Source organism: Streptosporangium sp. NPDC004379 (assembly GCF_042873875.1).
GTDB lineage: Bacteria > Actinomycetota > Actinomycetes > Streptosporangiales > Streptosporangiaceae > Streptosporangium.
Genome location: NZ_JBIAMC010000016.1, coordinates 1 through 57,671, shown reverse-complemented (window position 1 = coordinate 57,671; position 57,671 = coordinate 1). Strand labels below are relative to the sequence as shown.

Below are 57,671 nucleotides of genomic sequence, written 5' to 3'. Positions count from 1 at the left end.
GAAGACCCACACGGCGGCCAGGGTGAGCCCGGTCAGGTCGACGTCGCGGTTCCTCAGGTGGGCCAGCTCGTGCAGGACGACCGACTCGACCGCGCCTCTCCCGACGCCCTCATGCTCCTCCCCCGGGACCGCGACCTCCCGTGCGCGGGTCTCCTCACGGCCCGCCTGGAGGACCCCGATGTTGAGCCGCAGGTGGTAGCGGGGGTAGCAGCCGAAGGCCCATCCGTCGGGCAGCTTGCGGTTGGCGTCGATCAGGATCCGCGGGACGCGCCGCAGCCCCTCGGCTCCGGCGAGCCGCCGTACGGTCTCGTGGAGGTCGGCGTGGCGGACGGGATCGGCCGGCACCAGCCCCTGGCGTCCGATGGTCAGCCGGGGCCGTACGGCGTGCAGCGCGACGATCAGGCAGCCCACGGCGGCCATGGCCACGACGCCGCCGAGCATCCGGCCCCCGCCGACGTCGTCCACGCAGCGCAGGTAGTCGGCGGCCAGGGGACCGGCGGGCAGCCGCCGGGCCGCCGCGGCGGCTGCCCGGTCGCAGCCCAGGTACGCCTCCCGCCATCCGGAGGGGCCGCCCGCCACCAGATCCCAGGTGAACCCGGTGGCGGAGAGGGTGACCGCGATCAGCAGGACGAACCGGGAGGTCGTCGCGGCGGGCAGGAGGAAGGGGCCGACCCGTCCGGCGGTCATCCCGGCGGGGTCCAGTCGCGCCGTCCCCACCTGTCGACGAACCGTTCCGCGACGGCCTCGGCCGGCGGGGACCCCGCCGGGCCCGGCCCGCGGAGTTCGCGGAGGTCGTGGGCGATCCGCTCCCGGGCGGCCGCCTCACCGCCGGGTGGCAGCTCCGGCAGGGGATCGCCGGGACCGGCCACCGGCTTCCGGCGTCGCCGCCGCAGGCGGAACCATCCCTGACGGACCGACAGGACGACCAGCTCCGTGGTGAGCCCGGCGACCACCCCCCACATGAGGTTGGTGAACGTCGGATCGCCCGGGTCGGGGAGCGCGCCGCCCGGCTGGTCACGGGGTCTGCGCGCCCGGCGGGCCGCGCCGGGCGAGGCGAAGTACGCCTCCGTCATGAGGTCGAAGTCGGGCAGCTCTTCGGGGGCGAACTCGGCGACCAGGGCGCGCACCAGCGCGCGCCGATCGCCGTCCGCGGGGAACGTCACCGGCACCTCCGGACAGGAACGGAATCGTCCCCCGAGGCGTCCCGATGATACGCCGTGAGACCCCGCCCACCCAGGGGTGAGCCCGGATCGGAGCCTGGTTTCCGGGAAATCCCTGAAATCTCCCCGCGACGATCAGCCGCCATTTCAGATATTTCCGGATATATGGATATTCGGGGTGGTCAGGCGTCCCGGTCCGGGATGCGGCCGTTCTGCAGGGCGTTGGGCGCCGCCCTGGCCACCAGGTCCGGGATCACCGCGCCCAGCTCGGCCGGCTCCCAGCGCGACCCCTTGTCCACCCCGGGCCCGGCGTGCCAGCCCTCGGCCACGCTGATCGAGCCGCCGCGCACGTTGAAGACCCGGCCGGTGACACCCGACGCCTCCGCACAGGCCAGCCACACGGCCAGCGGCGCGATGTCCTCCGGGTCCAGGTCGCCGAAGCTCTGGGTGGCGCCGCCGCCCCGGCCGGGCGCGAGGTTCTCGGTCATCCGGGTCAGCGCCGTGGGGGCGAGGGCGTTGACGGTCACGCCGTACCGGTCCAGCTCCTGGGCGGCGATGACGGTCAGCGCCGCGATGCCGGCCTTGGCGGCGCCGTAGTTGGCCTGCCCGGGGTTGCCGTAGATGCCCGACGAGGACGTGGTGTTGATGACGCGGCCGTGGACCGGGGAGCCGGACTTGGCGAGTCCGCGCCAGTGGGCGGCGGCGTGCCGCAGCGGGGCGAACGTGCCGCGCAGGTGGACCCGGACCACGGCGTCCCACTCGTCGGCGGTCATGTTGACCAGCATCCGGTCACGCAGGATGCCGGCGTTGTTGACCAGGACGTTCAGGTCGCCGAAGTGCTCGACGGCGGCCCGGACGAGCCTGCCCGCCCCGTCGAAGTCGGAGACGTCCTCGCCGTTGACGATCGCCTCGCCGCCCAGGGCGCGGATCTCCTCGGCGACCTCGTGGGCCGGTCCGGCCGACGCGCCGGTGCCGTCCACCCCGGCGCCGAGATCGTTGACGACCACCCTGGCGCCCTCGCGGGCGAACGCGAGCGCGTGCCCGCGCCCGATGCCCCGGGCCGCCCCGGTGACGACGACCACCAGTCCCTCGACGATGCCGCTCATCCGTCCTCCGCTCGCGGAACCGCGTCCCGGCCGGTCCGGGAGGCACGTCCCGATGGGAGGGTTCCGGCGGGCGCCGCCGTTGTCAACGACGCCGGCCGGGGCGCCTGTGCCCGCCCTCCCCGGGACCGGCGGAATCACCGGCCCCATGCCGCCCGTGCCGGTGAATGTCACGATTTCGATATCACATCCGGGTCGCCCGCCCGTATCGGGTCGGTCACCGTATCCGCCATCGTCTTGATCATCCGTTTCCCCGCCGGGAGCGTGCGTACATGGGGAGGGGGCCGGTCCGGACGGGGGCCCGGACCGGCCCCGCGGGTCAGGCGGCCGAGCGGGCGGCCAGCTCGACCGTCGCCCGGCGGGTGACGCCGTTGACGGTGACCGCGACGACGACCTGCCCGGACCGCAGCGCGGTGAGCGTGCCGGTCGCCGGGTCGAGCACCGCGACGTGCCAGGGCTTGACGCCGGCGCGGGAGCCGACGTGCAGGTTCGGCGAGCCGGACCAGTCGGCCGAGACCGGGTGGGCGACGGGCACCTTCCGCCCGGCCTGCGTCACGGCCGCCGACACCTCGGCGGGACGGCCGACCTGCACCGAGGCGGGGACGGTGAGGGTCAGCTCGTCGACGTGCGGGCGGACCTGCGCGCCGATCCACTCCGGCGCGTCGGCGAACCAGTTGCGCCGCACGTGCTCGGCCTCCTTCTCCGTCACCGGGTCGACGCCCCACAGCGACCAGCCGGTGAAGCCTCCGTCATCGGCTGCGGTGGCCGGGTTCTTGCCGGAGTTGCCGTTGATGAAGTACGGCACGGCGTCGACGCGCGAGGCGTGGAAGGTGCCGACGTGCCCGCCGACGAACGCGGCCCCCTTGCCGGTGACGCGCTGGAAGTCGGCCAGCCAGCCCTCCACCAGCGCGGCCTCCTTGCGGTCGCCGAGCTGGCTGCCCTTGCCGGGCGTCGGGTCGCGCGGCGGCACGTGGAACAGCACGGTCACCGAGCCGATCGAGGGGTCCTTCGCGGCCGCGTCGAGCCGCTCGCGGAACATCGCCATCTGGTCGAACCCGCCGCCGCGCAGGTTCAGGCGCGAGGTGTCGAGGGTGATGAACCGGGTGCCCTTGTGGTCGAAGGAGGCGTGGGTGTCGCCGAAGACGGCCCTGAAGTTGTCGATCTTCCCGCCCATCACCTCGTGGTTGCCGGGCACGTAGCGGTACGGCAGCTCGCCGCCGAGCTCCTCGTCCAGGATCCGCTTGGCCAGCGCGAAGTCCTCCGGCGACGCCTCGTCCACGAGGTCGCCGTCGATGACGAGGAAGTCGGGCTTCGCCGCCTTCACCTCGCGCAGGGTGCGGCGGACGTTCGCCACGATGTCGCTGTCGGGGGACCGTCCCACGAACTGCCCGTCCGACATGACGGCGAACCGCCACGGCATCGCGGCCACCTCGGCGCCGGTGCAGACGACCGGGTCGGCGACCTTGGGGGCCGCCGGGGCGGTCACCTCCGGCGTGACCTTGGCGACGAGCCCGTCGACGGTGATCTCGCCCTTGTAGCTGTGGTCGGCCGCGGTCTCGGCGACGTAGAAGCGGCGGAGCTTCAGCGGATAGTTGACGCCGGGCGGGACGGTGAACTCGACGTACCTCCAGCCGGTCCAGGTGAGGTACGGCCCGCGCAGGATCTGCGACTGGCCCTGGGCGTCGTAGAACTCCAGGCTCGGCCACTCCCCGTTCCCCGCCGAGTTGATCCACATGCCGAACGCCTGCGGCTGGCCCGGCACGGTGATCTGCGCGGGCGGGCTCGCGTAGGCGGCGCGCGTCGCGGTGGACTGGGTGAAGTCGTAGCTCAACTTCAGCCCGCCGCCGTCGTGGCCGGGCGCCGCCGACAGCGATCCGGTGGCGCGGGCGGCGGCGAACGTCCAGGAGGCGGCGTCGTCGAAGGCGGCCACCGGGACGTCCCGGTAGCCGACGGTCACCGGCACCGCCGCGCTGATCTTGCCGACCCGTACGGTGACCAGGCCGGAGCCGGTCTCCTTCTTCGCCTTCACGGTGAACAGGCCGTTCTCGGCGGGGGTGACGTCGAACAGGGCGGTGTCGTAGTCGAGGCGCACGTCGGCGGGCTCGATGGGCGCGGAGTTGCCGTTGCGGTCGTAGCCGACCACGCCGAAGGCGCCCGTGGCCCCCTCGCCGGCGAGGCCGACCCGGTCGGCGGTGGCGCCGAGCCGAGTCAGGGGCTGCAGGACGGTGAGCCCGATCTTCCCGGTGGCGCCGCCGCGCGAGGCGGTGACGGTCGTCTGTCCGGGCACCAGGGCGTGGAAGACGCCGTCACGGCCGACGAGGCCGTGCAGGGCCGGCGTGGCCCGCCATGCCGGGTCCCCCTCGGCGGGGCCGTACGTCTCGTCGTAGCCGGCGGCGGTGAGCACGCGGGTGAGGCCGGGGAAGACGCGCTCGGTGTGGCCGCCCGCGACCGGGCCGGTGCCGGGGGCCCTGGCGGGGTCGGCGGCGGTCTCCACCCAGAAGCCCTTGAGCTTCCCGCTGCCCTCGGGGGCGTAGAGGGCCAGGCCGTTGGGGACGTGGCGCTCCTCGCCGTCGGAGGGGCTGTTCTCCACCTGGGCGTCGGCGGAGCCGGGCTCGCGGGCGAGCATCGTGGAGGAGCCGCCGCCGTCGAAGTTGATCGCGTCGTGCGCGCCGAGCTCGGTCATCATCGCGGCGAGCTCGTCGAGGGTGACGCCCCGGCTGTCGGCCTGGCGGCCGTCCACGGTGAGCAGGTACATCTTCCGGCCGTCGGCGGAGAACCCGACGGCGGTGCGGGGGTGGGCGGTGTTGTCGGAGGAGTGCTGGACGACGCCGTCCCTGATGAGGATCGCGCCGCCGCCGACGGCGGTCCGCACGGCCTTGCCGTCGGACGCCTTGGGCTGGTAGCGGACGTCGACGCGGTCGCCCGGCTTCAGCGCGGCCAGCGCCGCCGCCCCAGCGTCGCGGCCGAGCAGGATCGAGGTTCCGGCCGGGATCGGGCCGCTCCCCGCGGCGGAGCGGACCTCGGCGACGGCGCCGTCGCGCAGCACGACCTCGGTGACCGAGGTGGCGCTCCCGACCGCGCGGCCGCGGTCGTAGGAACCCCACAGCGGGGTGAACAGGCCGACGCCGCCGGTCTGGACGAGCTGGTTGAACTGGGTCAGGGTGATCGGGGCGCCGCCGGCCGGGGTGGCGGTGCCGTCGAAGTTCATCTGCAGCACGCGGCCGATGCCGTCGGGCGTGACCGCGACGGCGTTGGGGTGGCCGGAGATCGGCGACTGGACCAGCTCGCCGTCGCGGACGCCGGCGCCCTGGGCCGCCCCGGTGTTGTTGATGTCGAAGAAGTCGCCGTTGACGGCGGCGACGGCGCGGGTGCGCCGTACCGGCCCGGACAGCGGCTCGGTCTTCGACACCTCCCCGGAGGAGACGTAGCCGACGCGCGCGCCGCCGGTGAGGTCGGCGGTGATCGCGTCGGCGCGCAGCCAGCCGGCGGCGTCATAGGTGTCGAAGGAGGTCAGCGTGACGCCCGGCGCGACGGGCCTGGTCTTCCTGTCGGTCTCCAGCCGCTGCGCGCCGGGGGCGACGAGCAGGGTGGAGGTCTCCCGGGCGGAGGAGGCGGGGGGCGCGTCCTCGACGAGGGCGGGCTGCGGGGGCCGGGGGTCGGCCTGGGCGGGCCCGGCGACGCCGAACGCCAGCAGGGGGGCGATGAGGGCCACGGCCGTGAGGCTGGGGTGGTGACGTGGAGGCACGATCGAACTCAACCGTGTCATGGTTACAAGTTTCAAGACTTCAAAGTGTCTTAAAAGAAAATTTCATGATCTCCACGGCCGTGCGATCGCCCCGGACCCGCCCTCCGCGTCGAGCCCCACCGCCGGACCGTACGGCGGGGCGGATCGGACGGCGCCGCCGGATGGCATCGCGGAACCGGCGCTCCGCGTCCCGGCGTCCCGCCACCCGCACCTCGGTGCTCCACGTTCCGTGGCCGGCCCCGGCGTCCGCACCCCGCCGGCATCCCACACCAAGCATCACACGCCGAGCACCAAACACCCGAGATAGCCGGATTTATCATCTTAAAACCGACTTCTATCGCTTTTACCGGCGACGCTCATCGCACTCCTCGGACCTTTTATAGAGCCAATTTCGCCATCCTTCAGACAATGCCCCGAAGTCGTCGATGAACGCGCCGAAGGCGATTCATATCCCGGAAATCCGACTGGACGCGGATATCCTCCGGAAGAGCCTGTGATCATCGTCCAGGAGAACCGGGAGGTGATCAACCCAGTAACGTCCAGGAAAAGGAGCAGCGCGTGAAACGCTCCATCAAGTTCACACTATTGACCGCAATAACGGGCATTTCCCTAATAGCGCCCATCGCACCGGCGTCCGGACACACCGTTCCCGGCCGGCCGCCCGTCCCCACCCCCGAAGACCCGAGCACGTCGGCGGACCGCTTCGTCCAGACCCAGCCGCCACCCCTCTTCGCGGCCCCCACCGACCAGTTCTACCGGCAGAACGACTTCGTGGGCGCGGGGGGCCTGCACTACATCCCCTACACCCGCACCCACGACGGCCTGCCCGTCTTCGGCGGCGACTTCGTCGTCGTCACCAACAACCAGGGCGGCCTGCTGAGCACCTCCATCGCCCAGGCCCAGCCGCTCACCCTCGACACCACCCCGGAGATCACCCCGGCCCAGGCCGCGGTGATCTCCCGGAGACAGATCACCGATCCCCGCCGGGTCTCCGTCCCGCGACTGGTCATCCTCGCCAAGGGCCCCGGGCTGCTGGCCTACGAGACCGTCGTGACCGGCCGGGACAAGACCCAGAGCTTCGCCCCCACCCGGAGCAGCAGGATCCCGAGCAAGATGCACGTCTTCGTCGACGCCAAGACCGGCGAGGTCATCTTCAAGGACGACGAGGTCAAGACCGACGACACCGTACGGCCCTCCGCGAAGGTCACGAGGACCACCGGCGTCGCGCGGGGACCGCACCGGGCCGACCCCGGCGACGGGAAAGGCTTCTACAACGGCCCGGTCACCATCGGCACCTCCAAGTCCGGCACGACGTACTCGATGACCGATCCCACCCGCTCGGGCGTCCAGTGCGGCGGCCAGAACGGCTCCGCCTACACCAAGGCCACCGACACCTGGGGCAACGGCTCGGGCACCAGCCTGGAGACCGCCTGCGTGGACAGCCTGTACGCGGTGAACAGGGAATGGGACATGCTCAGGTCCTGGCTGGGCCGCAACGGCATCAACGGCACCGGCGGCGGCTACCCGACCCGGGTCGGCCTGAGCGACGTCAACACCTACTGGACCGGCGACTACGCCAACTTCGGCCACACGCAGGACAACCAGCGTCAGACCACGTCGATCGACGTGGTCGCCCACGAGTTCGGGCACGCGCTCTTCCAGACCACACCCGGTGGCTCGATCGGCGAGAACGAGAAGGGCATCCTCAACGAGTCCGCCGGCGACATCTACGGCGCGCTGACGGAGTTCTACGCCGACGGCAAGCCCCCCTACGACACACCGGACTACAGCGTCGGCGAGAAGGTGGACCTCGTCGGAGGCGGCCCGATCCGCTACATGCACAAGCCGTCGCTGATCTCCGGCAACCCGGACTGCTACTCCTCCTCGGTGCCCGACCTCGAGGTGCACGCCGGGGCCGGGGTGCAGAACCACTGGTTCTACCTCCTCGCCGAGGGCACCAACCCGACCAACGGCCAGCCGACCAGCCCGACCTGCAACAACACCACGCTGACCGGCATCGGCATCCAGAAGGCCGGCCAGATCTTCATGAGCGCGCTGAACCGCAAGACCGACACCTGGACCCACCAGCTGGTCCGCAAGGCCACCCTGCAGGCCGCCCTGGAGCTGTTCCCGAACTCCTGCGCCGAGTTCAACGCGGTCAAGGCCGCCTGGGACGCCGTCAGCGTTCCGGCCGCCTCCGGCGAGCCTGCCACCTGCACGGGCGGTGGGGGCGGCAACGACTTCTCGCTGACGCTCAGCCCGCAGACGGTGAGCGTGCAACCCGGGCAGCGGGTGACGGTCACGGTGGGCACGCAGACGACCTCGGGCAGCGCGCAGACCGTGACGTTCTCCGTCGCCGACCTGCCTCCGGGCGCGACCGCGTCCTTCAGCCCGGTGTCGGTGACCTCGGGCGGCTCCTCCACCATGACGGTCTCGGTCCCCGCGACCACCTCCGCCGGCAGCTACAAGGCGATCGTCACCGGTGACGGCACCGCCCTGGACCGTACGGCCCCCCTCGTGGTGACGGTCGGCGCGACGGGCGCCGTCGTCTTCGACGACACCTTCGAGACGTCCCTGGGCTGGACCGCGAACCCGAGCGGCACCGACACCGCGACCACCGGCCGGTGGGAGCGCGGCATCCCGCAGCCCACCTCCTACGGTCAGACCCCGTTGCAGCTCACCGCCTCCGTGGGGCAGAGCGACCTGGTCACCGGCCGCCTGGCGGGCGCCACCGCGGGCGACAACGACGTGGACGGCGGGGTCACGTCCGCCCGCTCACCGCTGATCACGCTGCCGTCCGGGAAGCTGACGCTGACGTTCTCCTGGTATCTCGCCACCCTGGACAACGCCACCAACGCGGACTTCTTCCGGGCCAGGGTGCAGTCCGGGACGTCCAGCACGCTGGTGTTCCAGCAGCTCGGCGCGCCGGCCGTACGGCCCGGCGCCTGGCAGACCGCGACGGTCGACCTGTCGGCCTACGCCGGAAAGCCCGTCCGGCTGCTGTTCGAGGCCGCCGACAATGCGACGCCCAGCCTCATCGAGGCCGCCGTCGACAACGTGCGGATCACCAGGTCCTGAGAGGACCGGCTCCGCCCCGGTCCCTCTCCGCGGGGGCCGGGGCGGAACGCGGAGCCGCCGCCCTCCGATCCCATCCCGGTCGTCGCCCGAGAAATCCTCCGATCCCGTCCGGGCCGTCACCCGAGAAAAGGGAACCGATGAAACGCATCGCCATGTCCGCGGCGGCCGTCCTGCTGGTGACGCTGCCCGCGGCCCCGGCCCGGCCGGCCGCGCAGCCCGGCCCTTCTTCTCCTCCCGAAGTCCCCCTGGTGGCCGCCGAGCGCCTGATCGACGCCCGGCCCGAGGTGCTGCACGCCTCGGAGAAGGACGAGTTCTTCCACGGTGAGGTGACCGTCGGCCTGAACGGCATCCGCTACATCCCCTACAAGCGCCTCTACAACGGCCTGCCGGTCTACGGGGGCGACTTCGTCGTGGTGACCAACGCCAGCGGCGGGGTGCTGAGCACCTCCATCGCCCAGACCGAGACGCTGAACGTCTCCACCGTGCCCAAGCTCACCCGCGCCCGGGCCGCCCGGATCGCCCGTGCCCAGCTACCCGGAGGGGTCGCCGCGCCTCCGAGGCTGCTCGTGATGGCCCGCGGCGCCGGAATCCTCGCCTACGAGGTCTTCGTCACCGGCCGGCGGGGAACGCGGCCGGTCAAGCTGCACGTCTTCATCGACGCCCGCACCGGCAAGGTGCTGGAGAAGTTCGACGAGGTCGTGGAGACCGGCCCGATGGCGGGTACCGAGGGCCTGTTCATCCAGCCGGGACCGGCCTCCGGTGATCCCGACTGCTACTACCCCGCCGCGCCCGCCCTGAGGTCGGACACCGGGGCCGGGGTGCTGGACCACTGGCTCCACCTGCTCTCCGAGGGCGGCGACGCCACCGGCGGACGGCCACGCGGTCGCACCTGCAACGGAGCCCGCGTCACCGGCATCGGCGCCGTCAGGGCCGGGCAGATCCTCACGGCCACGCAGGACCGCAGGACCGTCCTCTGGACCTACCCGCTCGCCCGCAAGGCCACCCTGGAGGCCGCCCTCCAGCTCTTCCCCGGATCCTGTGTGGAGTTCGACACCGTCAGGGCCGCCTGGGACGCCGTCAGTGTCCCCGCCGCGCGGGACGAGCCCGCCACCTGCCGGCCCAGCACCGACTTCCTGCCTGCGATCGACCCGGCGGTGCTGGCCCTGAACCCTGGCGAGCGGGCGACCGTCACGATCGCCACCCGGACGCTCTCCGGTCCCCCGCAGCCGGTGACCTTCTCCGTCTACGGCCTGCCGCCCGGCGCGACGGCCTCCTTCGCTCCCCCGTCGGTCGCCTCCGGCCGGTCCACACGGCTGACGGTCGCCCTGGCTCCGGGCACTCCGTCCGGCTCCTACAGCGCGCAGATCCTCGGTCACGGCGTCGGCGTCGACCGTACGACCACGCTCGTCCTCACCGTCGGCGCACCGGCCGGTGTCGTCTACGCCGAGACCTTCAACGCCGAGCGCGGCTGGACCCGGGACCCGGACGGCACCGATACCGCCACCTCCGGCCTGTGGGAGCGCGGCGTCCCGCAGCCCACCCACGACGGACGGACGCCACTGCAGCTACGCACCCCGGTTCTGGGGGGGAACGACCTGGTCACCGGCCGGCTGGCGGGCGCCGGCGCGGGCGCCTACGACATCGACGGCGGGGCCACGACCATCCGCTCGCGGGAGATCAGGCTCCCGGAAGGAAAGCTGACGCTGACGTTCTCCTGGTACTTCGCCCACCTGGCCAACTCCAGCGAGGACGACTTCCTGCGGGCCCGCGTGATCCTCCCGGAAGGGGAGCCCGTGGTGTTACAGGTGCTCGGCTCCCCGACCGTGCGGCCCGGCGTCTGGCGGACCGCGACGGTCGACCTGTCGGAGTTCGCCGGGCGGACGATCCGTCTGCGGTTCCGGGCCGCCGACAACGCGGCGCCCAGCCTGGTCGAAGCCGGCGTCGACGACATCCTGATCACCAGGTCCTGACCGGTGAACGACACCGCGACCTTCCGTGACCCCGGCGACCCAGAGGATCCGGGCCACCGCTCGGGGAACCGGCGCCCGGGAGGCCGCGTCTCCGGGAAACGGCCGTCCGAAAAGCCACAACCGAGAAGCCGCCGTCCGAGAACCAAAGAAAAGGAAACACGATGAGACGCTCTCTCATATCCATGCTCACCGGCCTCCTGGTCGCTCTGTCCGCCGCGCCGGCCCTGCCTGGGGCTCCGGCGCTCGCCGACCCGGAACCGACGCCGGAGCCGGTCACCGTCCGGTCCGCCTCCGACCGTCCCGCCTCCGACCAGCCGCTGATCGCCGCCGAGCCCCTGATCGAGGCCCGGCCGGAGGTGCTGCACGCCTCGGAGAACGACGAGTTCTACCACAAGGAGGTCATCGCCGGCCTGAACAACACCTTCTATGTGCCCTACCAGCGCACCTACAAAGGGCTGCCGGTCGTCGGCGGCGACTTCGTCGTCGTCACCAACGCCAGCGGCGGAGTGCTGAGCACCTCCATCGCCCAGACCGAGAAGCTGAACGTCTCCACCGTGCCCAAGCTCACCCGCCTCCGGGCCTCCCGGATCGCCCGCGCCCAGCTGCCCAAGGTGACGTCCTCCACCGTCCCGAGCCTGGTGGTGCTGGCCCGTGGCACCGGGGTTCTCGCCTACCAGGTCCTCGTCACCGGCCAGGGGTCCCGGAACGGCTTCACCGGAGCCCCCGTCCTGACCCCCCGCAAGCTGCGCGTCCTCATCGACGCCCGCACCGGAGAGGTGCTGGAGACGTCCGACGAGATCAGGACCGAGACGCCGGCCGGGCCGGAGCCCCGTACCCGGCCGGTCCCGCCTCCCGTGCCCGCTCCCAGGCCCTCCCCGGCGCCGGCCGCCGTACCGGCCCCGGCTCCAGCGCGGTCCGGGCCCACCACGACGCCCACGCCCATCAGCGGGACCCTCCCCACTCCCGTCCCGTTCTTCTTCGGGGTGGGGACGAGCTTCTACAACGGCCCGGTCACCGTCAGCAGCAAACGGCTCAACACGACGTACGCGCTGACGGACGCCGTCCGCGCGGGGGTGAGCTGCGGCGGCCAGAACGGCTCCGCCTTCGTCGGCGCCGACGACAGCTGGGGCGACGGCTCGGGCACCAATCTGGAGACCGCCTGCGTGGACGCCCTGTACGCCATCGGCAAGCAGTGGGACATGCTGGGCGCCTGGCTGGGCCGCAACGGGTACAACGGCTCCGGCGGCGGCTACCCGGCCCGGGTCGGCCTGAACGAGGTCAACGCCTACTGGGCCGGCAACTACGCCAACTTCGGCCGTTCGGAGGACGGCCGGCGCCAGGCCACGTCGCTGGACATCGTGGCCCACGAGTTCGGCCACGCCGTCTTCCAGAACACCCCCGGCGGCTCGTTCGGGAGCAACGAGAAGGCGATGCTCAACGAGTCGGCCGGTGACATCCTGGCCGTGCTGACGAAGTTCTACGCCAAGCAGCCGCCGCCCTACGACGTGCCGAGTTACGCCATCGGCGGAAAGGCCGACCTGCTGGGCACCGGCCCGGTCCGCTACCTGTACAAGCCGTCACTGATCTCCGGCCACCCCGACTGCTTCTCCCCCTCCGTGCTCGACCTGGAGTCGCACGCCGGAGCCGGGGTGCAGAACCACTGGTTCTACCTGCTCGCCGAGGGCAGCAACCCCACCAGTGGCCAGCCGGCCAGTCCCACCTGCAACGGAAGCCGGGTCACCGGCATCGGCATCCAGAAGGCCGGGCAGATCTTCATGGCCTCGCTGCTGCGCAAGACCGACACCTGGACCCACCAGCTCGCCCGCAGGGCCACCCTGCAGGCCGCGCTGGAGCTGTTCCCCGACTCCTGCGTCGAGTTCAACGCGGTCAGGGACGCCTGGGACGCCGTGAACGTCCCGGCCGCGCCGGGTGAACCCGCCCAGTGCGTATCGGGCAACGACTTCGACCTGTCCGTCGATCCCGCGGCGGTCGGCGTGGATCCCGGGCAGCGGGCGACCGCGACGGTCACGACCCGGACCACGGCCGGCAAGCCGCAGGCCGTGGCGTTCGCGATCTCCGGGCTGCCGGAGGCGGCGACCGCCGCGTTCACCCCGCAGAAGATCACCACGGGCGAGTCCTCGGCGCTGAGCATCCTGGTCCCGGTCGGCACGCCGTCCGGCTCCTACAGCGCGCAGATCCTCGCCGACGGCGTCAACCTCGACCGGACGGTCACCCTCACGCTCACCGTCGACTCCGGCAGCAACGTCGTCTTCATCGACGACTTCTCCACCGACCTGGGGTGGACGGTGAACCCGAACGGCACCGACACCGCGACCACCGGCCGGTGGGAGCGCGGCGTTCCGCAGCCCACCTTCGCCGGGAGGACGCCGCTGCAGCTCGCGCCCTTCGTGGGCAAGAGCGACCTGGTCACCGGGCGGCTGGCGGGCGACCGGGTGGGCGCGAACGACGTCGACGGCGGCGTGACGACCATCCGCTCCCGGGAGATCGCGCTTCCCCCCGGCACGCTGACCATGACGTTCGCGTGGTACTTCGCCCATCTGGCCAACTCCAGCGCCAAGGACTACTTCCGGGTCCGGGTGGTCAGCCCCACCGCCAACACCGTGGTGCTCCAGCAGTTCGGGGACCCCACCGTCCGGCCCGGCGAGTGGCGGACCGCGACGGTGAACCTGTCGGAGTTCGCCGGGCAGCCGATCCGCATCGTGGTGGAGGCCGCCGACGACTCGCCCGACAGCCTCGTCGAGGCCGGGTTCGACGACCTGAGGATCACCAGGTCCTGAGCGGGTGAGGCGCGGCCCCAGTCCCATCGGAGGGGACCGGGGCCGCGCCGCGTCCGGGGCGGTGGAGGATCAGCTGACCGCCCGCAGCGCGTCGACGACGCCGTAGCCGAAGAAGCCGTTGCGGATCGAGGTGCCCTCGCACACCTGGGTCGTGGTGATCTCCCCGCCGCCGGCCAGCCGCCGGACGTAGGTGTAGGCGGGCGGGACGGGACAGGACCGCCGGGTGGCGGTCGTCCTGAGCCGCCGCTCCACGATGTCCGGGGCGAGCGTCTTGCCGCCGTGGGCCGGGTCGGGCACGCCGTACCGGCTGACGATCAGCGCCGCCACCCCGGCGGCGTGCGGGGAGGCCATGGAGGTGCCCTGGAGGTACTCGTAGTAGCCGCAGACGCGGCCCCGGCAGCTGCGCACGATGTCGGCGATCCTGGGCGTGCCGTCGGGGTTCAGCTCGCCCCGCTTCTCGGCCACCGACTTGGGGTAGGCGGCGAGCACCGCCCGGGTGATGTTCTGGGTCTTGGTCGGCGTGTCGTAGACGTCGCCGCCGGGGGCGGCCGCGAAGACGTAGCCGTCGCCGTAGTCGGAGTAGTACGCCTTGCGCCCGCTGATGCCGGTGGCCGAGATCGCGAGCACGTGGTCGCCCTCGCTCGGCAGGGACAGGCAGGACGGCGGGATGAGCCGGTTACGGGTCCGCTGCCCGGCCACCCGGGCGAAGTCGGGACTCGAGGTGTCGAGGATCTGCTTGGTGTAGTCGCCGGCGCCGTTGCCCACGGCGGAGATCAGGGTGACGTTCCGGTCGTGGGCGTAGTCGAGGGCCCGCTGGACGGCCGTGATGACCGTCTGCTGATCCCGGCGCTCCTCGGGGCTGTCGGCGGGGTTGTCGGTGCAGTTGAACAGCCAGGGGTCGACGTAGTAGCTCATGTTGACCACGTCGACGCCGTTGTCGGCGGCGTAGGTCAGCGCGTCCACGGTGGGCTGGAGGAAGAAGTAGCCGCTGTCCTGGCCGACCCGCAGGCTGACGATCGAGGCGCCGGGCGCGACGCCCGCGACGCCCAGCCCGTTGATCGGGGAGGCGATCGTGGACGCCACGTGCGTGCCGTGGCCGTTCTCGTCGACGGTGGCCGGGTCGGTGCAGGACTTGTCCGGTTCCTGGTCGCACGGGCCGTCGAGTTCCTTGCCGTTGGCGTCGACCGGCATGTCGACGGTGAAGTTGCGGCTCAGCCCGGCGTTGTAGTTGGCCTCGATGTCGGGGTGGGTGGCGTCCACGCCGGTGTCGAGGATGCCGACGAGCACGGCGTGGGTGCCCCGCGACCGCCGGTAGGAGCCGGTGACGGTGGCGTGGATCTGCCGCATGTCCCACTGCCGGACGGCCAGCGGCTCGGGCCGGAGCACGGACGCGCCGGAGTCCGCCGCGTCGGGATCGTCCGTCCGGGCCGCACCGGCGGGGGCGGGGAGCGCGGCGCGCGGTTCGGAGGCGGAGGCGGTTCCGACGCGAGGGGTAGGGGCGGACAGCAGCCCGCCCGTCCCGGCGGCCCCTGCGGACCCGGCGTGCCCCGGCGCGCTCCGCTGCGGGACCCGGCCGATGACCATGTCGCGGGCGACGCCCTCGATCCGGGGGTCGGCCCGGAGCGCGTCGGCGAACGCGGGACCGGTCGCGGTGACGGTGGCGACGCCGACGGCGGCGTTCTCCCTGGTGACGGTGCCGCCCGCCGCCAGGACGGCCCGCCGGGCGTCGGCGGCGCTCACGCCCCGCCGGTACAGGACCACGTACCCGCCGCCGCGTCCCTCCCCCGGCGCCGTGTCCGGCCTCCGCGCCTGCGCCGGGACCGCCAGTGTGGCCGCGGTGAGGGCGGCAGCGGCGGCGATGACGATGACGCGCTTCACGCATACCTCCGTGTCGGATTCTCCTCCCGCCGGTGCGAATTCACCGGCGGGGCGATGCATAGGCCAGGGAATTGCACCCCGGCACGGCGAAGCAAGGACCGGCGGCTTTCCGCGCCGTGTCCGGACGTTAAGCGTGCCGGAGCGTTAACCGCGCCGCCGCGCCACCACCAGCATGTTCCTTTTTCGGAAATGTTCCTCTAACGTATGGAATTCCATTGTCCGTATGGGTTCGGAAGCACGGCCGCGGGCCGGCGCGCCGGCCGTACGGTCCTTTTCCGAGGGCCGCCCCGCATTCGGAAGGTGAGAAGTGAGAGCGTTCGTCATCACCGAACCGCGCCGGTGTTCGGTGCTGGACGTCGAGCCGCCGGCCCCGATGGCGGGCCAGGTCGTCGTGGACGTGGAACGGGCCGGGCTGTGCGGCACCGACGTCGAGTTCTTCACCGGCGAGATGGCCTACCTCCACCAGGGCCACGCGCGCTACCCGGTGCGCGTCGGGCACGAGTGGTGCGGGACCGTCGCCTCCGTGGGCGAAGGGGTGGACGAGCGCTGGATCGGCCGGCGCGTCACCGGCGACACCATGCTCGGCTGCGGCCGGTGCCGCCGCTGCCGCGCGGGGCGGCCGCACGTGTGCGACGCCCGCCACGAGATCGGCATCCGCGGCGGGTGGCCGGGCGCCCTGGCCGAGCAGGTGGCGGTGCCGGTCACGGCGCTGCACCCGCTGCCGGAGGAGGTCGACGCGGTGGCCGGCGCCATGGTGGAGCCGGGCGGCAACGCGCTGCGGGCCGTACAGGCGGCGGAGGTGGAGCCGGGCGACCGGGTGCTGGTGGCCGGCCCCGGCGCGATCGGGCTGCTCGCGGCCTCGTTCGCGCTGATCCAGGGGGCGGAGGTGCACGTCCTGGGCGTCTCGGAGCGGTCGCTGGCGTTCGCCCGCGCGCTCGGGGCGCACGGGGCCTGGACGGCCGAGCGGCTGCCCGCGGCGCCGTTCGACGCGGTGATCGACGCCTCCACCTCCCCCGCCCTGCCGGCGCGGGCCCTGGACCTGGTGGAGCCGGGCGGACGGGTGGTCTGCGTCGGCCTGGCGCCGGAACCCAGCACGGTCGACACCCGGGCGATGGTCCTCAAGGACGTGACGATGACCGGGGTGCTGAGCGGCTCCGGCGGGCTCGCCGAGACGATCGAGCACTACGCCTCCGGGGAGGTGGATCCGCGCCCGCTGGTGGCCGCCACGGTCGGCCTGGAGGAGGCGGCCGGCGTGCTGGCGGGCTCGCGTCCGGCCGGGGCGGGCCAGGGCCCGAAGATCCACGTCGATCCGCGGAGGTGAGCGGCGGGCCGCCGGTTCCCGCGCCGGCGACCGGCCCGCCCTCCGGCGACGGTGACCGTACGGCGGAGCGCCGGAGTGCCTCAGAGGCGCGGCGCGTCAGAGGCTCAGTCCCCCCTGGGCGGAGCCACGCCACTCCACGAGCAGGACGGTGGCGTCGTCCTGCAACTTGTGGTCGTGGTATTCGAGCAGCTGGTGGATGAGGCGTCGCAGGGTCTCGGGAATCGGCAGCCCGGCGGCGTTCTGCCGGACGACGAAGTCGATGAAACGCTCCAGCCCGAACTCCCGCCCCTCGTCGTCGCGGGCCTCGATGACGCCGTCGGTGTAGAACAGCAGCCGGTCGCCGGGTTCCAGCTGTTCCGTGCAGATGGTCACCGGCAGGCCGAGATCGAGGCCCATGGGGTGCGCGGGAGGGCAGTTCAGGGTGCCGACCCAGCGGCCGTCCCTGATCAGCACCGGCGGGTGGTGCCCGCGGTTGATCCACGTCAGCTCGCCGGTCGAGGTGTCGAGGTGGGCCAGGATCGCGGTGGCGAACCGGTTGGCCCGGCCGAACTGCTCGACCAGGGCCCGCTCGATGTTCTCGCTCGTCCTGACCAGGTCGGCTCCCCGGCGGCGGCTGTGGCGGCAGGCGGAGACCGCGAGGCTGGCGGTGATCCCGGCGGCGGTGTCGTGCCCCATGGCGTCGAAGATCGCCAGATGCACCATGTCGCCGAAGACGGCGTAGTCGAAGGCGTCCCCACCCACCTCGTAGGCCGGCTCCTGGGCGGCGCTGACCGCCACGTCCTGGTTGGCGAACGTGTTCAACGGCATGAGGTTCTGCTGCATCTCGGCCGCGACGTTCATCGAGCGGGTGCGCACCAGCCGGGCGTAGGAGTCGCTGGGACCGCGCTTGCTCTCGACGAGCAGGGCGACCAGCGACGCGAGGGCCTTGGCGTCGGAGAGGGCCTGGTCGTCCGTGACCCGGGCGCTGACGCGGATGACGCCGAGGCGTTCGGCGCCGTCCAGCAGCGGCACCCACCACCACTCCACCTCGTCGTCGTCGCCGATCTTCGGCAGGATCCGCACCTCCTGGAAGGCCCGGCCGGCGAGGGTGCTGTCGACGCGCAGCTCCCCCGGCTCGGAGCCCTCGTTGTGCGCCGTGTCGAGGCTGTGACCGGTCATCAGGCGCAGGACCTGCTGCTGGAGATCGACGATGTAGATCTGCACGTCGAACAGGCCGGCGCGGGCGGCGTGCTCGTTGACGAGGGTGGGCAGCCGTTCGAGCGCGACGAGGTGGCTGGCGGCCAGCAGGCCGGTCAGCATCCGGGCGGTGTCTCTGGGAGAGTCGGTCATCTGGCTCCCGTCTGGCGTGGGCGGTCCGCGCGTCCGCGGCCTCTCTCCGGGAGGTCGCGGCCCCGCCGACGGGCGGGTGGACGGAACACCTGACGCGAAGCTGCCCCGAAACCAGCGGGCTATGTGAAGTTCTCCTCTACCTGAAAAATAGCCGAAATCATGACATGTTTCCTCATTGGCGACATCTCACCTGGAGTCCGTCCGGAGGCGGACCCGGTGGACCCGGTGGACCCGGCCGGGAGCCCATAACACGGCGATAGGGGATTTTTGGCAGATCCCGCCGGGGCGCTCCGGCCAATACTTTGACAGCACCCCTCACAAGGAGTGCTGATGTTCAGTCGACGTACCCTCCTGACCGGAGCCACCGCCGCCCTGGCCCTCGCGGCCACCCTGTCGCCCACCGCGGCACAGGCCGCCCCCGCACCCCTCCCCCCGGCCGCCATGGACGCCCTCCAGCGCGACCTGGGCATCACCGCCGAGCAGGCCGTTCAGCGGCTCGCCAACGAGTCCCGCGCCATGGGCGTGCAGGCCAACCTGACCAAGGCGCTCGGCGCCAAGTACGCGGGGGCGTGGTTCAACGCCGACGCCTCGCAGTTCATCGTCGCCACCAGCGACGCCGCCCAGGCCCCCACCATCAAGGCCCAGGGCGCCCAGCCCGTCGTCGTCGGCCGCTCGCTGGCCGACCTCGACGCGGTCAAGGCCAAGCTCGACCAGGCCCCCGAGGCCGCCAAGGCCAAGGCCGCCCTGTGGTACGTCGACGTCCAGGCCAACAGCGTCGTGGTCCAGGCCGCCGACCAGGCCGCCGGAGAGGCCCTCGTCGCCGCGGCCGGCCTGAACCGGGACGCGGTCCAGGTCAAGGTCAGCGCCGAGCAGCCCCAGACGTTCATGGACCTCATCGGCGGCAGCGCGTACTACATCAACGGCACCAGCCGCTGCAGCATCGGCTTCGCCGTCACCCGGTCGGGCAGCCCCGGCTTCGTCAGCGCGGGCCACTGCGGCCGGACCGGCTCCACCACCACCAACCCGTCCGGCACCTTCGCCGGCTCGTCGTTCCCCGGCAACGACTACTCCTACGTCTCCACCCCGGGTCACAACCCCACGCCGTACGTGCGCGGCTCCGGCGGTTCCCTGGTCACCGTCCGCGGCTCGTCCGTGGCGGCGATCGGCGCCTCGGTCTGCCGCTCCGGCTCCACCACCGGCTGGCACTGCGGCACGATCCAGCAGTACAACTCGACCGTGAACTACGCGCAGGGCACGGTCTACGGCCTGACCCGCACCAACGTGTGCGCCGAGCCCGGTGACTCCGGCGGTTCCTTCATCTCGGGCAACCAGGCCCAGGGCATGACCTCCGGCGGCTCGGGCAACTGCTCCTCCGGCGGCACGACCTACTTCCAGCCCGTCAACGAGGTCCTCGGCGCCTACGGCCTCACCCTCAGGACCGGCTGACAGTAATACTGCGACGCTGCGCGTCGCGGCTCGGGGTAGCGCTCGTGGCGACGCTGGCGCGTCGTGGCTCGGGGGCTGGTAACCGGTGTCTTCCCTCGTCACTCCGTCGCTTCGCGGCTGCGTTCCTCAGTCCAGACACCGGCGCCCCCGAGCAGCTCATGGCGACGCTGGCGCGTCGCGGCTCGGGGGCTCTTGACCCGGTGCCTTCCCTCGTCACTCCGTCGCTTCGCTCCTCCGCTCCTCAGTCCAGACACCGGCGCCCCCTCGCGGGGCCCAGACACCGGCGCCCCCTCGCGGGGTCCGGGCAACGGCACCCCTCGTAAGTCCCCCGTCAGGGTGAGGTTTCCTCGCCCTGACGGGCACCCCCCAACGGCCGAGGAGGCCTCCCAGATGTCCAGGATCATCCGCACCCTCGCCGCCCTCCTGGTAGGGCTCGCCGCCCTGGTGGCGATCTCACCCGCCTCGTCCGCGTCATCCGCCTCGTTCGCGCGGGCGGCCGGGGCGGACGCCCGGCAGGCGGTGGCCGTGCGCGTGCTGCGCTACGACGCGAGCCGGGCCGCCGAGTTCCGCTCGGCGGTCGACCAGGCCGCGCAGATCTGGAACTCCAGCGTGTCCAACGTGCGCCTGGTGGCCGGTACCCCTGCGGACTTCGTCGTCCTGGCCGACGACGGATGGCCCCGCACCCAGCCGGTCAGCCTGGGCCGGGGGACCATTTGGATGGGCAGGCAGGCCACCGCGGAGGGCCACAACCCGCTGCGGATCGCCGCCCACGAGATCGGTCACATCCTGGGCCTGCCGGACCGGCGCACCGGTCTGTGCACGGACCTGATGTCCGGCGCGAGCGCGGGCACGAGCTGCACCAACCCCTACCCGAACTCGACCGAGAAGGCCCAGGTCAACCGGAACTTCGCCGGCTTCGCCCCGGCGATCCGCTTCGGCGAGATCTACGTCGACAGCCCTGAGGCCGCCCTGAGGTAATACTTCTCAGCCCTTCTCGGCGGCGACCCGGCGTCCCCTCCCGGCGGCCGGCCCGGACGACCCGTTCGTCCGGGCCGGCCGTTCGCATGCCCGCACCCGCCCTCGTCCGCATGCCCGTCCCCGTCCCTTCTCCCCCTCCCCGGTTCCGGCTCCGGCGGGTGGCTCCGGCGGATGGCCCTGGCCGGTTTTCTACTCGTGTGCGTATACTCGTAGACGAGTATGAAAGTGAGGGCGGACATGGCCAAGCGCCGCAAGGTGAGCAACATGCTCGGCCTGGCCGTGCTCTCGGCGGTCGTCGCCAAGCCGATGCACCCCTACGAGATCGCCTCGGTGCTGCGCGAGCGCGGCAAGGACCGGGACATGAGGATCAAGTGGGGTTCGCTCTACACCGTGGTGCGCAACCTGGAGAAGCACGGCTTCCTCGCCGTGGCCGGGACCGCCCGGGACGGAGCGCATCCCGAGCGCACGATCTACCGCATCACCGACGCCGGGCGCCGGGAGTACGCCGACTGGACCCGCGAGCTGCTCGCCGATCCGGAGCGGGAGCAGCCGAGGTTCGAGGCCGGGCTGTCGGTGATGGGGGTGATCCACCCGGACGAGGTGGCCGTCCTGCTGCGGCGGCGGCTCGACGCGCTGGAGCGCGAGATCGGCGAGCAGCGGGAGACGCTGGCCGGATGCACCGGAGTGCCGCGGCTCTTCCTCGTCGAGGCCGAGTTCGACCTGGCCATGCGCGAGGCCGAGGCGGCCTGGACCCGCTCGCTGCTGGAGGAGCTCGTCACCGGGTCCTTCCCGGACCTCGCGACGTGGCGGGAGTGGCACGAGACGGGGCAGGTGCCGGCGGAGATCGCCGCCCTCATGGAAGGGGACGGTCCGGCGGACCGTCCCGGCGGGAAAGAAGGCCGGCCCGCGAGGAGACCGGCCCGAGAAGAAGAGAAGGGACCCGGCGGGGTGCGGTAACACCGCCGCCGGGTCGTCGCCCTCGAACCGATGTCCGCGGAACGGAACCCGGCCACGAGGTGGCAACGGCAACGATAGCCGGGTTCTCCGGGGAGCGGTTCGGACACCCCATCCGAAACCGGAGGAATCATGGAGAACACCCATCTCACCCAGACCCAGGCCCGGCAGATGGAGGGCGCGATGGCGCGGTGGTACGCCCGCCAGCGCGCCTCGGCCCCCCAGCTCGCCGCCGTCCGCCGGCACGCCGCGCGGCTCGCCGGCGACCTGCCCGCCGGGGCCGCCGTACTGGAGGTGGCCCCGGGCCCGGGATACCTGGCCGTCGAGCTGGCCGGGCTCGGGTTCGCGGTGACCGCGCTGGACCTCAGCCGCACGTTCGTGGAGATCACCGCCGAGAACGCCCGACAGGCGGGCGTGCGCGTCGCCGTGCACCACGGCGACGCGGCCGACCCGCCCTTCGCCGACGGGTCCTTCGACCTCGTCGTGTGCCAGGCCGCCTTCAAGAACTTCGGGCGGCCGGTCCGGGTCCTGGACCAGATGCACCGCGTCCTGCGCGACGGCGGGACGGCCGTGATCCACGACATGAACAGGGGCGCCTCCTCCGCCGACATCGACGAGGCCGTCGCCCTGATGAGGCTCACCGCGATGAACGCCCTCCTGACGCGGATCACCCTGAGAGGGCTCCGGAACCGCGCCTACTCCCGGGAGCGCTTCGAGGCCCTCGCGGCCGTGAGCGCCTTCGGGACCTGCGACGTCCGGGCCCAGGGGATCGACATCGAGGTCCGGCTGACCAGACACGCCGCCTGACTCATCCGGCGAGCGGCGACTAGGCCGACATATGGGTATAAACCCCCTCGAAAGCATCGACCGACATCTCGGGGGGCCTCGATGAGCACAGCGGAAACCGGAAAGAAGGCCCGGGACGTGATGCACCAGGGCTGCAAATGCGTCGGTGAGCACGAGAACCTGCGTACGGCCGCGCGGATGATGCGCGACATGGGCGTCGGCGCGTTGCCGATCTGCGGCGACGACGACCGGCTCAAGGGGATCATCACCGACCGCGACATCGTGGTGAAGTGCTGCGCCGAGGGCAGGGACCTCGAACGGACCACGGCCGGCGAACTGGCCCGCGGACTGGTGTGGGTGGACGCCGACACCAGCGTCGAGGAGGCGCTGAGCAAGATGGAGGAGCACCAGATCAAGCGGCTGCCGGTGATCGAGGACCATCGCATCATCGGCATGATCAGCGAGGCCGACCTGGCCAAGGAGCTGCCCGACGGCAAGCTGGCCGAGTTCGTCCACAGTATCTACGCACGTGCCTGACCGGGCCGCCCGGCAGGCGCGCGAGGGACCCCGGCCGGCCGGGGTCCCTCCTCGCGAGGACCACGAAGACCGGGCGAACCGGGAGATCTGACAGGTCCGGGAGATCCATGCGGACCGGATGGTGCGGGATCGGCGAGGAGAGGAAAGGGATCGCACATGCCCGAGACGAGCTCCGGGGGACTTCGCCCCGCCGGAGGTGTCCCCCGATGACCGACGGCGGCATCGGCGTGTCCGTGGAGGCCGACGCCCACCCCGAGCGGGTGTTCGCCGTACTGACCGACTGGCCGCGCCACCGGGAGTGGATGGTCCTCACCCGGGCCCGGGTGACCGGCGGCGACGGCCGGAGCGCCGGAAGCCGTCTGGCGGCCTTCACCGGCATCGGCCGTCTCGGCTTCCTCGACACCATGGAGATCACCGAGTGGGACCCGCCGCGGACCGTCGCGGTCCGGCACACGGGCGGGCTGGTGCGCGGCACCGGGGTCTTCCGGGTGCTGCCCCGCGACGGCGGGGGCAGCACGATCGTCTGGGAGGAGAAACTGGACCTGCCGCTCGGCGCGGCCGGGCGGCTGGGCTGGGCCCTGCTCAGGCCGCTGAACGCGGTGCTGTTCCGGCTCTCGCTGCGCCGCCTGGCCGCACTCAGCCGCCGATGAGGCCGCGGCGCGAGTCGCGGGCCGGGCCGGGCCGGGCGCTTCCGCCGATCCCGGCTCGGCCCGCGTCCGCCGGGTTCAGCCGCCGGTGAGGTCGCGGCGCGAGTCGCGGACCGGGCCGGGGCCCGGCTCGTCGCGGATCACCTCTCCGTGGATCACCGGGCCGGAGCCGCCCGGACCACCCGGGCCGCGCGTCCCGCCGAACGGCGAGTCCGCGCCCGTACCGAACGGTGAACCCGCGCCGAACGGCGAGCCGAGGACCGGCCCGGCGGCCGACCGGGCGAGGGTGCTGCGGACCCGGCGGGCGAAGAACCAGGCGCCCAGGCGGCGGACCAGCGGCCGGGTGAGGGGCAGCAGGCACAGGAAGCCCGCGATGTCGGTGAGGAAGCCCGGGGTGAGCAGCAGCATGCCGCCGGTGACGACCATGGCGCCGTCGGCGAGCTCACGCTCGGGCATCCGGCCGTCGCGCAGCGACTCCTGCAGGCCGCGCCACGCCCTGCGGCCCTCGCGGCGGACGATCCAGGCGCCGAGGAGGCTGTCCGCCAGCAGGAGGGCCACCGTGGGCCAGCCGCCGATGACCTGCCCCGCCTGGATCAGGACCCAGATCTCCAGGATCGGGACCACCAGGAAGAGCAGGAACAGCACTAAGCGCATCTTTTCCTCAACTCATGTGACAGCCGTACGACTGTGACAACGCGCCGGGGCGTCGCCGCGTTCCGCCGCGTTCCCCGGAGATCCTCCCGGGTCGTTCCGGGGGCCTCCCGGGGTTCCCCCGGAGTCCGGACAGGAGCGCCCGGCACCCGGCGTTCGACACTCGGCGTTCAGCGCGAGCGGCGCAGGCGGCCGGGCAGCCCGGCCAGGCCCCACTGCATGATCCGCCAGAACGCCTCGATCATGATGCCCCGGCTCATCTTGCTGACCCCGGCGGTGCGCTCCACGAACACGATGGGCACCTCGGCGACGCGCAGGCCGTGGCGGACCGTGCGCAGTGTCAGGTCCACCTGGAAGCAGTAGCCCTGCGACTCCACGTCGTCCAGGCCGATCTTCTCCAGGGTGGCGGCGCGGTAGGCGCGGAAGCCCGCGGTGGCGTCGCGGACCGGGATGCCGAGTATCATCCGGGCGTAGACGTTGGCGCCGCGCGAGAGGAACTCGCGGGAGGCGGGCCAGTTGACCACCTCGCCGCCGGGCACCCATCGCGAGCCGATCACCAGGTCGGCCCCGCCGGCCAGCCGCTCCAGCAGCTTGGGCAGTTCCTCGGGCTGGTGGGAGCCGTCGGCGTCCATCTCCACCAGGACGTCGAAGCCCTCGGCCACGCCCCAGCGGAACCCGGCGATGTAGGCGGCTCCCAGTCCCTGCTTGCCGGGCCGGTGCAGCACGTGGACGTGGTCGTCGCCGGCCGCCAGCTCGTCGGCGACCGCCCCGGTGCCGTCGGGACTGGAGTCGTCGGCCACCAGCACATGCGCCTCGGGCACCGCGGCGCGCACCCTGCCCACGATGGCCGGGAGGTTCTCCCGCTCGTTGTAGGTCGGCACGACGACGAGCACCCGGCCCGGCATCCGCTCCATCACGCGTCTCCCACCTGCTGCTCGTCCCTCCCGCCCGCGGAGTGGGCAAGGTTGCGGATCCGGCGCGCCGCGACGGCGGCCACCGCGCCCGCACCCATAAGTATCAAGACCCATTCGGGCAACGCGCCAGCCCTGGTTGCGATGGTCTGTTCACTTCTGACCGGAACAGTCAGTACGTCCATCGCGGGGACCAGCTCGCCGGTGCGCCAGGTGACCTCGCCGTCCGGGGTCACGAGGGCGGAGATCCCGGTGATCGCCGAGGTCACCACCGCCCGGTTGTGCTCGACCGCCCGCAGCTGCGACATGGCGAGCTGCTGGGGCGGCAGGTTCGTCAGCGCGTAGGTCGCGTTGTTGGTCTGCACCACCAGGGGGGTCGCCCCGGTCCTCGCGGTGTCGCCGACGACGCCGTCGTAGGCGACCTCGTAGCAGTTGATCGCCCCGACGGTCACCGGCCCCACCCGGAGGTCGCCGTCGCGGGTGCCGGGCACCGACTGCTTGCCGACCAGGGCGGCCCGCTCGAACAGGGCGAACATGAGGTCCTTGAGCGGGGTGTACTCCCCGAACGGGACCAGCTTCTGCTTGTCGTAGTACGCCCCGGGCCCGCTGACCGGGTCCCACACGATGCTGCGGGTCGCCCGGCCGTCCTCACCGATCCCGACCACCGCGCCGACCAGCACGGGCACCCCGATGTCCCTGACGGCGTCGCCGATCTGACGGCGGGCGGACTCACTGCGGTAGGGGTCGATGTCGGTGGAGTTCTCCGGCAGCACGACCAGGTCGGGTCTCGGCGTCCGGCCCTCCCGTACGGCACGGGCCATCTCGTGGAGCATCCGGGTGTGGTTGCCCAGCACCACCGCGGGCTCGTCACCCAGGAAGCCCATGCCGCGGCCGGGGACGTCGCCCTGGATGACGCCGATCCGGACCGTCCGGCCCTCGTCGCCGTGGCGGGGCACGGCGAACGCCGCGGCCGGCACGGCCAGCGCCCCGGCGAGCGCCAGCGCCAGCGGCGCCCGGACCCGGCGCCCTTCCGGCCCCTGATCAGCCTTCGGTCCCGGCCGCGTCTCCGGATCCCGTTCCGCCGGGGCGCCCCGCTCCCGGGTGCGCCCCTCCCGCGACGCCGGCCGCCACGCCGCCCGCAGCCGCAGCGCGGACAGCGCGAGCAGCCCGCCGCACAGCGCCACCGCGAAGCTCACCAGCGGCGCCCCGCCGACGGCCGCGTACGGGGTGAGGACCGACTCCCCCTGGCTGAAGGCCAGCCGTACCCAGGGGAACCCGCCGAACGGGAACGAGCCGCGGGCCTTCTCCATCGCCACCCACAGCGCGGCGCTCCACAGGGGCCACAGGGGCAGCCGGGACACCAGTGCCGACCCGGCGGCCCAGGCCGCGTAGAAGAGGCTCTCCATGGCCGTCAGGCCCAGCCAGGCGTCGGTCCCGATCGGGCTCACCCAGTGCAGCGCGGGCAGCAGGAAGGCGAGGCCGAGCAACAGGCCCGGCCACACGGCGCGGCGGGCGCGCAGGCCGTGCGCCGCGAGTACGGCGAGCGCCACGCCGAAGGGAGCCAGGAACCACAGCCCGAGCGGCGGGAAGGACAGGAACAGCAGCAGGCCGCCCGAGACGGCCGCCGCGGCGCGGCCGGACACCGGGCGGGCGAGGAGCGCGGCCCACCGGCGGGGCGGCTCCCCCGGCTCCCCCGGCGCGGCCGCCGGCGGAACGGCCGTCTTCTCCTGCACCACGGGCGCGGCTCTCCTTCGGGGCGTCGTGCGGGCACCGGACGCCCGGCCCCTCCGACCGGCCCGTCCGGCCCTTTTCCTAGCCCGAACGGTACCGCCACGGGAGCACGGCGAGGAAACCACGGTCCGGGAAACGGCCCAGAAGGTCAAAAAGGCCCGAAAGGCCCGGGACGCCTCCGGAAACGGCAACGGGGTGATCCCCGGGCGGACGGAGGCCCGCGGGATCACCCCGGCGCTTGCGACGCTCGCACGGGAGCGGGAAGAGGGCCCGGGCCGCCCTTCGGACCGGTTCCGTCCCGTCGGCGGCGGGCGCGGATTGCCGTTGTCTACTGGGTGCCCGGACCCCTCCTGGGTCCAACCCCCCGCCCGGAAGGGGTGCCCCGCCTCGACGGAACGCCGAACCTGCGCCTGGCTGTACGGACGGGGTCTCCCCCGTCACGGGCGCAGGAGGCGGCGATGTCGAAAGGCGGCCAACCGGTCAGTCCCGTGCTGGACTGGGCAGCAAACTACCGACCCCAGCGCAGATGTCAACCGTGTCCCTAACAGCGGAAACATCAAGTTTCCGCAGCTGGGACAGGATCGGCGAGAGCCGTCAATGGTCTCATGTGATCCGATGTACCTCAAGTCGAGAGAGCGCCCCGGGCAGCGGACCGTCGTGGACGACGCCAAGGCGGCGGGTCGCCCTGGTCAGCGCGACGTAAAGATCGCTGGCCCCGCGTGGCGACTCCCCCAGGATCGTCTCCGGATCCACCACGACGACCGTGTCGAACTCCAGGCCCTTGGCCTCGGCGACGGTCAGGACGGCCGCCGGGGCGTCCAGTGCGGCGGCCCCGGGCGTGGTGGCCGCGCCCGGGACCGCCCCCGTGACGAGCTCGCCGTACTTCTCCCGGCCGGTCTCCGGGACGATCACCACCGTGCGGCCCCCCTCCGCGACCTCCGCGGCGACCAGGCCGGGCAGGCGGTCCGCCGGGGAGGCGGCCCAGGGCCGGGCGCCGGTCTCGCGGACCGAGTCGGGCGCGCTCAGGCCGGGGCCGACCAGGGCGAGCACGTCCGCCGCCACGGCCATCAGCTCGGCCGGGGTGCGGTAGTTGACCGTGAGGGTCTCCTGCCGCCAGCGGTCGGCGACGTACGGGCCGAGGACGTCGCCCCAGGAGCGGGCGCCCGCCGAGGAGCCCGTCTGCGCGAGGTCGCCGACGATCGTCATCGACCGGCTGGGGACGCGGCGCATCACCATGCGCCAGTCCATCGCCGACAGCTCCTGGGCCTCGTCCACGATGACGTGGCCGAACGCCCAGGTCCGGTCGGCCGCGGCGCGCTCGGCGGTGGTGAGGTACACCTCGTCGCCCAGGTGGCGGGCGGCGAACCTCTCGGCGTCCATGACCTCCGCCAGGCCGGTCAGCTCCAGCACCTCTTTGGCGTAGGTGAGCTGGTGCTGCCGCTCGTCCTGGGCGGCGGCCCGCGCCAGGGCCTGCTCCTCCTCGGCGAACCACGCCCCGGCCCGCAGCACCGCCGGGTCGATGTCGCCGAGCAACTCGGCGGCCTCGTCCAGCAGCGGCACGTCGGAGGGGGCCCACCAGTCCTCGCCGCGCCGGGGCGGCTCGCGCAGCAGCAGCTCGCGCTCGGCGGCGTCCAGCAGCCCGCCCGCGGCGTACTCCAGCCGCTCACGCGAGGTGAACAGCCCGACCAGGAGCTGGCGGGGGGTGGTGTAGGGCCACAGCCTGTTCAGCGCGGCCTTGACGGGCTTCTCGGTGCGCAGGTCCTCGCGGATGCCGGCCAGCTCGTCGTCGTCGATCACGCCCTTGCCGAGCTGCTTGGCCATCTGCCGGGCGAGGATGTTGAGCAGGTGGCGGACGAACACTGCGCGGGCCTCGTTGTGCGGCCTGCCCGAGCGGGCGGCCCGGTTGCGCGCCGCCTCCAGGGCCCGGCCGTCGAGCCTGAGGACACGGCCGTCGAGGCGGATCTCGACCGGTTTGCGCGGCACCCGCTGCCGCTCCCGTACGGCCCGCGCCACCACCTGGACCATGCGCGCGTCGCCCTTGACCTCGGCGGTCTCCGGGCGCTCCCGGACGGTGGGGACGAGCCCGGGGTACAGCCCGGCGACCGTGGACAGCAGCACGTCGGTCTCGCCCAGCGAGGGGAGCACCTGGTCGATGTAGCGCATGAAGGTGGAGTTGGGGCCCAGGATGAGCACGCCCCGGCGGGCGAGCCGCTCCCGGTGGGTGTAGAGGAGGTAGGCCGCCCGGTGCAGGGCGACGACCGTCTTGCCGGTGCCGGGGCCGCCCTGCACGACCAGCACGCCGTCCAGATCGGAGCGGATGATGCGGTCCTGCTCGGACTGGATGGTCGCCACGATGTCGCGCATCCGCCCGGTCCGCCGGGCGCCGAGGGAGGCCAGCAGCGCCGCCTCGCCGTTGAGGGTGGCGACGTCCTCGTCGGTGAGGCCGTCGAGGTCGAGCAGGTCGTCGTCCACCCCGACCACCGTGCGCCCCTTGGTCTGCAGGTGGCGGCGGCGGGTGACGCCCATCGACGCGGCGGGGGTGGCACCGTAGAACGGCTGGGCCACCGGCGCCCGCCAGTCGATCAGCAGCCGGCGCTGGTCGTCGTCGGCCAGGCCGATGCGCCCGATGTAGAGGGTGCTCTGGTCGCTCTTGTCGAGCCGCCCGAAGCACAGGCCGTTCTCGACGCCCCACAGGCGGCCCAGGCGTTCGGCGTACATCCCGGCGAAGCTGTCGCGCTCGGAGCGGTTCTGGTGCGTGCCGCCGCTCCCGCCCTGCGCGAGCACCTCGTCCAGCTGCCGCTGGGTGCGCTCGCGGAGCACGTCGAGCCGCTCGTAGAGAGCGGAGACGTATTCCTGCTCCCGAGCGACCTCGTGTTGACGGACGGTCGCCGATCCATTATTGTTGATGCTAATGGGATGCTCCGGGCTCATTTGGCTTTTGTGTGACTATTGTGACAGCCAGCCATCTTAGCAGCATCGTTGAGGAACCCGCCTCCACACAGCGATCACAGCTTGGTCTCGCCACCTCCACCCGTTCTCACGGCACGGCTCGCCGCGCCTTCCTCACCGCACACGCGGGAAGGACCGTGAGCCCGCGAAGGACGGAGAAGGACCATGAGGACCGCGAAGGACCGCGAAGGACACGGTGAGCCGTACGAGGCTCCGTGAGACCCTGCAGGCTCCCGTGAGGCCCGGCCGGACCCGTGGAGCGCCATGGGGCCCGGCGGGGCCGAGGCGAGGCTGAGCGGCCACACGGAGCCCGACGGACGGGCCGGATCAGGCGCCCCCGGCGCCCCCGGCGGTCCCGCCGCCCGGCGGCTGCGGGGTCCGGTGCTCGTACGGCGTGCTCAGCACGACCGTCGTCCGGGTCGAGACGTTGGCGGCGGTGCGGATCTGGCTGAGCAGTTCCTCCAGCGCCGTCGGCGACGCCACCCTGACCTTGAGGATGTAGCTCTCGTCACCGGCGACACTGTGGCACGCCTCGATCGCGGCCAGGTGGGCCAGCCGGTCGGGAGCGTCGTCGGCGGCGGCCGGGTCGATCGGCTTGATGGACACGAACGCGGTCAGCGGGAGCCCGATCGCCTCGTAGTCGACCAGCGCGGCGTATCCCCGCACCACCCCGCGTTTCTCCAGCCGGCGCACCCGCTGGTGCACCGCCGACACCGACAACCCGGTCTCCTTGGCGAGGTCGGTGAAACTCATCCGGCCGTCACTCGCCAGCAATGTCACGATTCGGCGGTCGATCTCCTCCACCCGATCAACGGTATCGGCACCCGGCACTCTTCCGCGCCGCCCCCTGGCCATGCCATGGTCCCGACGCCGCCCGCGCCTCAGCCGGTCTCGGCTCGCGCGCCTTCGGCGTTCTCCGGATCACGCGGGCCGTCCGGGCCCTCTGGGCCTTCCGGGCCGGCGGCTTCCGCCCGCGCCGCCTTCCCGTCCACCGCGGTCCCGGCGGAGGGCTTCGCGGTCTCATCGGGGGACGCCGGAGTCCCCTCAGAGGCCAGGGCCGGGGCGGCCCCCCGCCCGGCTCCGGCCTCACCGCCGGAGGCATCCGGGGCGTCAGAGGCATCCGGGGCGTCAGAGCCGTCGGAGGCGTCCGGGATGTCGGCTACCGGCAGTGTGAGGATGAAACGGGCGCCCTCGGTGTACTCGGTGTCCAGCCAGATCCTGCCCTGGTGCTGCTCGACGATCTTCCGGCAGAGCGCCAGGCCGATCCCGGTGCCCTCGTAGGCGTCCCGGTGGTGCAGCCGCTGGAAGATCACGAAGATCTTGTCGGCGAAGTGGGCCGGGATGCCGATCCCGTTGTCGGTCAGGGAGATCCGCCACTCCCCGTCGTCCTTCTCGGCCGCGATCCGCACATGCGCGTGGCGGTCCGGGGAGCGGAACTTCAGCGAGTTGCCGATCAGGTTCTGCCAGAGCATCACCAGCTGGGTACGGTCGCCGATGACCACCGGCAGGTCCCCCACCTCGATCTCGGCGTCCGCCTCCTCCACGGCCGTCGAGAGATTGTCCAGCGCGTGGCCGACCATCTCGTTCAGGCCGGCCGGGACGGGATCCTGTCGGATGCGGCCCACCCGGGAGAAGGTGAGCAACTCGTTGATGAGCACCTGCATCCGCTTGGCACCGTCGACGGCGAAGTCGATGTAGGTGTTCGCCCTCTCGTCAAGCTGACCGGCGTAGCGCTGCTGGAGCATCTGGCAGAAGGATGCGATCTTGCGCAGCGGTTCCTGCAGGTCGTGCGAGGCGACGTAGGCGAACTGCTCCAGCTCGGCGTTGGATCGTTTCAGCTCCTCGGCCTGGGCGGCGAGCTGCTGCCGGGAGCCGCGGGCCTCCTCCAGTTCGGTGACGATCCGCCGCCGCATCGCCTCCATGTCGCTCGACAGCGCCGCCAGGTCGGCCGGGCCGCCGGTGTCGACGTGGTGGGAGAAGTCGCCCCCGGTGACCCTGCGGGACGCCTCGCCCAGGCGTGCCAGGGGGCGGAACACCGCCAGCCGCAGCAGCACCGCGACCGTGACGATCGTCAGGAGGAAGGCCGCCAGGATGATGAAGAACGTGGTGTCGCGGGTCGTGCGGGCCCGCTCCAGCTCGGCGCGGGCGCGGTCCCTGACCGCGCTCCAGGCGGCGTTCTGGTCGTCGAGCGCGCGGCGGACCGCGTCGAAGGCCGTCTTGCTCTCCTCGGCCCGCTCCTGGGTCACGGCCGAGGTGCCGCCGCTCCGTACGGCCGCGATCATCGGCTCGGCGTACTCCGAGCGCCATCGCTCGCTCAGCCGCTGGACCGTCTCCAGGCGGTCCAGCATCCTCTCCCCCGACGCCACCATCCGCACCTGCGCCGCGGCGGTCCGCTGGGCGCTCAGGCCGTCCTCGTACGGCTGGAGGAACTCCTCCTTGCCGGAGAGGACGAACCCCCGCAGGCCGGTCTCCTGGTTCACCAGGCTCGTCTGCATGCGCTCCGCCTGGAGCCTGCCCACGGTGATCTGGTCGATGAGCCGGTTGGACGCCTCGGCCGCGGTGCGCAGCACGCTCGCGCCGAACACCGCGGACACGGCGAGCAGCACGGCCATGGCCAGCAGCACCACGTTGAACCATGTCTGCGCGTTCCAGCGGCCATGCCGGGAACGGGCGGCGCGCGCCTGGTCGGAGGTCATGACGTCTCATCTCAGGGATCCGGCTCGCCGGGGCCGGGGAACACAACGGCTGACGAAAGATACCGGAACGGGGGGCCTTCGCCGTACCCGATCCGGCGTCACGGGTCCGGGGCGGGCGGGACGTACCCGTGTCGGAGTGGGAAGCTGGTGTGATCCCCGCCGTTCGACGGCGTACGCGTCCTGGAGGTAGTGGTGTCCGACGAGTTCGACGTGATCGTGATAGGGGCCGGTCCCGCCGGGGAGAACGTCGCGGCCCGGGCCGTCCGCGGGGGGCTGAGCGCCGCGGTGGTGGAGAAGGACCTCGCCGGCGGAGAGTGCTCCTACTGGGCGTGCGTACCCAGTAAGGCGCTGCTACGCCCGGTGGAGCTGGCCGCCGACGTCAGCCGGGTGCCCGGCATGTCCCTCGGCCCCCTGGACGTCGCCGCGGTGCTCGCCCGGCGCGACGAGGCCGTCTCGCACCTGGACGACGCCGGACAGGTGAAGTGGATCAAGAACGTGCCCGCGGAGTTCGTACGGGGCCGGGGACGACTGAGCGGGCCGCTGCGGGTCGAGGTGACCGCTCCCGGCGGCGCCGTCCGCCTGCTGACCGCCCGGCACGCGGTCGTGCTGGCCACCGGCAGCCAGGCGGTGCTCCCGCCGGTCCCCGGTCTGCGGGAAGCGGCCCCCTGGACGAGCCACGAGGTGACCGTCGCCCAGGAGGTCCCGAAGCGGTTCGTCGTGGTGGGCGGCGGCGTGGTGGCCTGCGAGATGGCGCAGGCCATGCACGGGCTGGGCGCCGCGGAGACGACGATGCTGGTGCGGGGCCACTCGCTGCTGGACCGGATCGAGCCGTTCGCCGGGGAGCTGCTGCGCGACTCGCTGGCCGACGGCGGCGTCGACGTCCGCTTCGGCGTCGAGGTGACGAAGGTGGAGCGGCCCGTACCGGGCGGCCCGGTGACCGTCCACCTGAGCGAGGGACCGCCGATCACGGCCGACGAGCTGCTGATGGCCACCGGACGCCGGCCCGCGACCGGCGACCTCGGCCTCGACACCGTGGGCCTGTCCGGGAAGGGCCCGGTGGAGGTCGACGACAGCATGCGCGCCACCGGGGTCCCGGAGGGCTGGCTGTACGCGGTGGGCGACGTCAACGGGCGCAACCTCCTCACCCACATGGGCAAGTACCAGGCGCGGGTGTGCGGCGACGTGATCGCGGCGCGGGCCCGGGGCGACCGCGACGACCTGCCGGGGCTGCGCGCCGTCGCCGACTCCCTCGGCGCGCCCCAGGTGGTCTTCACCGACCCGCAGATCTGCGCGGTCGGCCGGACCGAGGCCGCCGCCCGCTCCGAGGGGTTCGACGTCCGCGTGGTGGAGTACGACCTGGCCTCGGTGACCGGGGCCTACCTGCTCGGCGAGGACTACCGGGGGCGGGCGAAGGCGGTGGTCGACGAGCGGCGCCGCGTCCTGCTCGGAGTGACCTTCGTCGGCGCGGGCGTCGCCGAGCTGCTGCACTCGGCGACGATCGCGGTGACCGGCGAGGTCCCCCTCGACCGGCTGTGGCACGCCGTCCCGTCCTTCCCCACCGTCAGCGAGATCTGGCTCCGACTCCTGGAGGAATACGGCCTCTGACCCCTCACGGACACCGGTGACCGGACCCGCTCAAAGGCACCCCTGATCGGACCCGCTCAAGGGCGCGACTGGCTGGACCCGCGAGGGGGCGCCGGTGTCTGGACCCGCTCGGGGGCGCCGGTGTCTGGACTGAGGAACGCAGCCGCGAAGCGGCGGAGTGACGAGGGAAGACACCGGCTCAGGAGCCCCCGAGCCGCGACGCGCAGCGTCGCCATAAGCACAGTTTAGAAAAGCTTTGCCCCTTTCCCGCCACCACACCCACCCCATATGCGGAATTAAGACCATACAGATGGATTCCGTGAAGTTCGGGGAGGTGAGGTCGCCGCCATGAAGACGGGCGATGACGCGGCGCGGTGGCCCGCGTCCCGGGAGGGCGGCCCTCATGGGACGCTGCCCGTCTCCCTCGAGCCCGACTTCCGGGCGCTGGACCGGCGGGAGCGGGCCATCATCGGCCGGATGCTGGCCGGCCTGACCCTGGGCATGGTCCTCGCCCTGGCCGGCCGGATGCTCACCGACGTGCTGCCCACGTATGTCGTGGCCTTCTACGATCCCTACCTGTACGGCGTGCTGATCCTGGCCATGACCCGCGGCATCGCCCGGCCCGGCTGGGCTCTGCTGACCGGCGGCCTGACCGGGGCGGGCATCGCGGCCGGTCAGATGACGGCCTACGCGCTCGACCGCCAGACCCCGCTCATCCCCGGCGATCCCGGCGATCCCGGGGGCATCGGCTGGGAGATGGCGGCGCTGGCCGTCGTGCTGGCCGCCTTCGGCCTGACCGGGCATCTCTGCCGTCGTCCCGGCCTGTGCGGCGACCTCGTGGTGGGAGCGCTCAGCGGGCTGCTGCTGGCCCGGTTCGCCCAGGAACTGCGGTCGGCGGAACTGCTGGACAGTGTGAACTCCTTCTCCGCGCTCCCGTGGTCGCTCGCGGCTCTGGTGATCATGGGCCTGGCGTTGCCGGTCATCCTGCGCCCGACCGCCGCGGCGCGGGCCCGCACCGCGGTCGCCACCCTGGCCTGCGCCGTCCTCTGCACGGTCGGCTTCGCCTTCGTACCCGTCCTGTCCCTGCCCGTCTGACCGGGGGGCCGCCGGAGCCCCCGGAGCCGCCGGAGCCCCCGGCGGCCAGGATCGACCCCGGACCAGCCGGTCAGCCCTTGGCGACGGCCCTGCCGATGACCAGGCGCTGGACCTGGTTGGTGCCCTCGACGATCTGCAGCACCTTCGCCTCGCGCATGTACCGCTCGACCGGGAAGTCCTCGACGTAGCCGTAGCCGCCGAGCACCTGCACCGCGTCGGTGGCGGTCTTCATGCACACGTCGGTGGCGAACAGCTTGGCCATCGCGGCCTGCGTGCCGTACGGCCGGCCGGCGTCGCGCAGCCGGGCGGCGTCCAGGTAGAGGGCGCGCGCGGCGGCGATCTGGGTGGCCATGTCGGCGAGCATGAAGCCGACGCCCTGGAAGTCGACGATCCGCGAGCCGAACTGCCGCCGCTCCCTGGCGTATGAGGCGGCGGCGTCGAACGCGGCCTGGGCCACGCCCACCGCGCAGGCGGCGATGCCGAGCCGCCCGCCGTCCAGGGCGGCCATGGCGATCCGGAATCCCTCGCCCTCGGCGCCCACCATGGCGTCGGGGCCGAGCCGGGCGGCGTCGAAGCGGACCTGGGCGGTCGGCGAGGACTTCATGCCCATCTTCCGCTCGGGCTCGCCGAACGACAGTCCCGGCGTTCCCGCCGGGACGTGGAAGCAGGAGATGCCGCGGGCCCCGTCGGGGGAGGTGCGGGCCATGAGCGTGTAGAAGTCGGCGGCACCGCCGTGGGTGATCCACGCCTTGACCCCGTCCACGGTGTAGCCGCCGGCGTCGCGCGCGGCCCGGGTGGTCAGGGCGGCGGCGTCGGAGCCGGACTGCGGCTCCGAGAGGCAGTAGGCGCCCAGCAGCTCACCGCCGAGCATCTCCGGCAGCAGTTCCGCGCGCTGGGCGTCGGTGCCGTAGGCCGCGACGGGGAAGCACGACAGGGTGTGCACCGACAGGCCGAGGCCGACCGCGAGCCACCCGGCCGCCAGCTCCTCGATCACCTGGAGGTAGACCTCGTACGGCTGCGCCGCGCCGCCGTGCTCCTCGGGGTAGGGCAGCCCGAGGAGGCCGGAGCGGCCCAGGGTGGTGAAGACCTCCCGGGGGAAGCGCCCGGCGGCCTCGTCGGCCGCGGCCCGGGGCGCGACCTCCTTGCCGGCGAGGTCGCGGACCAGGTCGATCAGGTCGTGGGCCTCGGCGGTCGGCAGAACACGTTCAACGGTCATATCCGCACACTCCAGGTCATGGGCGCGAGCGACAAAAAGGGTGACCGGGTTCACCGGCCACCCCGATTGTGACACTTGTTACACGATGACGAGTTCGCGAGGCCGGTGGTTGACGCGCTCCCCGCCGTCCTCGGTGCAGACGAGGATGTCCTCGATGCGGGCGCCGTGGACGCCGGGGAGGTAGATGCCCGGTTCGACGGAGAAGGCGAAGCCCGGTGCCAGCGGCTCGGCGTTGCCCGCGACGATGTAGGGCTCCTCGTGGGTCTCCAGGCCGATGCCGTGGCCGGTGCGGTGGATGAAGTACTCGCCGTAGCCCTCCTCGGCGATCACCTCCCGCGCGGCGGCGTCGATCGCCTCGCACGCGACGCCGGGCCGTACCGCCCGGCAGGCGGCCTCCTGGGCGCGCTGGAGCACGTCGTAGTACTTGGCGAAGTCGGCCGGGGGCTCCCCGACGCAGTAGACCCGGGTGGAGTCGGAGCAGTAGCCGCCGGGCATCTGACCGCCGATGTCCACCACGACCGGCTCCCCGGCCTGGATCACCCGGTCCGACAGCTCGTGGTGCGGGCTGGCGCCGTTGGGGCCGGAGCCGACGATGACGAAGTCGACGGTCGTGTGGCCGGCGGCGACGATCGCCTCGGCGATGTCCCGCCCGACCTCCCGCTCGGTACGGCCGGCCCGCAGGAACTCCGGGACCCTGGCATGGACGGAGTCGATGGCGGCGCCCGCCTCGCGCAGCGCGGCCACCTCCGCCGGGCTCTTGCGCATGCGCAGCTCCCGCAGGACCGTCCCGGCGAGCACCTGCTCGGCGGCGGGGAGCGCGTCGCGGAAGCGCAGCGACTGCATCGCCCACATGCGGTCTGCTAGCCCCACCTTGGAGACCCCGCCCAGCCGGGCGGCGATCGCCGTGTACGGGTCGTCGGTCTCGTCCCAGGGCACGAACTCGATGCCGAGCCGGGAGGCCGGGGAGTGCTCGGCGGCGGGCAGCTCCAGGCGGGGCACCACGAGGAAGGCGTCGCCCTCGGCCGGCAGCACCAGGCAGGTCAGCCGCTCCAGCGGCAGCGCGTCGTAGCCGGTCACGTACCGCAGGTCGGGGCCCGGCGTCAGGAGCAACGCGCCGAGGCCGGCGGCGGCGGTCGCCCGCCGGGCGTCGGCCAGGCGGGTAACGGGATACAGGTCTGCAGACTCCGTTGTCACACCGCCCAATCTAGTGCCGGAAGGACGAACGGCGCATCCGGCCCCGGAGCGCCAAGGAAAGTGCGGGAAAGCCAGGGAAACCCCACCCTGACCGCGACGATGTCACTACACTCCGTTGAAGGACGATCACAATTTGTCGATAGAATATCCGCAAGACCCCTCATTTCGAGAGCGAGCTAAATGGTCGGCGTAGTGGGCGGCCACCAGCCACCCCTCCACCCACGAAACGACCACGTGACCGGTTCCGCCCCGCTGACCGCGACCGACACGGCGCGGTGCCCGCGGGGAGAGCTGGACGGGCACCTGGCCGTCGAACACCACCTCCTCAGCGTCCGGCTGGCACAGGCCGAACGGCTGGGCGATCTCGGCTGGGCCGAATGGGACCTCCAGACCGGGGAGACCATCTGGTCCGACCGGGTGTACGCCATCTTCGGCCGTGACCCCGGGGAGGGCCCCATCCACCTGGCGGATCTGACCTCCCACGTCGAGACGGGTGACCGGGCCGGTCTGGATCACCTGCTGCGAGCCGTCGTGCACCGGGCCGAGCCGGGCGAGACGGAGTTCCGCATCCGCCGCCGAGGGGAGATCCGCAACCTGCGGGCGGCCCTCGACCCCGTGGCGGCCGAAGGGCGCACCGCGGTGCACGGCGTGATCCAGGACGTCACCGGCCACCGGCGGGCCGAGCGCGGCGTCGCCGAGGCGCGGCGCCGGCTGGGCGAACTCCTCGGCCGGGCGACCCGGGACCGGCGGCGCAGCGAGGTCCTGCGCGAGGCGCTGCTGCCCGGCCCCGCAGCCCCGGCCGGCCTGCCCGGCGTGCGGATCGAGACGCGCTACCACCCGGCCGGCGCCGAGGACGGTCTCGGCGGCGACTGGCACGACGTCGTCCCCCTGCCGGACGGCCGGATCCTGCTGGCCGTCGGCGACGTGTCCGGGCACAGCCTGCCCGCCGCCGCCGAGATGACCGTGCTGCGGCACGCGCTGGCGGCCCTGGCGATGACCGGCGAGCCCGCCGGTCGGCTGCTGTCGTGGCTCAACCACGTGGTGACGCACCGGATGGCCGAGGCCACCGCGACCGCCGTCGCCGGTCACCTCGACCCGGCCACCGGCGTGTTCACCTGGAGCCAGGCCGGGCATCCCGCACCGGTCCTGGTCCGCGACGGGACGGCCGTCCAGCTCGATCCGCCGGAGGGAGTGCTGCTCGGCGCCACCCTCGCCGAGCCGTACGCCTCGGCCGCGATCCGGCTGCGCGAGGACGACCTGCTGCTGCTGTTCACCGACGGGCTCGTGGAGCGGCGCGACCGCGACATCGACGACGGCGTCACGTTGCTGCTGAGGGCGGCGGCCGGGCTGTCCGGGTTGCGCGGGGCCGGGCTCGCCGCGGGGCTCGACCGGCTCGTCGAGGCGGTCGGCGGACCCAACCCGGAGGACGACGTCTGCGTTCTGGCGTTCGCCCCGGCCGGTTGAGCACCGTGATCCGTCGTCCCAGGCCCGGCGGCCCCGGCCGCCCGTCGGCGGCGGCATCTCCCGCTCCCCGGCGACTTACCGGCATGCTGGTGCGATGACGACCGATCCCCAGAAGCTTCTTCTGCTCGACACCCCTTCCCTGTACTTCCGCGCCTTCTACGGCGTCCCCGAGTCGGTGACCGCACCGGACGGCATGCCGGTCAACGCCGTCCGCGGCCTCATCGACATGATCGCCATGCTGGTCCGGGACCACTCCCCCGGTGAGCTGGTGGCCTGCATGGACGCCGACTGGCGCCCGGCCTTCCGGGTGGCGGCGATCCCCTCCTACAAGGCGCACCGGCTCGCCGCCGACGGCGGCGAGGAGGTCCCCGACACCCTCGCCCCGCAGGTGCCGGTGATCGAGCGGGTGCTCGACGCCGCCGGCATCGCCCGCGTCGGGGTGCCCGGCTACGAGGCCGACGACGTGATGGGCACGTTCACGGCCCGAGCCCGCGGACCGGTGGACATCGTCACCGGCGACCGCGACATGTTCCAGCTCGTCGACGACTCCCGCCCGGTCCGCGTCCTGTACACCGCGCGGGGCGTGAAGAACCTCCAGGTCGTCGACGAGGACGCGGTGTCGGCCCGGTACGGCGTGCCGGGCCGTTCCTACGCCGACTTCGCCGTGCTGCGCGGCGACCCCAGTGACGGCCTGCCCGGCGTCGCGGGGATCGGCGACAAGACGGCGGCCGCCCTGATCACCCGGTTCGGCTCGCTGGAGGCGCTGGTCAGGGCCCTGGACGACGGTACGGGCGATCTGCCCGCCGGGCAGCGCGCCAAGCTCGCCGCGGCCCGCGACTACCTGCGCGCCGCCCCCGCGGTGGTCCGGGTCGCGCCCGACGCGCCCGTCCCGGAGCTCGACCTGTCCCTGCCCGCCGCGCCGCGCGACCCGGAGGCGCTCGACGCCCTGGCCGAGCGGTACGGCCTGCGCGGCCCGCTCAAGCGCCTGTCCGCCGTGCTCTGAGGAGGACAGGGGCGGCATCATCGGGGGCCTGCGGGGAAGGCGTGTTCTCCGACCCCGCACCCGAAGGACGTCGAGATGCCAGGATCCACCGACGCGACGGTGAACGATAGGTTGGCCCCCGTGTCCCCCAGAACCATACGGATGCCCGAAGAGTCCCATCCGCGGCTCGACGATGGTTTCGAGCGGATCCGCCGGGAGCTGCGGCTTCCCGAGGAGTTCCCCCGCGCAGTGATCGACGAAGCCGAGTGGGTCGCCCAGACGCCCGCCCTGCCGGAGCTGGACCGCACCGACCTGCCGTTCATCACCGTCGACCCGCCCGGCTCCATGGACCTGGACCAGGCGATGCACCTGGAAGAGCGGCCCGGCGGTTACCGCGTCTGGTACGCCGTCGCCGACGTCGGGGCGTTCGTACGGCCCGGCGGTGCGATCGACCTGGAGGCCCGCGAACGCGGCGAGACGGTCTACCTGCCCGACGGCCGGGTTCCGCTGCACCCGCCCGTGCTGTCGGAGGGCGCGGCCAGCCTGCTGCCCGGGGTGACGCGTTCGGCCGCGCTGTGGTGCGTCGACCTCGACTCCGACGGCCGGATCGCGGGCGCCGACGTGACGCGGGCGCTGGTGCGCAGCCGCGAGCGGCTCGACTACGACTACGTGCAGGCCGCGGTGGACACCGGCACCGCCGACGGCACGCTGCGACTGCTGGCCGAGATCGGCCGGCTCCGCCTCGCGCTGGAGCGCGACCGCGGCGGGATCAGCCTGCCCACGCCCGAGCAGGAGGTCGTCCCCGACGCGGGCGGCTACCGGGTGGAGCTGCGCGCCTCACTCGACGCCGAGGCGTGGAACGCCCAGATCTCGCTGCTGACCGGCATGGCCGCCGCCTCGATGATGCTCGACGCCGAGATCGGCCTGCTGCGGGTGCTGCCGCCCGCGCCGGCCGAGGAGGTCGCCCGGATGCGCCGGGCCGCCGCCGCCCTGGGCGTGCCCTGGCCCGAGGACGCCTCCTACGGCGACATGGTGCACCGCCTGGACCCGAAGGTCCCCGAACACGCCGCGTTCCTGCGGGAGTCCACGGTGCTGCTGCGCGGCGCCGGGTACGTCGCCTTCAACGGCGAGCCTCCCCGGCAGGCGGAGCACGCCGCGGTGGCCGCGCCGTACGCGCACGTGACCGCGCCGCTGCGGCGGCTCATCGACCGCTACGCCACCGAGATCTGCCTGGCGGTCGCGGCGGGCGAACCGGTTCCGGAAGAGGTCCAGGCGGTCATGGGCGAGCTGCCGGACATCATGCAGGCCACCGGGCGGCGGGCGAGCGCCGCCGAGCGGGCCTGCGTGGACCTGGTGGAGGCGTTCGTGCTGCGCGACCGGGTGGGCGAGACGTTCGACGCGGTGGTGATCGACGTGGCCGACGACGGGGAGTCCGGTGTGGTCCAGGTCACCGGCCCGGCGGTGGTGGCCCGCTGTGACGGCGGGCGGCTTCCGCTGGGCGAGGCCGTCCGGGTACGGCTGACCCGCGCCGACCCGGCGACCCGGGAGGTCCGGTTCAGCGTGGCGTAGTCCCGCCGTCACGGACGAAGGCCGCGCCCGGATCGCCGGGCGCGGCCTTCCGCGCTGTGACGGGGCCTCGCGCGGCGGGCCCCTGCGGGACCCGCGCGGTCCGCCCGTCCTCGGTCAACGCCTGAGGGTCCAGCCGGTGCCGACTCCCATCAGGTGCAGGGCGACGGCGAGCAGCCCGGCCAGGGCGAGCGTGGCCACGGTCACGACGGTGCCGATGGCCACACCGGCGATCTGGAAGATCAGGGCGAGGAGGAACAGGATTGCGGCGATGAGAGCGAACACGGTTACCTCCCTGAGCGGGGGTCCAAAAGGGGCCTGATACCGGGATTTCCGTGGCGATCACTCAGGAAACAGGCCCCGGGGCTACTTTCCGCGCACCGGCCGTCACAGGGTATTGACCGAGCGGTCAGTCTGCCCGCTCTGCGGACCGGGAGCACCGGCCATGCGTTCCGCGGGCCGGAGCCGCCGGTCCCCTGCCCGGAGCGGCGCCGAGGCCGCCGGCCACCGTCCGGAGCGGCGCCGTACCCGGAACGGCGCCGCTCCGCCCCGGGCCGGCCCACCGAGGAGCCCGGGTCAGCCCACCGAGGAGTAGGCCACCACACCGCGCCGCAGGGCGTCCATCGCCTTGCCCGCCGTCTGCTTGACCTTGCTGTCGGCGGGGGCCGCCTCGGCGATCTGACCCAGCAGGTCCAGCAGCTGCTTGATCCACCGGACGAAGTCGCCCGCGGCCAGCTCGGAGCCGCCGAGACCGTCGCCCAGCACGGCGTCGAGGTTGTGCCCCCGGGCCCAGCGGAACGCCGCCCAGGCGAACCCGGCGTCGGGCTCCCGGAGGAACGACAGGCCGTGGTCGCCCTCGATGGACTCCAGCTCGGCCCACAGGCGGATCATGTCGGCCAGTGCCTTCTGCGCCTCGCCCCCGGGCAGCCTGGGCTGGCGGCCCTCATCGGCCTGCCGGGACTCGAAGACCAGCGCGGAGACGCAGGCGGCCAGCTCCGCCGGGTCGAGGTCCTCCCAGATGCCGGCGCGCAGCGACTCGGCGGTGAGGAGGTCCAGCTCGGTGTAGAGGCGGCCCAGCCGGCGGCCCTCGGCGGTGACGTGCTCACCGTCGAGGTAGCCGAGCTGGTCGAGCACCCCGCAGACCTTGTCGAAGGTGCGGGCGATGACGTGGGAGCGGCCCTCGACGCGGCGGCGCAGGCCCTCGGTCTCGCGCAGCAGCTTGTAGTAGCGCTCGGCCCAGCGGGCGTGGTCCTCACGCTCGTCGCAGCCGTGGCAGGGATGCTGCCGGATGTCCCGGCGCAGGCGCGCGACCTCCTCGTCCTCGGCGGCGTGGTCGCGCACCCTGGGCGGCTTGCCGAAGTCTCGGTCGCCGAGTTTGGCGTGCATCGAGGAGACGAGGTTCGCGCGGTCCTTGGGCGAGCGGGAGTTGAAGCCCTTGGGGATGCGCAGCCGCTCGACCGGCTCCACCGGCATCGGGAAGTCCGTCGGCGAGAGCTTCTTGACCTGCTTGCCGATGGTCAGCACCAGCGGGGAGGGGCCTTCGCCGCGGGAGTTGAGGCCGGGGTCGAGGACGAGCGCCAGGCCGGCCCGCCGCCCGCCGGGGACGCGGATGATGTCGCCGGGCCGCAGCGCCTCCAGCGAGCGCAGCGCCTGCGCCCGGCGGGCCGCGCCGCGCTGCCGTGACAGCTCGGCCTCGCGGTCCGACAGCGTCCTGCGCAGCGCGGCGTACTCCTCGAAGTCGCCGAGGTGGCACGTCATCGCCTTGCGGTAGCCCTCCAGGGCCTCCTCGTGGCGGCGGAGCTGCTTGGCGATGCCGACCACGGCCCGGTCCGCCTGGAACTGCGCGAAGGACGACTCCAGGAGGGACCTGGCGCGCTCCCGGCCGACCTGGCCGACCAGGTTGACCGCCATGTTGTAGGAGGGGCGGAAGCTGGAGCGCAGCGGGTAGGTACGGGTGCTGGCCAGGCCCGCGACCTGCAACGGATCGGTGCCCGGCTGCCACTGGACCACCGCGTGGCCCTCGACGTCGATGCCGCGCCGCCCGGCCCGGCCGGTGAGCTGGGTGTACTCTCCGGGCGTCAGGTCGGCGTGGGTCTCGCCGTTCCACTTGTCGAGCTTTTCGATCACCACCGAGCGGGCGGGCATGTTGATGCCCAGCGCGAGGGTCTCGGTGGCGAAGACGGCCTTGACGAGGTTGCGGGTGAACAGCTCCTCGACGACCTCCTTGAAGGTCGGGAGCATGCCCGCGTGATGGGCGGCCAGGCCACGCTCCAGGGCGTCGCGCCACTCGAGGTAACCCAGCACCGCGAGGTCCTCGTCCGGCAGGTGCGCGGTGCGCTCGTCGACGATCTGGCGGATCTCGTGCCGCTCGGCGTCGGTGGTGAGCCGGATTCCGGCGAAGACGCACTGGGCGACGGCGGCGGTGCAGCCGGCCCGGGAGAAGATGAAGGTGATGGCGGGCAGCAGACCCTCGGCGTCGAGCCGCTCGATGGCCGCGGCGCGGTCCGGCGGGCCGGGCCTGCGGGGCCGGGAGTAGCCGCGGCGGCCCCGGCCGAACGCCTGGCGCTCCTCGTCGCGGGCGATGCGCATCAGGGCGGGGTTGACCTGCGGGCGGCGGCCCTCCTCGTCGGCGACGAACAGGTCGTACAGGCGGTGGCCGACGAGCATGTGCTGCCAGAGCGGAACCGGGCGGTGCTCATCGACGATGACGCTGGTGTCACCGCGCACCTCGCCCATCCACTCGCCGAACTCCTCGGCGTTGCTGACCGTGGCCGACAGGGCGACCAGCCGCACCGACTCGGGCAGGTGGATGATCACCTCTTCCCAGACCGCGCCGCGGAAGCGGTCGGCCAGGTAGTGCACCTCGTCCATGACGACGAACCCCAGGCCGGTGAGCGTGGAGGACCCGGCGTAGAGCATGTTGCGCAGGACCTCGGTGGTCATCACCACGATGGGGGCGTCGCCGTTGACGCTGTTGTCGCCGGTGAGCAGGCCGACGTCGGCGGCGCCGTACCGCCGGACCAGGTCGTTGTACTTCTGGTTGGACAGCGCCTTGATCGGGGTGGTGTAGAAGCACTTGCGGCCCTCGCTCAGGGCCAGGTGAACCGCGAACTCACCCACGACGGTCTTGCCCGAGCCGGTCGGAGCGGCGACCAGGACCCCGTCGCCCGCTTCCAGGGCCCGGCAGGCGTCGAGCTGGAAGTCGTCCAGCTCGAAGTCGTACAGACCGCGGAACGAGGTCAGCGCGGGCCCGCTTTCGGCCTGGCTCTGACGGAAGGCAGCGTAACGTTCCGCTGGGGTCGTCATGTCTCCACCCTACCGACCCCGGGATTCCGATCGATCCGCCCGTGCCCCGCGCCAGACGCCCTACGCCAGGACGTTCAGGGCGCCGGGGACGATCTCGCAGGTCAGGGGGATGGGGCCGAGGCGCTCGCCGTCGGCGTAGGCGACGACGCCCGGAGCCTCCAGCGTCACCCGCCGGACGCGGTGGACCGTCACCGAGGGGTGGGAGACGTGGGTGCCGCGATACACCCGGGGGAAGGTGCGCAGGAACTCCCCGCGGGGCACGGCGCCGAGGATCGTCACGTCCAGCAGGCCGTCGTCGGGGACCGCGGCGGGGCACACCCGCATGCCCGCGCCGTAGGAGCAGGTGTTGCCGACGGCGACCAGCATCGCCTCGCGCTCGACCACCTCGCCGTCGAGGTCCAGGCGGAACGGGATGGGCCGGAAGGAACGCAGCTCCTGGGCCAGCGCGACGACGTACCTGGCCATGCCGGGCGGCCAGGTGAGCCGGTTGGCCCGCTCGTTGACCCGCGAGTCGAAGCCGCAGGCCACCACCCCGGCGAACCACTCGTCCGCACCGGCGCGGGCGGCGTCGACCGTCCGCACCCGCCCGCGCAGCACCGCGTCGGCGGCGGCCAGGGGGTCGCGGACCGGCAGGCCGAGCGCGGCGGCGATGTCGTTGCCGGTCCCGGCCGGGATGACGCCCAGCGGGACGTCGGTGCCCGCGACCGCCTGGACGGCAAGGTGGACCAGGCCGTCGCCGCCGAAGGCGACCAGCGCGCCGGGGCCCTCGGCGACCGCCGTGCAGGCACGCTCCAGGGCGTCGTCGGCGGACTCGCCGAGGATCACCGAGACCTCGGCGCCGCCGCTGCGCAGCCGGTCGAGCACCGGGGCGAGCAGGCCGCGGGAACGGCCGCCCCGGGCGGCGGGGTTGACGAGCAGGGCGATCTCTCCGGGCACAGACCGGAACCTATCCGCTACCTCGCCGGATCGGAATCAGTCGTGTCCGAATCGAGAGGGGAAACCTCGTCCGGCAGAGCGGACGCCTCGTCGTCGGACAGGTGGGAGAAGTCCCCGCCCTTGGCAGCGGCTCTGCGTTCCCGCAGGTACATGAACCCCTCGGCCAGGGCGAACAGCAGGACCATGGGCAGGGCGAGCGCGATCATGGAGAACGGGTCGGTGCTGGGGGTGGCGATCGCCGCGAAGACGAACATGATGAAGATCACCATGCGGCGGTGGGCGGCCACCGTGGCGTGCGGCAGGACGCCGATCACGTTGAGGAACACCATCAGCAGCGGCAACTCGAAGGAGACCCCGAAGATGATGAGCATCACCAGCGCGTAGGTGAGGTAGTCGTCCATCTCCAGCAGCGGGATGGCGTTCGACGGGGCGAACCCCAGCAGGATCGACAGCCCCTTGTCCATGATCACATAGGCCAGCGCGGCGCCCGCGAGGAACAGCGGGATCGCCATGCCCAGGAACGCCGCCGAGTAGCGCTTCTCGTTGCGGTACAGGCCGGGGGTGACGAACGCCCAGATCTGGTAGAGCCAGACCGGGGAGGAGACGACCAGCGCGAAGAGCGCGGCGACCTTCAAATTGACGAAGAACGCCTCGAACACCCCGCGGATGGCGAACGTGCACTCGCCCTTGCGCAGCACCTGCGAGGCGGGCAGGTTGCAGTAGGGCTTGGTGATGAACGCCCAGATCGGGTCGAAGAAGACGAGCCCGATGATGATCCCGGCCACCAGGCCGAGCAACGCGATGATCAGCCGGTTGCGCAGCTCACGGAGGTGGTCCATGAGCGGCATGCGCCCCTCGGCCGCGCCCTCGGACGGGACCGACCGGTTCTGCCCAGGCTTGGGCCATTTCAGCAGCGCCATTGACGAATCCCGGTCCGAGAAAGTGTTGAGTTGGACTACTGGGGCTTGGAGGCGGCCTGGGCGCGGAGGCGGGCGGCCTGCTCCTCCAGGGCGCGGGCCTGCTCCTCCGCGGAGAGCGCGGGCGCCGGGGTGATCTGCTGCGGCGCGGGGGCCGGAGCGGGCTGCTGCGGCTGGACGGTGGCGGCCGGAGCCTCGTCGTCGTCGCGGAGCTTGGAGGTCTCCGCCTTGAAGATGCGCAGCGAACGGCCCAGCCCGCGCGCGGCCTCCGGCAGCTTCTTCGCGCCGAACAGCATCACCAGGATCACCCCGATGATGATCAGCTCAGTGGGTCCAAGGTTGCCCATGACACATCCTTACGCGAGCGACATGCGGTCTTCTGCCACCGATCGTACGCTGCCCGGGTGACAGACTCATCCCTTCGGCGGAGTCCGGCCGGCCACCGACAGTCGCGCCTCGGCGGTCCGCTCGGCGAGCAGCGCCCGGGCCGGCTCGATCCGGCGCCGGGTCCGGTCCACCTCCCGGCCCAGTTCGCGGGCCGCGACCAGCACCCGAAGGCCGAGGACGGCGAGCAGCGCCAGCCCCGCGAGGGCCAGCCCCGTCCCGGCGAAGATCCAGTTCATACCGGCCGATCCTACCGCCGACGGCCAACGGAAGGTTTTGAAACGTTCACTAACTTTATACGCTTTCGTACAGTTTGAGGGCCGATGCGGCGGCCTCCCGGACGCTCGCCGCCAGCGACGCGGGCGACAGCACCCGGCCGGTGTCGCCCAGCCGCAGCGCCAGCCGTACCAGCCAGCCCTGGTCCCGCGCGCGCAGCGCCACCCGCAGTCGGCCCTCGCCCAGCTCGGTGACCTCCTCGCACGGGTAGTACTCGGCGACCCAGCGCCCGGCCGGGGTCAGCTCCAGCTCCACCAGCTCGTCGGTGGAGGAGGGCCGGAACACCCCGGGCGTCACCTCGCCGGGCTCGGCCCCGTCCGGCGGGTCGGCGGGCACGTCCAGCACGTCCACGGTGAGCATCCGGTCCAGCCGGAACAGCCGCACCGCCTCCGCGCGGTAACACCAGCCCGACAGATAGGAACGGCCGTCCACCATGACCAGCCGCAGCGGGTCGACCTCGCGCGGGGTGACCTCGTCGCGGCCCGGCACGTAGTAGCGCAGCGACAGCCGCCGCCGGCGGCGCAGCGCCTCGTTGACCGTGGGCAGCGCGTCCGGGGCGGCGTCCACCTCCACCGCGACCTGGCTGCTGACCGCCGCGGCGGCCTCCCCCGCGGCCCGCTCCAGCTTGGCGATGACCCGCGACAGGGCGTCGCGGTCGCCGAACTCCGGCAGCTCGGCGAGCATCCGCAGGGCCACCAGCAGCGCGCTGGCCTCGTCCACGGCGAGCCGCAGCGGCCGGGCGATGGTGTCGGCGTTGTCGATGAGGATCTCGCCGCCGTCCCAGGAGACGTCGATCAGGTCGCCCGGGGTGTGGCCGGGCAGCCCGCACATCCACACGAGCTGCAGGTCGTCGATGAGCTGCTTCTCGGTCAGCCCGAAGACCTTCGCGACCTCGGGGACCTGCGCGCCCGGGTGCGACATCAGGTAGGGCACCAGGGCCAGCAGCCTGGGCAGCCTGTCGGCCGTGCTCACGTCAGTGCTCCCTTCAGGCGGCAGATCACCGCGTCGCGGGCGTCCGGCGGCCCGACCACCTCGGCGTCCGCGGCGAAGCCGACCACCCATCCGGCCAGCCGCTCGGGGTCGTTGAAGTCGAGTTCCAGCTCGTCCCACCCGCCGGATGCGGGCCGTACCTGCCTGGCCACCTGGCGCAGCCCCTGGCAGGTGCCCTCACGGACCCGGATCAGCGCGGTGCGCTCCCGGACCGTCATGGCGTCGCTGTAGCCGACCATCGACTTCAGGTCGACGCCCTCGGGCACCACCACGTCGCCGGGGCGGCCGGTCGGGGTGACCGGCCCGGTGATGCGGCTGAGCCGGAAGACCCGCGCGTCGTCACGGTCGCGGTCGTGGCCCACCATGTACCAGCGGCCGCGCCGGCTGACCACGCCCCACGGCTCCACCGTACGGGTCAGCACGGTCTGGCTGGAGGCGGCGCGGTAGGGGAAGCGGACCGCGCGCCGGTCGCGCACGGCCTCCCACAGCGCCGGGAACGCCGGGTCCTGGGTGTCGAGCCGCAGCTCCAGGGCGCCGCCGAGCACCCCGCCGGCCTCCTCGGTCTCCACCCCTCCGGCGCGCAGCTTCAGCAGTGCCTTGCCGGCCGCCTCGGCCAGGCTGGCCCGCTGCCACACCTGGGCCGCCAGGCCCACCACGGCCGCCTCGTCGGGCTCCAGGGTGATCTCGGGCAGCTCGTAGCTCTGCCGGACGATCCGGTAGCCCGGATCCTCCTCCCAGGGGTCCTTGTGCACCTCGATCGGGATGCCGATCTCGCGCAGCTCGTTCTTGTCGCGCTCGAACATCCGCTGGAAGGCCTCGTCGTTGTCGGCGTCGTAGCCGGGCACGGCCTGGCGGATGTGATCGGCGCTGAGCGGCCGACGGGTGGCCAGCAGGCAGATCACGAGGTTCAGCAGCCGCTCGGTCTTCCGGCGTGACATCGGGCCTCCTTCCTCTTCGAAGTGACGCTACTCTTCCCGCGTGATCAGATGGCGCAAGGGAGTCGTCGCGCGGGTCCGGCGCGAGTGGCCGGGAGCGGTGGAACTCGACGTCACCACCGAGGAGGGCGGCGCGCGAGCGCTCGCCTATCCCGCCCTGGTGGGGCGCCCCGAACCCGGCGACACGGTGCTGCTCAACACGACCGCGCTCGCGATGGGCCTCGGTACGGGAGGTTACGCCATGGTGGTGGCGCTTCCCGACAGGTTGCCGCAAGATCCTTCCGGCCCCGGACACCTGGTGAAGGCACGCTACACCCCGTTGCAGGCCACCGTACTCGGCGTCGACGAGCAGGACTCGCCCTTCCACGAGGTGCTGCGCGACGCCGACTCGCTCGACGGCATGCCGGTGATCGTCGCCGACCTGCACTCGGCGCTCCCGGCGATCCTGTGCGGCCTGTACGGCCCGCACCCGCCGCTGCCGTCGCCGTCCGGGGACGCGCGGGAGGCCGATGGGGAGCCCTCCCCCGGGGAGGCGGGCGGCGGGGGCGCTCACGGCGCGGGGGCCGGCGGGACGGTACGGCCGCCCCGGGTCGTCTACGTGATGCTCGACGGCGGCGCGCTGCCCGCCTGGTTCTCCATGTCGTGCGCGCGGCTCAGGGAGGCCGGCTGGCTGGCCGGGACGGTCACGGTCGGCCAGGCGTTCGGCGGCGACATGGAGGCCGTGACCCTGCACACCGGCCTGCTCGCCGCCCGGCATGTGATGGGCGCCGACGTCGCGGTCGTCACGCAGGGCCCGGGCAACCTCGGCACCGGCACCCGGTGGGGCTTCTCCGGCGTCTCGGCGGGCGAGGCGGTCAACGCCGCCGCCGTCCTGGCCGGCCGGCCGGTCGCGGCGCTGCGGGTCAGCGAGGGCGACCGGCGTGAGCGCCACATCGGGGTCTCCCACCACTCGCTGACCGCCTACGGACGGGTCGCCCTGGCCCGGGCCCAGGTCGCCGTGCCGGAGCTGCCCGGTGGCTTCGGCGAGCGGGTCGCCCGGCAGGCGGAGCCTCTGTCGGCCCGGCACGAGCTGGTGCGGGTGCCGGTGGACGGCCTGCGCGAGGCGCTCGCCGGCTGCCCGGTACGGCTGTCGACGATGGGCCGGGGCCTGGATGAGGACCTCCCCTACTTCCTGGCCTCGGCCGCCGCGGGCCGCCACGCGGCCTCACTGCTGACCGGTGAGGGCACGGGCTCCGGGGCCCTCTGACGCGCCGGCCCCGGAGCCCGGCCCTCGGCGGCCGGGCCGCCCGGGGAGCCCGGGGAGGACACGAGCCCCGGCGTCTCCAGGAGAGCGCCGGAGACGTTCCGGCGGCGCCGGGGTCCTCCACCGGCGCGGGTCGTGAGCCGCTCTCAGCTCCTTCTCATAGAAGGTGCGTATGAACGGCGTCATGAGCCGGTACGCCTGCGCGAAGGTCATGGTCGTCGACGACGAGCCCGCCATCAGGGAGTTGTTGTCGGAGGCTCTGGAACTGCACGGCTTCCAGGTGAGCACCGCCTCCAGCGGCCACGGGGCGCTGGAGGCGGTGACGCGTGAGCGGCCCGACCTCATCGTGCTGGACGTGATGCTGCCCGACCTCGACGGGTACGCGGTGGCGCGGAGGCTGCGCGAGCGGGGTGACGGCCCGCTGGTGCTGTTCCTGACGGCCAAGGACGCGGTCGGCGACCGGATCGCCGGGCTGACCGCGGGCGGCGACGACTACGTGGCCAAGCCGTTCAGCCTGGACGAGGTGATTCTGCGCATCCGGGCGATCCTGCGCCGGGTCCGGCCGCCGGAGGAGCAGGCCCGCGACGGCGTGCTGCGGTACGCGGATCTGGAGCTGGACGAGGAGGCCCACATCGTACGGCGGGCCGGGCGGGTCGTCCACCTGTCGCCGACGGAGTTCAGCCTGCTGCGCTACCTGATGATCAACGCCGAACGGGTGGTCAGCAAGGCCCAGATCCTCGACCGGGTGTGGGACTACGAGTTCGACGGCGACAGCAGGATCGTCGAGTCCTACATCAGCTACCTGCGGCGCAAGATCGACCAGGACCGTCCGCCGCTGATCCACACGCTGCGCGGCGTCGGCTACCGGCTGCAGGCGCCCTCGTGAGGCCCCCCTGGCCCCTGCGGCACCGGCTGCTGGCCGCGCTGCTGGGCCTGTGCGCCGCCGGGCTGACGACGTTCGCCGCGGCGAGCGTGCTGCTCCTGGAGCGTTCGCTGCTGTCCAGGACGGACGCGCAGCTCACCGAGGTCGCCCCCACCTTCGGCAGGCACCCGCCCTCCCCTCCGCCGTCCGGCGGCGCGGCGCCGGACGTGCAGCTCCCGACGCAGTTCAGGATCGCCTTCCACAGCTCCTCGGGCACCCTGCTGCGCAGCCTGCCCGCCCAGGACTCCGACGCGCCCGCCATCCCGGCGACGGTGATCTCCACGGTCCCGCGCGGTCCCGTGACCGTGCCCGGCAGGACCGGGATGGGGCAGTGGCGCGTACTGGTGAAACGCCTGCCCGACGGCACCAGGCTGACGGTGTCGATGTCGCTGGAGCCCAATGTGACGACCGTGCACCAGATCCTGGTGATCGAGGTGGCCGCGGGCACGCTGGTGCTGATGCTGCTCGGCGTCCTCGCCCTCGCGGTGGTACGCCTGGGGCTGCGCCCGCTCACGCGCATGGAGCGCACCGCCGAGGCCATCGCGGGCGGGGACATCGACCGCAGGGTCAGCGACACCGCCCCGGGCACCGAGACGGGGCGGCTGGGCAGGGCGCTCAACGTCATGCTCGAACGCCTGGCGACGGCGCTGCGTGAGCGTGAACGCTCCGAGCGGAGGCTGCGCCACTTCGTCGCCGACGCCTCCCACGAACTGCGCACGCCGCTCACCTCCATCCGCGGCTTCGCCGAGCTCTACCACCACGGCCAGGGTGTCAGGGACCCGGTGGCCGAGCGCCTGCTGCGCAGGATCGAGGGCGAGGCCGGACGCATGGGCGTCCTGGTGGAGGACCTGCTGCTGCTGGCCGGGCTGGACCGCGAACCCGCGCTGGAGGCCGGCATCGTGGACCTGCACGTGCTGGCGGGGGACGTGGTGCACGCCGCCCAGGCCCGCGACCGGGAGCGGCCGATCAGGCTGGTCCTGTCCGAGGAGCCGGTGTTCGTGCTCGGCGACGAGCACCGCCTGCACCAGGTCATCGCCAACCTGGTCGGCAACGCCATGAAGCACACGGCCGCGGGCACGGGGATCCGCGTACGGGTCGGCCTCCGCATGACCGCCGGAGTCCCCGCCCCCGGGGTCGTGCACGCCGGCGCCGGGCCCGCCTCCCGTGCCGGGGCGGCGCTGGTCGAGGTGCGCGACGAGGGGCGGGGCATCGACCCCGGGCACCTGCCGCACGTGTTCGACCGCTTCTACCGCGCCGACGCGGGCCGCTCGCGCGACAGCGGCGGGACAGGGCTGGGGCTGGCCATCGCCGCGGCGCTCGTACAGGCGCACGACGGCCGGATCGAGGTGACGAGCACGCCGGGCCGCCGCACCACCTTCCGCGTGCTCCTGCCCCTCCACCGGCCCCGGGACGGCTGAGGGCGTCGCCCGTTCACCTCCACGTCGGTCGCGGTTCACACATTGTTCCCAGCTTCGTGCTGTCAGATGTGCGCTGACGAGAGGAGGAACATGCTGCGAAGGTTCCGCAGACCGGTTGATCCGGGGACAGGCGGCGAGGAAGGCCGGCGGTCGCGGGCGCCCGGCGCGCCGCACGCCTTCAACCGGTACGAGATCAAGTACCTCGTCAGCACGGCGGAGGCGGCCGGGCTCCGGGAGGAGATCGAGCGGCGCCTCGACCGCGACCGCCACGGCGGCGACGAGGGGTACGGCGTCTGGAGCGTCTACTACGACACCCGGCGGCTCCGCTTCTACTGGGAGAAGATCGAAGGGCTGAAGTTCCGCAGGAAGCTGCGGGTGCGCCACTACGGCGACCGGTTCGCGGTGGACGACGGCACTCCGGTGTTCGTCGAGATCAAGCAGCGGGTCAACCGGGTCACGCAGAAGCGCCGGGTGCGCCTGCCGTACCGGGACGCGCTGCTCCTGTGCGACGGACGGCGGATGCCCGGGCACGAGCCCTCACAGCGCGCCTTCATGGAGGAGGTGCTCGACCTGGTGCTCCGCCTGGACCTGCGGCCCACCGCGATGACCGGCTACCAGCGGCACGCCTACGTGGGCCGCGACGCCGACGTGGGCCTGCGCGTGACCTTCGACCAGCGCGTCCGCGGCCGCGACCGGGACTTCCACCTCGGCGCCGACGCCGAGAACCGGCTCATCGTCCCGGCCGGCAGGACGATCGTGGAGGTCAAGGCCGACGAGCGGGTGCCGTACTGGCTGACCGACCTGACCGCCAGACGAAACCTGCAGGTGGTGCGGGTTTCCAAGTACTGCCAGAGCGTAGAAGCGTACGGGCTGGCCCCGCGCTCGATCTTCCACGTCCCCGGCCACGACCTCGACCTCGACCTCGACTCTGTTCTCCCGGAGGCATGACCCCATGGACTTCTCCTTCCAGGACCTGTCGGGCACGTTCAGCGTGGCCGACATCGCGATCGCGATGACGCTGTCGTTCGTGCTCAGCGCGATGATCGGCTGGGTGTACCGGGCCACGCACCGCAACGTGTCCTACAGCCAGTCCTATGTGCAGACCCTGGTCATCCTCGGCATGCTGATCTCGCTGATCATGCTGGTCGTCGGTTCCAACATCGCCCGCGCGTTCGCGCTGGTCGGCGCCCTGTCGGTGGTACGGTTCCGCAACGCCATCAAGGAGACCCGCGACGTCGGCTTCATCTTCCTGGTCATGGGCATCGGCATGGCCGTCGGCACCCGCTTCTACCTGCTGGGCGTCGTGGCCGCCGTGGCGATCTCGCTGATCGTCATGGTCATGCACCGGTTCAACTGGTTCCATCTGAACGTACGGCGTCAGGTGGTCAAGGTGCAGGTGCCCTCGGACGAGGACTTCACCGCCACGATCCAGGACGTGCTCGTCCGGCACACCGACGAGTTCGAGCTGGTCAGCATGGAGTCGATCCGCGGGGGCGCGCTGACTGAGCTGACGTACACCGTCAAGATCAAGAAGGGCGGCGAGCCCGCGGACCTGATCACCGGTCTGCGCGAGCGCAACCACGGCCAGTCGGTCACGGTCCTGACCGGGTACGACCAGACCGACCTGTAGCGTCATGGCGTCCCTCAAGCATCGCGTCCCCGTCAGGCTCCGGCAGAACTGGAAGCTGGTCGCGCTGTGCGCGGCGTTCCTGGCCGTCTGCTGGGGCGTGTTCGGCAGCGGAACGATCCGCCCGTACGTCACCACCTCCCAGACCGGCGAGGCCGAGACCGCCACCACGAACCTGACCGGGGCCAAGGACCTGTTCGACGCCTCGGTCGCGCACGACGTGAAGATCACCTTCACCGACGGGGCGTACGAGGACATGCTCGGCGAGTACTTCAAGGACGGCGAGAAGAAGTACGTCGAAGCCGACCTGACCATCGACGGCACCAGGATCCCCAGCGTGGGCGTCCGGCTCAAGGGCAACTCGACCCTGAGGGGGCTGACCTGGAAGGGACGGAGCAAGCAGGGGACCGGGCCCGGCGGCGGAGGGGGGCCCGGAGGACCTCCCGGCGGCTTCCAGCCCCCGGACGGCTTCCAGCCACCCGAAGGCTTCCAACCACCCGGCGACGGGCAGTCCCAGAACGGCCGACCCCAGGACGGGCAGCAGCGAGGTGACGGGCCGCCCGGGGGCGGAGGCATGATCGGCGCCCGGCTCAAGGGTGAGGAGCCGGAGAAGCTGCCCTGGCTGATCAGCTTCGACGAGTTCGTGGAGGGCCGCCGCTACCAGGGCCACAGCCAGGTGGCGGTGCGACCGGCCGCCATGGGCTCGACGACGATGCTGAACGAGGCACTGGGCATCTCGATGGTCGGCGCCTCAGGCGAACCGACCCAGCGCTCCACCTACAGCTCCTTCACGGTCAACGGCCGTTCCTCCGCCCCACGGCTCCTGGTGGAGTACCTCGACGAGGGCTACGCCGAGGGTCTCGGCGACGGCGTGCTGTACAAGTCGCTGGCCTCAAGCGGCTTCACCTACAAGGGCGAGGACCAGACCGGGTACACCACCGACTTCAAGCAGATCAACAAGGTCGGCGGCAAGGACCTGCAGCCGGTCATCGGCCTGGTCGAATGGGTGAACGGAGCCTCCGACGCGGAGTTCGCCGCGGGGCTGGCCGACCGCCTGGACGTGACGTCGTTCGCCCGTTACCTGGTCCTGCAGAACCTCATGGTCAACTTCGACGACATGGCGGGCCCCGGCCGTAACTACTACCTGTGGTACGACCTGAGGACCGGGAAGTTCCAGGTCATCACCTGGGACCTCAACCTCGCCTTCAGCGGAGACGCCAAAACCGGAGTGAACGACACGATCTCGATGGGCGGCTTCGGCCGGGGCCGTCCTCCCGGGGGAGGCGGGCAGGCGCGTCCCGGAGGCGGCATGATGCGTATGGGCCATCCCCTGAAGGAGAGGTTCCTCAAGAACGCCGCCTTCAAGAAGCTCTACGAGGAGCAGTACCGCATCCTGTACGCCAGGCTGCTGGGCGACGGCGCCGCCTCCGGCCTCCTCGACGGCCTCGTCGCGGCCTACAAGCTGAACGAGGGCGCCGACGCCTCCAAGGTCGACGCCGAGGCGCGGACCCTGCGCACGTTCCTGCGGACCAGGACCGAGACGCTCCGCTCCGACAAGGCGATCGGCTAGCCCCCTCGTCGTGGTTCCTCCCGGTTCCGCCGGGGAGGCCGCCCGGAGCCTACCGGCGGCCCCCGGCGGGCTCCGGGGCGTCACGGAGGTCCCCGGCGGGCCCCGAGGCCTCGTGGAAGTCCCTGAAGGTGAAGGCCGCCGACGTGGGGCCCTCCGCCCGCAGCAGGGCCAGCCGTTCCATCCCCTCCTCCAGCGTCGGGACGTACCCGGCGGGGATCCACCACATCACCGTGTACGGCTCCGCCATGCGCAGGAACCACTCCCTGCGCCGCCGCAGGAACTCCAGGTGGACGGTGCGGTAGGCGAAGTCCCACAGGGTCTCGCGCGACTCCCACACCGAGAAGTTGATCAACAGGTGGTCGCCGTAGTCGTGCTGGACGGTGTCCTGCGGATCATCGCCGCCCTTGAGCCGCCAGACGAAGCCGGGGGCGCTCTCGGCGAGCGCGTTGATGGGTTCGAGTCCGGCCATGAAGTCCGTGAGCTCCGGGGAGTCGAGGGGCGCGCGGAGGTGACCGACGTTCATCTGAGCCAGGTGCATGGTCATCAGCAGACCATCCCGCCCCCTTCTATGTCAATCCTCGTTGTTTTTAGAAGAAGGCGACGCAGCACTCCCCCGGTCTCGGATCCATCCGGGCCGTCACCCCCTCCTGGCCCGCGCCCTCCAGCAGCCCCTGGCACAGCTCCAGGTTCATCGCGCAGACCAGCACCGGATGCTCCTCGGCCAGGACGTGGAACGGGCAGTTGCGCAACCTCAGCCGCCCCTCCTCCTCGTACGGCTCGTAGCCCCGCCGGCGCAGCAGCCCCGCCAGGTCCTCCCCCGGCTCGGCGAGGCGCGTCCCGGCCCGCCGCGCGGCCTCCTCGGCCCGCTCGTCCCCGCCCAGCAGCTCGACCACCTCGGCCAGCACCAGCGCGAGCGTCCGGTAGTCCCGGGCCGGGACGCTGACCTGCCACTCCCCCGCCGCACGGCGGTAGACCTTGGCCGGGCGGCCGCTTCCGGGGCCGGTCCGGTCCGTGAGCCGGCGGAAGCCCGCTTCCAGCAGCCCCGCCTCGACCAGCCGGTCGAGGTGGAAGGCCGCTAGGGTCCGCTGCGTCCCCACCGCCTCGGCCACCTCGCCGCGCCCCACCTCGCGGCCCTGCGCGGCCACGTACTCGTAGACGGCACGCCGTACCGGATCCTGCAGGATCGACACCACGCCGAGATCATCGCTGCTCACAGCGGAATTTTAGGCTCTGTCCCCGAAAACACGGCCGGGGGGGGGCGCGGGGGGCCCCCCCCCGGGCCCCCGCCGGGGGGGGCGGGGGCGCGGGCGGGGGGGGGGCCCCCGGCGGCGCCCCCCCCCCCCCCCCCCCCCCCAAGCGGGCAGGGGCCCACAGAAAT

45 protein-coding genes (1 of these 45 running past the window's edge) are annotated in these 57,671 nt (G+C 72.7%); 21 read left to right on the top strand and 24 right to left on the bottom strand.

Going from position 1 to position 57,671, the window contains the following annotated elements; all coding sequences use genetic code 11:
- From ACFYSC_RS28935 to ACFYSC_RS28920, 4 genes are all read right to left on the bottom strand, one after another.
- On the bottom strand, nt 1-717 hold the 5' end (the start) of the coding sequence (locus ACFYSC_RS28935) for a M48 family metalloprotease (RefSeq protein WP_389967976.1). It extends 1,908 nt beyond the left edge of the window; 717 of the gene's 2,625 nt are visible here — the first part of the coding sequence; it begins with the start codon at nt 715-717; its stop codon lies off the left edge, out of view.
- On the bottom strand, nt 684-1,163 hold the full coding sequence (locus ACFYSC_RS28930; protein WP_389967974.1) for a hypothetical protein: 480 nt from the start codon (nt 1,161-1,163) through the stop codon (nt 684-686). The genes ACFYSC_RS28935 and ACFYSC_RS28930 overlap by 34 nt, the downstream gene beginning before the upstream one ends.
- 179 nt (nt 1,164-1,342) lie before the next feature.
- Nucleotides 1,343-2,266: an SDR family oxidoreductase gene (locus tag ACFYSC_RS28925; protein WP_389967972.1), complete on the bottom strand. Its 924-nt coding sequence runs from the start codon at nt 2,264-2,266 to the stop codon at nt 1,343-1,345.
- 316 nt (nt 2,267-2,582) lie between these two features.
- Nucleotides 2,583-6,029, bottom strand: a complete 3,447-nt coding sequence (locus ACFYSC_RS28920) for a phosphodiester glycosidase family protein (protein ID WP_389967970.1) — start codon at nt 6,027-6,029, stop codon at nt 2,583-2,585.
- A 537-nt stretch (nt 6,030-6,566) separates the two neighbouring features.
- On the opposite strand from ACFYSC_RS28920, the gene ACFYSC_RS28915 reads away from it, so the two are divergent.
- The 3 genes from ACFYSC_RS28915 (at nt 6,567) to ACFYSC_RS28905 (ending at nt 13,854) form a co-directional block, all read left to right on the top strand.
- Nucleotides 6,567-9,086 carry a M4 family metallopeptidase gene (locus tag ACFYSC_RS28915; protein ID WP_389967968.1) on the top strand — a complete coding sequence of 840 codons (2,520 nt, stop codon included), beginning with the start codon at nt 6,567-6,569 and terminating at the stop codon, nt 9,084-9,086.
- A gap of 137 nt (nt 9,087-9,223) precedes the next feature.
- The gene (locus ACFYSC_RS28910; RefSeq protein WP_389967966.1) at nt 9,224-11,056 is read left to right on the top strand and encodes a PepSY domain-containing protein; all 1,833 of its coding nucleotides are present in this window, start codon (nt 9,224-9,226) and stop codon (nt 11,054-11,056) included.
- 161 nt (nt 11,057-11,217) lie between these two features.
- Nucleotides 11,218-13,854, top strand: coding sequence for a M4 family metallopeptidase (locus tag ACFYSC_RS28905; RefSeq protein ID WP_389967965.1), 2,637 nt, complete (start codon nt 11,218-11,220; stop codon nt 13,852-13,854).
- Nucleotides 13,855-13,923: 69 nt separating this feature from the next.
- On the opposite strand, the gene ACFYSC_RS28900 is transcribed toward ACFYSC_RS28905, so the two are convergent.
- Nucleotides 13,924-15,732, bottom strand: a complete 1,809-nt coding sequence (locus ACFYSC_RS28900; protein ID WP_389967963.1) for a S8 family serine peptidase — start codon at nt 15,730-15,732, stop codon at nt 13,924-13,926.
- 307 nt (nt 15,733-16,039) lie between these two features.
- On the opposite strand from ACFYSC_RS28900, the gene ACFYSC_RS28895 reads away from it, so the two are divergent.
- The gene (locus tag ACFYSC_RS28895; RefSeq protein ID WP_389967961.1) at nt 16,040-17,053 is read left to right on the top strand and encodes a zinc-binding dehydrogenase; all 1,014 of its coding nucleotides are present in this window, start codon (nt 16,040-16,042) and stop codon (nt 17,051-17,053) included.
- Between the two features lie 96 nt (nt 17,054-17,149).
- On the opposite strand, the gene ACFYSC_RS28890 is transcribed toward ACFYSC_RS28895, so the two are convergent.
- Nucleotides 17,150-18,382: a PP2C family protein-serine/threonine phosphatase gene (locus ACFYSC_RS28890; RefSeq protein ID WP_389967959.1), complete on the bottom strand. Its 1,233-nt coding sequence runs from the start codon at nt 18,380-18,382 to the stop codon at nt 17,150-17,152.
- A gap of 330 nt (nt 18,383-18,712) precedes the next feature.
- On the opposite strand from ACFYSC_RS28890, the gene ACFYSC_RS28885 reads away from it, so the two are divergent.
- The 6 genes from ACFYSC_RS28885 to ACFYSC_RS28860 all read left to right on the top strand — a co-directional run bounded on the left by ACFYSC_RS28885 (nt 18,713) and on the right by ACFYSC_RS28860 (nt 23,733).
- Nucleotides 18,713-19,828 (top strand): S1 family peptidase, encoded by a 1,116-nt coding sequence (locus ACFYSC_RS28885; RefSeq protein WP_389967957.1) that lies wholly within the window; start codon nt 18,713-18,715, stop codon nt 19,826-19,828.
- 390 nt (nt 19,829-20,218) lie between these two features.
- Nucleotides 20,219-20,806 (top strand): snapalysin family zinc-dependent metalloprotease, encoded by a 588-nt coding sequence (locus tag ACFYSC_RS28880; RefSeq protein ID WP_389967955.1) that lies wholly within the window; start codon nt 20,219-20,221, stop codon nt 20,804-20,806.
- A 219-nt stretch (nt 20,807-21,025) separates the two neighbouring features.
- The gene (locus ACFYSC_RS28875) at nt 21,026-21,763 is read left to right on the top strand and encodes a PadR family transcriptional regulator (protein ID WP_389967953.1); all 738 of its coding nucleotides are present in this window, start codon (nt 21,026-21,028) and stop codon (nt 21,761-21,763) included.
- Nucleotides 21,764-21,892: 129 nt separating this feature from the next.
- Nucleotides 21,893-22,567, top strand: a complete 675-nt coding sequence (locus ACFYSC_RS28870) for a class I SAM-dependent methyltransferase (RefSeq protein ID WP_389967951.1) — start codon at nt 21,893-21,895, stop codon at nt 22,565-22,567.
- A gap of 81 nt (nt 22,568-22,648) precedes the next feature.
- The gene (locus ACFYSC_RS28865) at nt 22,649-23,083 is read left to right on the top strand and encodes a CBS domain-containing protein (protein ID WP_389967949.1); all 435 of its coding nucleotides are present in this window, start codon (nt 22,649-22,651) and stop codon (nt 23,081-23,083) included.
- 206 nt (nt 23,084-23,289) lie between these two features.
- Nucleotides 23,290-23,733 (top strand): SRPBCC family protein, encoded by a 444-nt coding sequence (locus tag ACFYSC_RS28860; RefSeq protein ID WP_389967947.1) that lies wholly within the window; start codon nt 23,290-23,292, stop codon nt 23,731-23,733.
- A 75-nt stretch (nt 23,734-23,808) separates the two neighbouring features.
- Here ACFYSC_RS28860 and ACFYSC_RS28855 read toward each other — a convergent pair whose 3' ends face one another.
- The 6 genes from ACFYSC_RS28855 to ACFYSC_RS28830 form a co-directional block, all read right to left on the bottom strand.
- Nucleotides 23,809-24,384 (bottom strand): FxsA family protein, encoded by a 576-nt coding sequence (locus ACFYSC_RS28855; protein WP_389967945.1) that lies wholly within the window; start codon nt 24,382-24,384, stop codon nt 23,809-23,811.
- Nucleotides 24,385-24,551: 167 nt separating this feature from the next.
- Complete coding sequence (locus ACFYSC_RS28850; RefSeq protein WP_389967943.1) at nt 24,552-25,295, bottom strand: polyprenol monophosphomannose synthase; 744 nt, start codon at nt 25,293-25,295, stop codon at nt 24,552-24,554.
- On the bottom strand, nt 25,295-27,028 hold the full coding sequence (lnt, locus tag ACFYSC_RS28845; RefSeq protein ID WP_389967941.1) for an apolipoprotein N-acyltransferase: 1,734 nt from the start codon (nt 27,026-27,028) through the stop codon (nt 25,295-25,297). The genes ACFYSC_RS28850 and lnt overlap by 1 nt, the downstream gene beginning before the upstream one ends.
- A gap of 598 nt (nt 27,029-27,626) precedes the next feature.
- Nucleotides 27,627-29,954, bottom strand: coding sequence for a HelD family protein (locus ACFYSC_RS28840; protein WP_389967939.1), 2,328 nt, complete (start codon nt 29,952-29,954; stop codon nt 27,627-27,629).
- Nucleotides 29,955-30,299: 345 nt separating this feature from the next.
- Nucleotides 30,300-30,776, bottom strand: a complete 477-nt coding sequence (locus ACFYSC_RS28835) for an Lrp/AsnC family transcriptional regulator (RefSeq protein ID WP_389967937.1) — start codon at nt 30,774-30,776, stop codon at nt 30,300-30,302.
- 77 nt (nt 30,777-30,853) lie between these two features.
- Complete coding sequence (locus tag ACFYSC_RS28830; RefSeq protein ID WP_389967935.1) at nt 30,854-32,668, bottom strand: ATP-binding protein; 1,815 nt, start codon at nt 32,666-32,668, stop codon at nt 30,854-30,856.
- A gap of 192 nt (nt 32,669-32,860) precedes the next feature.
- Here ACFYSC_RS28830 and ACFYSC_RS28825 point away from each other — a divergent pair, with 192 nt between their 5' ends.
- Together ACFYSC_RS28825 and ACFYSC_RS28820 are read left to right on the top strand one after the other, a co-directional pair.
- A complete protein-coding gene (locus ACFYSC_RS28825) occupies nt 32,861-34,273 on the top strand; it encodes a dihydrolipoyl dehydrogenase family protein (protein ID WP_389967933.1) in 1,413 nt (470 codons plus the stop codon).
- 327 nt (nt 34,274-34,600) lie between these two features.
- Nucleotides 34,601-35,347, top strand: coding sequence for a hypothetical protein (locus tag ACFYSC_RS28820; RefSeq protein WP_389967931.1), 747 nt, complete (start codon nt 34,601-34,603; stop codon nt 35,345-35,347).
- A gap of 70 nt (nt 35,348-35,417) precedes the next feature.
- On the opposite strand, the gene ACFYSC_RS28815 is transcribed toward ACFYSC_RS28820, so the two are convergent.
- Both ACFYSC_RS28815 and ACFYSC_RS28810 read right to left on the bottom strand, forming a co-directional pair.
- Nucleotides 35,418-36,563: an acyl-CoA dehydrogenase family protein gene (locus tag ACFYSC_RS28815; RefSeq protein ID WP_362937379.1), complete on the bottom strand. Its 1,146-nt coding sequence runs from the start codon at nt 36,561-36,563 to the stop codon at nt 35,418-35,420.
- 78 nt (nt 36,564-36,641) lie between these two features.
- Nucleotides 36,642-37,757 carry a M24 family metallopeptidase gene (locus ACFYSC_RS28810; protein ID WP_389967929.1) on the bottom strand — a complete coding sequence of 372 codons (1,116 nt, stop codon included), beginning with the start codon at nt 37,755-37,757 and terminating at the stop codon, nt 36,642-36,644.
- Nucleotides 37,758-37,991: 234 nt separating this feature from the next.
- Between ACFYSC_RS28810 and ACFYSC_RS28805 the strand changes: the two genes are divergently transcribed.
- The 3 genes from ACFYSC_RS28805 to ACFYSC_RS28795 all read left to right on the top strand — a co-directional run bounded on the left by ACFYSC_RS28805 (nt 37,992) and on the right by ACFYSC_RS28795 (nt 41,772).
- The gene (locus ACFYSC_RS28805) at nt 37,992-39,221 is read left to right on the top strand and encodes a PP2C family protein-serine/threonine phosphatase (RefSeq protein ID WP_389967927.1); all 1,230 of its coding nucleotides are present in this window, start codon (nt 37,992-37,994) and stop codon (nt 39,219-39,221) included.
- A 94-nt stretch (nt 39,222-39,315) separates the two neighbouring features.
- Nucleotides 39,316-40,224, top strand: coding sequence for a 5'-3' exonuclease (locus tag ACFYSC_RS28800; protein WP_362937370.1), 909 nt, complete (start codon nt 39,316-39,318; stop codon nt 40,222-40,224).
- Nucleotides 40,225-40,365: 141 nt separating this feature from the next.
- Nucleotides 40,366-41,772 carry an RNB domain-containing ribonuclease gene (locus ACFYSC_RS28795; protein ID WP_389967925.1) on the top strand — a complete coding sequence of 469 codons (1,407 nt, stop codon included), beginning with the start codon at nt 40,366-40,368 and terminating at the stop codon, nt 41,770-41,772.
- Nucleotides 41,773-41,886: 114 nt separating this feature from the next.
- On the opposite strand, the gene ACFYSC_RS28790 is transcribed toward ACFYSC_RS28795, so the two are convergent.
- From ACFYSC_RS28790 to ACFYSC_RS28755, 8 genes are all read right to left on the bottom strand, one after another.
- Nucleotides 41,887-42,054: a hypothetical protein gene (locus ACFYSC_RS28790; RefSeq protein ID WP_362937364.1), complete on the bottom strand. Its 168-nt coding sequence runs from the start codon at nt 42,052-42,054 to the stop codon at nt 41,887-41,889.
- Between the two features lie 291 nt (nt 42,055-42,345).
- Nucleotides 42,346-45,075 (bottom strand): DEAD/DEAH box helicase, encoded by a 2,730-nt coding sequence (locus ACFYSC_RS28785; RefSeq protein WP_362937361.1) that lies wholly within the window; start codon nt 45,073-45,075, stop codon nt 42,346-42,348.
- Between the two features lie 60 nt (nt 45,076-45,135).
- Complete coding sequence (locus ACFYSC_RS28780) at nt 45,136-46,011, bottom strand: diacylglycerol kinase (RefSeq protein ID WP_389967922.1); 876 nt, start codon at nt 46,009-46,011, stop codon at nt 45,136-45,138.
- Nucleotides 46,012-46,028: 17 nt separating this feature from the next.
- The gene (tatC, locus tag ACFYSC_RS28775) at nt 46,029-46,931 is read right to left on the bottom strand and encodes a twin-arginine translocase subunit TatC (RefSeq protein ID WP_362937355.1); all 903 of its coding nucleotides are present in this window, start codon (nt 46,929-46,931) and stop codon (nt 46,029-46,031) included.
- Between the two features lie 35 nt (nt 46,932-46,966).
- The gene (gene tatA, locus ACFYSC_RS28770; RefSeq protein WP_362937352.1) at nt 46,967-47,275 is read right to left on the bottom strand and encodes a Sec-independent protein translocase subunit TatA; all 309 of its coding nucleotides are present in this window, start codon (nt 47,273-47,275) and stop codon (nt 46,967-46,969) included.
- A gap of 66 nt (nt 47,276-47,341) precedes the next feature.
- The gene (locus tag ACFYSC_RS28765; protein ID WP_389967919.1) at nt 47,342-47,551 is read right to left on the bottom strand and encodes a hypothetical protein; all 210 of its coding nucleotides are present in this window, start codon (nt 47,549-47,551) and stop codon (nt 47,342-47,344) included.
- A 55-nt stretch (nt 47,552-47,606) separates the two neighbouring features.
- Entirely contained in the window at nt 47,607-48,560 is a 954-nt protein-coding gene (locus ACFYSC_RS28760; RefSeq protein ID WP_362937346.1) for a WYL domain-containing protein, read from the bottom strand.
- Nucleotides 48,557-49,516: a WYL domain-containing protein gene (locus ACFYSC_RS28755; RefSeq protein WP_362937343.1), complete on the bottom strand. Its 960-nt coding sequence runs from the start codon at nt 49,514-49,516 to the stop codon at nt 48,557-48,559. Before ACFYSC_RS28755 ends, ACFYSC_RS28760 begins: the two co-directional genes overlap by 4 nt.
- Before the next feature lie 40 nt (nt 49,517-49,556).
- On the opposite strand from ACFYSC_RS28755, the gene ACFYSC_RS28750 reads away from it, so the two are divergent.
- From ACFYSC_RS28750 to ACFYSC_RS28725, 6 genes are all read left to right on the top strand, one after another.
- Complete coding sequence (locus tag ACFYSC_RS28750; protein ID WP_389967917.1) at nt 49,557-50,759, top strand: DUF3866 family protein; 1,203 nt, start codon at nt 49,557-49,559, stop codon at nt 50,757-50,759.
- Between the two features lie 169 nt (nt 50,760-50,928).
- A complete protein-coding gene (locus ACFYSC_RS28745) occupies nt 50,929-51,642 on the top strand; it encodes a response regulator transcription factor (RefSeq protein ID WP_389967915.1) in 714 nt (237 codons plus the stop codon).
- Entirely contained in the window at nt 51,639-53,096 is a 1,458-nt protein-coding gene (locus ACFYSC_RS28740) for an ATP-binding protein (RefSeq protein WP_389967913.1), read from the top strand. The genes ACFYSC_RS28745 and ACFYSC_RS28740 overlap by 4 nt, the downstream gene beginning before the upstream one ends.
- Before the next feature lie 90 nt (nt 53,097-53,186).
- On the top strand, nt 53,187-54,044 hold the full coding sequence (locus tag ACFYSC_RS28735) for a polyphosphate polymerase domain-containing protein (RefSeq protein ID WP_389967911.1): 858 nt from the start codon (nt 53,187-53,189) through the stop codon (nt 54,042-54,044).
- Between the two features lie 4 nt (nt 54,045-54,048).
- Nucleotides 54,049-54,726: a DUF4956 domain-containing protein gene (locus ACFYSC_RS28730; protein ID WP_389967909.1), complete on the top strand. Its 678-nt coding sequence runs from the start codon at nt 54,049-54,051 to the stop codon at nt 54,724-54,726.
- A 4-nt stretch (nt 54,727-54,730) separates the two neighbouring features.
- The gene (locus tag ACFYSC_RS28725) at nt 54,731-56,293 is read left to right on the top strand and encodes a CotH kinase family protein (protein ID WP_389967907.1); all 1,563 of its coding nucleotides are present in this window, start codon (nt 54,731-54,733) and stop codon (nt 56,291-56,293) included.
- A gap of 49 nt (nt 56,294-56,342) precedes the next feature.
- Here the strand turns inward: ACFYSC_RS28725 and ACFYSC_RS28720 are convergent, their stop codons facing one another.
- Both ACFYSC_RS28720 and ACFYSC_RS28715 read right to left on the bottom strand, forming a co-directional pair.
- Nucleotides 56,343-56,837, bottom strand: a complete 495-nt coding sequence (locus ACFYSC_RS28720) for a DUF3291 domain-containing protein (protein ID WP_389967905.1) — start codon at nt 56,835-56,837, stop codon at nt 56,343-56,345.
- Between the two features lie 43 nt (nt 56,838-56,880).
- On the bottom strand, nt 56,881-57,507 hold the full coding sequence (locus tag ACFYSC_RS28715; RefSeq protein ID WP_389967903.1) for a helix-turn-helix transcriptional regulator: 627 nt from the start codon (nt 57,505-57,507) through the stop codon (nt 56,881-56,883).
- Nucleotides 57,508-57,671: the final 164 nt, after the last annotated feature.

Bases quoted from the DNA above. Each gene is read 5' to 3' on its own strand.
- ACFYSC_RS28885 (WP_389967957.1), top strand. From the start codon at position 18,713: ATGTTCAGTCGACGTACCCTCCTGACCGGAGCCACCGCCGCCCTGGCC.
- ACFYSC_RS28860 (WP_389967947.1), top strand. From the start codon at position 23,290: ATGACCGACGGCGGCATCGGCGTGTCCGTGGAGGCCGACGCCCACCCC.
- ACFYSC_RS28870 (WP_389967951.1), top strand. From the start codon at position 21,893: ATGGAGAACACCCATCTCACCCAGACCCAGGCCCGGCAGATGGAGGGC.
- ACFYSC_RS28875 (WP_389967953.1), top strand. From the start codon at position 21,026: ATGAAAGTGAGGGCGGACATGGCCAAGCGCCGCAAGGTGAGCAACATG.
- ACFYSC_RS28800 (WP_362937370.1), top strand. From the start codon at position 39,316: ATGACGACCGATCCCCAGAAGCTTCTTCTGCTCGACACCCCTTCCCTG.
- ACFYSC_RS28905 (WP_389967965.1), top strand. From the start codon at position 11,218: ATGAGACGCTCTCTCATATCCATGCTCACCGGCCTCCTGGTCGCTCTG.
- ACFYSC_RS28765 (WP_389967919.1), bottom strand. From the start codon at position 47,551: ATGAACTGGATCTTCGCCGGGACGGGGCTGGCCCTCGCGGGGCTGGCG.
- ACFYSC_RS28725 (WP_389967907.1), top strand. From the start codon at position 54,731: ATGGCGTCCCTCAAGCATCGCGTCCCCGTCAGGCTCCGGCAGAACTGG.
- tatA (WP_362937352.1), bottom strand. From the start codon at position 47,275: ATGGGCAACCTTGGACCCACTGAGCTGATCATCATCGGGGTGATCCTG.
- tatC (WP_362937355.1), bottom strand. From the start codon at position 46,931: ATGGCGCTGCTGAAATGGCCCAAGCCTGGGCAGAACCGGTCGGTCCCG.
- ACFYSC_RS28820 (WP_389967931.1), top strand. From the start codon at position 34,601: ATGAAGACGGGCGATGACGCGGCGCGGTGGCCCGCGTCCCGGGAGGGC.
- ACFYSC_RS28850 (WP_389967943.1), bottom strand. From the start codon at position 25,295: ATGGAGCGGATGCCGGGCCGGGTGCTCGTCGTCGTGCCGACCTACAAC.
- ACFYSC_RS28720 (WP_389967905.1), bottom strand. From the start codon at position 56,837: ATGACCATGCACCTGGCTCAGATGAACGTCGGTCACCTCCGCGCGCCC.
- ACFYSC_RS28795 (WP_389967925.1), top strand. From the start codon at position 40,366: ATGCCCGAAGAGTCCCATCCGCGGCTCGACGATGGTTTCGAGCGGATC.
- ACFYSC_RS28785 (WP_362937361.1), bottom strand. From the start codon at position 45,075: ATGACGACCCCAGCGGAACGTTACGCTGCCTTCCGTCAGAGCCAGGCC.
- ACFYSC_RS28890 (WP_389967959.1), bottom strand. From the start codon at position 18,382: ATGACCGACTCTCCCAGAGACACCGCCCGGATGCTGACCGGCCTGCTG.
- ACFYSC_RS28925 (WP_389967972.1), bottom strand. From the start codon at position 2,266: ATGAGCGGCATCGTCGAGGGACTGGTGGTCGTCGTCACCGGGGCGGCC.
- ACFYSC_RS28880 (WP_389967955.1), top strand. From the start codon at position 20,219: ATGTCCAGGATCATCCGCACCCTCGCCGCCCTCCTGGTAGGGCTCGCC.
- ACFYSC_RS28745 (WP_389967915.1), top strand. From the start codon at position 50,929: ATGAACGGCGTCATGAGCCGGTACGCCTGCGCGAAGGTCATGGTCGTC.
- ACFYSC_RS28730 (WP_389967909.1), top strand. From the start codon at position 54,049: ATGGACTTCTCCTTCCAGGACCTGTCGGGCACGTTCAGCGTGGCCGAC.
- ACFYSC_RS28815 (WP_362937379.1), bottom strand. From the start codon at position 36,563: ATGACCGTTGAACGTGTTCTGCCGACCGCCGAGGCCCACGACCTGATC.
- ACFYSC_RS28840 (WP_389967939.1), bottom strand. From the start codon at position 29,954: ATGAGCCCGGAGCATCCCATTAGCATCAACAATAATGGATCGGCGACC.
- ACFYSC_RS28755 (WP_362937343.1), bottom strand. From the start codon at position 49,516: ATGTCACGCCGGAAGACCGAGCGGCTGCTGAACCTCGTGATCTGCCTG.
- ACFYSC_RS28910 (WP_389967966.1), top strand. From the start codon at position 9,224: ATGAAACGCATCGCCATGTCCGCGGCGGCCGTCCTGCTGGTGACGCTG.
- ACFYSC_RS28865 (WP_389967949.1), top strand. From the start codon at position 22,649: ATGAGCACAGCGGAAACCGGAAAGAAGGCCCGGGACGTGATGCACCAG.
- ACFYSC_RS28855 (WP_389967945.1), bottom strand. From the start codon at position 24,384: ATGCGCTTAGTGCTGTTCCTGCTCTTCCTGGTGGTCCCGATCCTGGAG.
- ACFYSC_RS28920 (WP_389967970.1), bottom strand. From the start codon at position 6,029: ATGACACGGTTGAGTTCGATCGTGCCTCCACGTCACCACCCCAGCCTC.
- ACFYSC_RS28830 (WP_389967935.1), bottom strand. From the start codon at position 32,668: ATGACCTCCGACCAGGCGCGCGCCGCCCGTTCCCGGCATGGCCGCTGG.
- ACFYSC_RS28735 (WP_389967911.1), top strand. From the start codon at position 53,187: ATGCTGCGAAGGTTCCGCAGACCGGTTGATCCGGGGACAGGCGGCGAG.